The 57,671-nt window shown below is 53.4% G+C and carries 52 protein-coding genes and 3 pseudogenes (2 of these 55 only partly in view); 32 read left to right on the top strand and 23 right to left on the bottom strand.

Translation table 11 applies throughout. The features are described from left to right. A protein-coding gene (gene rlmG, locus ACQG19_RS21665; protein WP_013098854.1) for a 23S rRNA (guanine(1835)-N(2))-methyltransferase RlmG crosses the window boundary here: on the top strand, positions 1 to 840 show its 3' portion. 297 nt of this gene lie to the left of the window's left edge; 840 of the gene's 1,137 nt are visible here — the last part of the coding sequence; its start codon lies beyond the left edge, outside the window; its stop codon occupies positions 838 to 840. On the opposite strand, the gene ACQG19_RS21660 is transcribed toward rlmG, so the two are convergent. Continuing rightward, complete coding sequence (locus ACQG19_RS21660) at positions 837 to 2,858, bottom strand: NADPH-dependent 2,4-dienoyl-CoA reductase (protein WP_246932444.1); 2,022 nt, start codon at positions 2,856 to 2,858, stop codon at positions 837 to 839. The genes rlmG and ACQG19_RS21660 overlap by 4 nt on opposite strands. A gap of 264 nt (positions 2,859 to 3,122) precedes the next feature. Here ACQG19_RS21660 and ACQG19_RS21655 point away from each other — a divergent pair, with 264 nt between their 5' ends. Next, complete coding sequence (locus ACQG19_RS21655; RefSeq protein WP_038418736.1) at positions 3,123 to 4,298, top strand: IS4 family transposase; 1,176 nt, start codon at positions 3,123 to 3,125, stop codon at positions 4,296 to 4,298. A gap of 26 nt (positions 4,299 to 4,324) precedes the next feature. Here the strand turns inward: ACQG19_RS21655 and lsrK are convergent, their stop codons facing one another. Both lsrK and lsrR read right to left on the bottom strand, forming a co-directional pair. Further along, positions 4,325 to 5,917: an autoinducer-2 kinase gene (gene lsrK / locus ACQG19_RS21650; protein ID WP_038985773.1), complete on the bottom strand. Its 1,593-nt coding sequence runs from the start codon at positions 5,915 to 5,917 to the stop codon at positions 4,325 to 4,327. Between the two features lie 35 nt (positions 5,918 to 5,952). Continuing rightward, positions 5,953 to 6,921 carry a transcriptional regulator LsrR gene (gene lsrR, locus ACQG19_RS21645; protein ID WP_013098851.1) on the bottom strand — a complete coding sequence of 323 codons (969 nt, stop codon included), beginning with the start codon at positions 6,919 to 6,921 and terminating at the stop codon, positions 5,953 to 5,955. 215 nt (positions 6,922 to 7,136) lie between these two features. On the opposite strand from lsrR, the gene lsrA reads away from it, so the two are divergent. The 6 genes from lsrA to lsrG are packed head-to-tail and all read left to right on the top strand — an operon-like array spanning position 7,137 to position 12,822. After that, positions 7,137 to 8,624, top strand: a complete 1,488-nt coding sequence (gene lsrA, locus ACQG19_RS21640; RefSeq protein WP_013098850.1) for an autoinducer 2 ABC transporter ATP-binding protein LsrA — start codon at positions 7,137 to 7,139, stop codon at positions 8,622 to 8,624. Continuing rightward, positions 8,621 to 9,652 (top strand): autoinducer 2 ABC transporter permease LsrC, encoded by a 1,032-nt coding sequence (gene lsrC / locus ACQG19_RS21635; protein ID WP_094084851.1) that lies wholly within the window; start codon positions 8,621 to 8,623, stop codon positions 9,650 to 9,652. Before lsrA ends, lsrC begins: the two co-directional genes overlap by 4 nt. Then, entirely contained in the window at positions 9,653 to 10,630 is a 978-nt protein-coding gene (lsrD, locus tag ACQG19_RS21630) for an autoinducer 2 ABC transporter permease LsrD (protein ID WP_246932627.1), read from the top strand. A gap of 1 nt (position 10,631) precedes the next feature. Next, positions 10,632 to 11,633 carry an autoinducer 2 ABC transporter substrate-binding protein LsrB gene (lsrB, locus tag ACQG19_RS21625; protein WP_047361247.1) on the top strand — a complete coding sequence of 334 codons (1,002 nt, stop codon included), beginning with the start codon at positions 10,632 to 10,634 and terminating at the stop codon, positions 11,631 to 11,633. 11 nt (positions 11,634 to 11,644) lie between these two features. Next, entirely contained in the window at positions 11,645 to 12,532 is an 888-nt protein-coding gene (gene lsrF, locus ACQG19_RS21620; protein ID WP_038420670.1) for a 3-hydroxy-5-phosphonooxypentane-2,4-dione thiolase, read from the top strand. Beyond that, positions 12,529 to 12,822, top strand: a complete 294-nt coding sequence (lsrG, locus tag ACQG19_RS21615; protein WP_013098845.1) for a (4S)-4-hydroxy-5-phosphonooxypentane-2,3-dione isomerase — start codon at positions 12,529 to 12,531, stop codon at positions 12,820 to 12,822. Before lsrF ends, lsrG begins: the two co-directional genes overlap by 4 nt. 139 nt (positions 12,823 to 12,961) lie before the next feature. On the opposite strand, the gene ACQG19_RS21610 is transcribed toward lsrG, so the two are convergent. The 3 genes from ACQG19_RS21610 to ACQG19_RS21600 all read right to left on the bottom strand — a co-directional run bounded on the left by ACQG19_RS21610 (position 12,962) and on the right by ACQG19_RS21600 (position 15,082). Then, positions 12,962 to 14,410, bottom strand: a complete 1,449-nt coding sequence (locus tag ACQG19_RS21610; RefSeq protein WP_246932625.1) for an alpha/beta hydrolase — start codon at positions 14,408 to 14,410, stop codon at positions 12,962 to 12,964. 108 nt (positions 14,411 to 14,518) lie between these two features. Then, positions 14,519 to 14,812, bottom strand: a complete 294-nt coding sequence (locus ACQG19_RS21605) for a hypothetical protein (RefSeq protein ID WP_020689402.1) — start codon at positions 14,810 to 14,812, stop codon at positions 14,519 to 14,521. A 12-nt stretch (positions 14,813 to 14,824) separates the two neighbouring features. Next, positions 14,825 to 15,082, bottom strand: a complete 258-nt coding sequence (locus ACQG19_RS21600) for a hypothetical protein (RefSeq protein WP_023622126.1) — start codon at positions 15,080 to 15,082, stop codon at positions 14,825 to 14,827. A 247-nt stretch (positions 15,083 to 15,329) separates the two neighbouring features. On the opposite strand from ACQG19_RS21600, the gene ACQG19_RS21595 reads away from it, so the two are divergent. Continuing rightward, positions 15,330 to 15,875, top strand: a complete 546-nt coding sequence (locus ACQG19_RS21595) for a YfaZ family outer membrane protein (RefSeq protein WP_013098838.1) — start codon at positions 15,330 to 15,332, stop codon at positions 15,873 to 15,875. Positions 15,876 to 16,046: 171 nt separating this feature from the next. Here the strand turns inward: ACQG19_RS21595 and pagP are convergent, their stop codons facing one another. From pagP to ACQG19_RS21545, 10 genes are all read right to left on the bottom strand, one after another. Beyond that, positions 16,047 to 16,688: a lipid IV(A) palmitoyltransferase PagP gene (gene pagP, locus ACQG19_RS21590; RefSeq protein ID WP_013098837.1), complete on the bottom strand. Its 642-nt coding sequence runs from the start codon at positions 16,686 to 16,688 to the stop codon at positions 16,047 to 16,049. A gap of 156 nt (positions 16,689 to 16,844) precedes the next feature. Beyond that, complete coding sequence (locus ACQG19_RS21585; RefSeq protein WP_029883828.1) at positions 16,845 to 17,222, bottom strand: zinc metalloprotease HtpX family protein; 378 nt, start codon at positions 17,220 to 17,222, stop codon at positions 16,845 to 16,847. 126 nt (positions 17,223 to 17,348) lie between these two features. Beyond that, positions 17,349 to 17,819: a glycine zipper 2TM domain-containing protein gene (locus ACQG19_RS21580; protein WP_038985758.1), complete on the bottom strand. Its 471-nt coding sequence runs from the start codon at positions 17,817 to 17,819 to the stop codon at positions 17,349 to 17,351. A 9-nt stretch (positions 17,820 to 17,828) separates the two neighbouring features. Then, positions 17,829 to 19,091, bottom strand: coding sequence for an arginine deiminase (locus ACQG19_RS21575; RefSeq protein WP_045293622.1), 1,263 nt, complete (start codon positions 19,089 to 19,091; stop codon positions 17,829 to 17,831). Between the two features lie 21 nt (positions 19,092 to 19,112). Next, complete coding sequence (locus ACQG19_RS21570) at positions 19,113 to 20,552, bottom strand: basic amino acid/polyamine antiporter (RefSeq protein WP_129327521.1); 1,440 nt, start codon at positions 20,550 to 20,552, stop codon at positions 19,113 to 19,115. Positions 20,553 to 20,672: 120 nt separating this feature from the next. Next, a complete protein-coding gene (locus ACQG19_RS21565; protein WP_038420666.1) occupies positions 20,673 to 21,350 on the bottom strand; it encodes a winged helix-turn-helix domain-containing protein in 678 nt (225 codons plus the stop codon). Between the two features lie 440 nt (positions 21,351 to 21,790). After that, complete coding sequence (locus ACQG19_RS21560; RefSeq protein WP_032618564.1) at positions 21,791 to 22,291, bottom strand: hypothetical protein; 501 nt, start codon at positions 22,289 to 22,291, stop codon at positions 21,791 to 21,793. After that, positions 22,254 to 22,979 (bottom strand): winged helix-turn-helix domain-containing protein, encoded by a 726-nt coding sequence (locus ACQG19_RS21555; protein ID WP_062935491.1) that lies wholly within the window; start codon positions 22,977 to 22,979, stop codon positions 22,254 to 22,256. Before ACQG19_RS21555 ends, ACQG19_RS21560 begins: the two co-directional genes overlap by 38 nt. Positions 22,980 to 23,211: 232 nt before the next feature. Further along, positions 23,212 to 24,060 carry a dihydrodipicolinate synthase family protein gene (locus ACQG19_RS21550; protein WP_108453653.1) on the bottom strand — a complete coding sequence of 283 codons (849 nt, stop codon included), beginning with the start codon at positions 24,058 to 24,060 and terminating at the stop codon, positions 23,212 to 23,214. An 11-nt stretch (positions 24,061 to 24,071) separates the two neighbouring features. Next, entirely contained in the window at positions 24,072 to 24,758 is a 687-nt protein-coding gene (locus ACQG19_RS21545; protein ID WP_246932621.1) for a B3/B4 domain-containing protein, read from the bottom strand. 42 nt (positions 24,759 to 24,800) lie between these two features. Here ACQG19_RS21545 and ACQG19_RS21540 point away from each other — a divergent pair, with 42 nt between their 5' ends. Next, the gene (locus ACQG19_RS21540; RefSeq protein WP_246932619.1) at positions 24,801 to 25,403 is read left to right on the top strand and encodes a helix-turn-helix domain-containing protein; all 603 of its coding nucleotides are present in this window, start codon (positions 24,801 to 24,803) and stop codon (positions 25,401 to 25,403) included. 75 nt (positions 25,404 to 25,478) lie between these two features. On the opposite strand, the gene ygjG is transcribed toward ACQG19_RS21540, so the two are convergent. Next, on the bottom strand, positions 25,479 to 26,858 hold the full coding sequence (gene ygjG / locus ACQG19_RS21535; protein ID WP_246932617.1) for a putrescine aminotransferase: 1,380 nt from the start codon (positions 26,856 to 26,858) through the stop codon (positions 25,479 to 25,481). Positions 26,859 to 27,292: 434 nt separating this feature from the next. Between ygjG and ACQG19_RS21530 the strand changes: the two genes are divergently transcribed. Both ACQG19_RS21530 and ACQG19_RS21525 read left to right on the top strand, forming a co-directional pair. Then, positions 27,293 to 28,813, top strand: a complete 1,521-nt coding sequence (locus ACQG19_RS21530) for a methyl-accepting chemotaxis protein (protein WP_013098826.1) — start codon at positions 27,293 to 27,295, stop codon at positions 28,811 to 28,813. Between the two features lie 336 nt (positions 28,814 to 29,149). Then, complete coding sequence (locus ACQG19_RS21525) at positions 29,150 to 30,709, top strand: methyl-accepting chemotaxis protein (RefSeq protein ID WP_013098825.1); 1,560 nt, start codon at positions 29,150 to 29,152, stop codon at positions 30,707 to 30,709. Here ACQG19_RS21525 and ACQG19_RS21520 read toward each other — a convergent pair. Beyond that, on the bottom strand, positions 30,706 to 31,200 hold the full coding sequence (locus ACQG19_RS21520; RefSeq protein ID WP_013098824.1) for a PadR family transcriptional regulator: 495 nt from the start codon (positions 31,198 to 31,200) through the stop codon (positions 30,706 to 30,708). The genes ACQG19_RS21525 and ACQG19_RS21520 overlap by 4 nt on opposite strands. Before the next feature lie 146 nt (positions 31,201 to 31,346). On the opposite strand from ACQG19_RS21520, the gene ACQG19_RS21515 reads away from it, so the two are divergent. Then, positions 31,347 to 32,111: a siderophore-interacting protein gene (locus ACQG19_RS21515; protein WP_246932615.1), complete on the top strand. Its 765-nt coding sequence runs from the start codon at positions 31,347 to 31,349 to the stop codon at positions 32,109 to 32,111. Here ACQG19_RS21515 and ACQG19_RS21510 read toward each other — a convergent pair whose 3' ends face one another. Then, the gene (locus ACQG19_RS21510; RefSeq protein WP_246932613.1) at positions 32,112 to 33,281 is read right to left on the bottom strand and encodes a J domain-containing protein; all 1,170 of its coding nucleotides are present in this window, start codon (positions 33,279 to 33,281) and stop codon (positions 32,112 to 32,114) included. It lies immediately after the preceding gene. A 260-nt stretch (positions 33,282 to 33,541) separates the two neighbouring features. Between ACQG19_RS21510 and ACQG19_RS21505 the strand changes: the two genes are divergently transcribed. The 3 genes and pseudogenes from ACQG19_RS21505 to ACQG19_RS21495 all read left to right on the top strand — a co-directional run bounded on the left by ACQG19_RS21505 (position 33,542) and on the right by ACQG19_RS21495 (position 39,044). Next, positions 33,542 to 35,215 carry a ShlB/FhaC/HecB family hemolysin secretion/activation protein gene (locus tag ACQG19_RS21505; protein ID WP_246932611.1) on the top strand — a complete coding sequence of 558 codons (1,674 nt, stop codon included), beginning with the start codon at positions 33,542 to 33,544 and terminating at the stop codon, positions 35,213 to 35,215. A 9-nt stretch (positions 35,216 to 35,224) separates the two neighbouring features. Further along, positions 35,225 to 38,709: pseudogene (locus tag ACQG19_RS21500) on the top strand (hemagglutinin repeat-containing protein); the annotation flags it as partial. Continuing rightward, entirely contained in the window at positions 38,709 to 39,044 is a 336-nt protein-coding gene (locus tag ACQG19_RS21495) for a hypothetical protein (protein WP_040024052.1), read from the top strand. The pseudogene ACQG19_RS21500 and the gene ACQG19_RS21495, both read left to right, overlap by 1 nt. Positions 39,045 to 39,106: 62 nt before the next feature. Here the strand turns inward: ACQG19_RS21495 and ACQG19_RS21490 are convergent, their stop codons facing one another. After that, positions 39,107 to 39,559 (bottom strand): SymE family type I addiction module toxin, encoded by a 453-nt coding sequence (locus ACQG19_RS21490; protein ID WP_080316604.1) that lies wholly within the window; start codon positions 39,557 to 39,559, stop codon positions 39,107 to 39,109. Between the two features lie 529 nt (positions 39,560 to 40,088). Between ACQG19_RS21490 and ACQG19_RS21485 the strand changes: the two are divergent. From ACQG19_RS21485 to ACQG19_RS21445, 9 genes and pseudogenes are all read left to right on the top strand, one after another. Beyond that, positions 40,089 to 41,090 (top strand): annotated as a pseudogene (locus tag ACQG19_RS21485) (hemagglutinin repeat-containing protein); the annotation flags it as partial. A gap of 193 nt (positions 41,091 to 41,283) precedes the next feature. After that, positions 41,284 to 42,012 (top strand): hypothetical protein, encoded by a 729-nt coding sequence (locus ACQG19_RS21480; protein ID WP_246932610.1) that lies wholly within the window; start codon positions 41,284 to 41,286, stop codon positions 42,010 to 42,012. Positions 42,013 to 42,290: 278 nt separating this feature from the next. After that, positions 42,291 to 42,650, top strand: coding sequence for a DUF6911 family protein (locus ACQG19_RS21475; protein WP_229284390.1), 360 nt, complete (start codon positions 42,291 to 42,293; stop codon positions 42,648 to 42,650). A gap of 225 nt (positions 42,651 to 42,875) precedes the next feature. Continuing rightward, on the top strand, positions 42,876 to 43,505 hold the full coding sequence (locus tag ACQG19_RS21470) for a response regulator transcription factor (protein ID WP_062935485.1): 630 nt from the start codon (positions 42,876 to 42,878) through the stop codon (positions 43,503 to 43,505). Then, positions 43,502 to 46,690 (top strand): ATP-binding protein, encoded by a 3,189-nt coding sequence (locus ACQG19_RS21465; RefSeq protein WP_246932608.1) that lies wholly within the window; start codon positions 43,502 to 43,504, stop codon positions 46,688 to 46,690. The genes ACQG19_RS21470 and ACQG19_RS21465 overlap by 4 nt, the downstream gene beginning before the upstream one ends. 62 nt (positions 46,691 to 46,752) lie before the next feature. Then, positions 46,753 to 47,181 carry a DUF1090 domain-containing protein gene (locus tag ACQG19_RS21460; protein WP_013098815.1) on the top strand — a complete coding sequence of 143 codons (429 nt, stop codon included), beginning with the start codon at positions 46,753 to 46,755 and terminating at the stop codon, positions 47,179 to 47,181. 63 nt (positions 47,182 to 47,244) lie between these two features. Next, positions 47,245 to 49,359, top strand: coding sequence for a fimbria/pilus outer membrane usher protein (locus ACQG19_RS21455; RefSeq protein WP_246932606.1), 2,115 nt, complete (start codon positions 47,245 to 47,247; stop codon positions 49,357 to 49,359). Positions 49,360 to 49,496: 137 nt separating this feature from the next. Continuing rightward, positions 49,497 to 50,180, top strand: coding sequence for an outer membrane protein (locus tag ACQG19_RS21450; protein ID WP_222168878.1), 684 nt, complete (start codon positions 49,497 to 49,499; stop codon positions 50,178 to 50,180). Between the two features lie 260 nt (positions 50,181 to 50,440). Continuing rightward, positions 50,441 to 50,980, top strand: a complete 540-nt coding sequence (locus ACQG19_RS21445; protein WP_146257248.1) for a serine O-acetyltransferase — start codon at positions 50,441 to 50,443, stop codon at positions 50,978 to 50,980. A 575-nt stretch (positions 50,981 to 51,555) separates the two neighbouring features. On the opposite strand, the gene ACQG19_RS21440 is transcribed toward ACQG19_RS21445, so the two are convergent. The 3 genes from ACQG19_RS21440 to ACQG19_RS21430 are packed head-to-tail and all read right to left on the bottom strand — an operon-like array spanning position 51,556 to position 53,884. After that, positions 51,556 to 52,314, bottom strand: a complete 759-nt coding sequence (locus tag ACQG19_RS21440) for a hypothetical protein (protein WP_246932604.1) — start codon at positions 52,312 to 52,314, stop codon at positions 51,556 to 51,558. After that, positions 52,311 to 53,309 (bottom strand): phage integrase, encoded by a 999-nt coding sequence (locus ACQG19_RS21435; protein ID WP_246932602.1) that lies wholly within the window; start codon positions 53,307 to 53,309, stop codon positions 52,311 to 52,313. The genes ACQG19_RS21440 and ACQG19_RS21435 overlap by 4 nt, the downstream gene beginning before the upstream one ends. Continuing rightward, complete coding sequence (locus ACQG19_RS21430; protein WP_246932600.1) at positions 53,309 to 53,884, bottom strand: phage repressor protein CI; 576 nt, start codon at positions 53,882 to 53,884, stop codon at positions 53,309 to 53,311. Before ACQG19_RS21430 ends, ACQG19_RS21435 begins: the two co-directional genes overlap by 1 nt. Positions 53,885 to 54,012: 128 nt before the next feature. Between ACQG19_RS21430 and ACQG19_RS21425 the strand changes: the two genes are divergently transcribed. The 7 genes and pseudogenes from ACQG19_RS21425 to ACQG19_RS21395 all read left to right on the top strand — a co-directional run. Next, the gene (locus ACQG19_RS21425) at positions 54,013 to 54,276 is read left to right on the top strand and encodes a hypothetical protein (protein ID WP_029883530.1); all 264 of its coding nucleotides are present in this window, start codon (positions 54,013 to 54,015) and stop codon (positions 54,274 to 54,276) included. Positions 54,277 to 54,306: 30 nt separating this feature from the next. Beyond that, entirely contained in the window at positions 54,307 to 54,591 is a 285-nt protein-coding gene (locus ACQG19_RS21420) for a GPW/gp25 family protein (protein ID WP_343317511.1), read from the top strand. Positions 54,592 to 54,652: 61 nt separating this feature from the next. Then, positions 54,653 to 55,705, top strand: a pseudogene (locus ACQG19_RS21415) (phage tail sheath protein); the annotation flags it as partial. Between the two features lie 12 nt (positions 55,706 to 55,717). Then, positions 55,718 to 56,236, top strand: coding sequence for a phage major tail tube protein (locus tag ACQG19_RS21410; protein WP_083020624.1), 519 nt, complete (start codon positions 55,718 to 55,720; stop codon positions 56,234 to 56,236). 56 nt (positions 56,237 to 56,292) lie between these two features. Continuing rightward, entirely contained in the window at positions 56,293 to 56,586 is a 294-nt protein-coding gene (locus ACQG19_RS21405) for a phage tail assembly protein (protein ID WP_047723188.1), read from the top strand. 32 nt (positions 56,587 to 56,618) lie between these two features. Continuing rightward, complete coding sequence (locus ACQG19_RS21400; RefSeq protein WP_057071520.1) at positions 56,619 to 56,741, top strand: GpE family phage tail protein; 123 nt, start codon at positions 56,619 to 56,621, stop codon at positions 56,739 to 56,741. Then, positions 56,731 to 57,671 carry the start of a phage tail tape measure protein gene (locus tag ACQG19_RS21395; RefSeq protein WP_246932598.1) on the top strand. It continues 1,507 nt past the right edge of the window, so only the first 941 of its 2,448 coding nucleotides appear in the window; it begins with the start codon at positions 56,731 to 56,733; the stop codon falls past the right edge of the window. The genes ACQG19_RS21400 and ACQG19_RS21395 overlap by 11 nt, the downstream gene beginning before the upstream one ends.

Here is a 57,671-nt window from a genome sequence, read left to right as displayed (position 1 = left end):
ACCGCAGACTACCCGCAGGCGCCGGGCGTGGTGCTGATCAAAGTGCCAAAAACCATGGCGTTGCTGGAGCAGCAACTACGTGCATTACGGAAAGTCGTTACGCCAGAGACGCGCATCATCGCGGGCGCGAAGGCGCGTGATATTCATACCTCAACGCTGGAGCTGTTCGAGAAAGTGCTGGGCCCGACCACCACGACGCTGGCCTGGAAAAAAGCGCGCCTGATCAACTGTACCTTCAGCGCGCCGGAACTGGCTGACGCGCCAGAGACGCTGAGCTGGAAGATGGAAGGCACCGACTGGACCATCCACAACCATGCGAACGTCTTCTCACGTACCGGCCTTGATATCGGCGCACGTTTCTTTATTGAACATCTGCCGGAAAATCTGGAAGGGGAGATTGTGGATCTCGGCTGCGGTAACGGCGTGATTGGCCTGACGCTGCTGGCAAAGAACCCACAAGCCAGCGTGGTCTTCAGCGACGAATCGCCAATGGCGGTAGCCTCGAGCCGTCTGAACGTGGAAACCAACATGCCAGAGGCGCTGGATCGCTGTGAGTTTATGATCAATAACGCGCTGTCCGGCGTAGAGCCTTTCCGCTTCAACGCCGTGTTCTGCAACCCACCGTTCCACCAGAAGCACGCCCTGACGGATAACGTCGCGTGGGAGATGTTCCACCATGCGCGCCGCTGCCTGAAAATCAACGGCGAGCTGTATATTGTGGCGAACCGTCACCTGGACTACTTCCACAAGCTGAAGAAGATTTTCGGTAACTGCGTCACCATCGCCACCAACAACAAGTTCGTGGTGTTGAAAGCGGTGAAGCTGGGACGTCGTCGCTAAATAACCAGTGCAAGCTGGGTGCCCTGCGCAATGGCCCGCCGCGCATCCAGCTCCATTGCCACATCGCACCCGCCGATCAAATGCACCGTTTTACCTGCCTCACGCAGCGGATCCGCCAGATCGCGCTTTGGCTCCTGCCCGGCACATAAAATCACATGATCCACGCGCAGCAGCTGTGGCTCACCACCGATCATGACGTGCAGGCCGTCGTCGTCGATCTTCTGATAGCTCACCGCCGGGATCATCTTCACGCCGCGCGAAAGCAGGGTGGCGCGGTGGATCCAGCCGGTTGTTTTCCCCAGTCCTTCACCCGGCTTACTCGCTTTGCGCTGCAGCATGACGATCTGCCGTGGGCTTTTCGGCAGCTGTGGCCCTTCCGGGCGCAGGCCGCCGGACTGGCTCAGGCTGGTGTCGATGCCCCATTCCACGCAAAATTCGGCAATGTTCTGGCTGGTGGCCTCGCCCGGCTGGCTTAAATACATGGCGGTATCAAAGCCGATCCCACCGCAGCCGATAATGGCCACGTTTCCCCCAACCGGCGCTTTATCGCGCAGCACATCGAGATAGCTCAGCACCTTAGGATGATCGATACCCTCGATCGCAGGCGTGCGCGGGGCGATCCCGCTCGCCAGGATCACCTCGTCGTAATCCAGCAGATCTGGCGCACTTACCCACTGGTTGAGCCGCAGATCCACACCCGTTAGCTCGATCATCCGGCGGTAGTAGCGCAGTGTTTCATAGAACTCCTCTTTGCCGGGGATCTGTTTGGCAATATTAAACTGCCCGCCAATTTCACCTGCGGCATCGAACAGCGTCACGCTGTGCCCGCGCGACGCCGCATTTACCGCAAACGCCAGCCCCGCGGGGCCCGCCCCGACAACCGCCAGGCGTTTTGATTTGTCTACCGGGAGCACCGGCATTTTGGTTTCATGGCAGGCGCGGGGGTTAACCAGGCAGGAGGTCACTTTCCCGACGAAGATCTGATCCAGACAGGCCTGATTACAGCCGATGCAGGTGTTGATCTCATCCGCCCGCCCGCTTTGCGCTTTGGAAAGCAGTTCTGCATCTGCCAGGAACGGACGCGCCATCGACACCATATCGGCATCGCCGCGTGAGATGACATCATCCGCCACCTGCGGATCGTTAATACGGTTAGTGGTCACCAGCGGAACAGACACTTTGCCTTTCAGCTTGCGCGTAACCCACGTGAATGCCGCGCGCGGTACCGGCGTGGCGATAGTCGGGATGCGCGCCTCGTGCCAGCCAATCCCGGTATTGATGAGGGTGGCACCGGCGGCTTCAATCGCCTGCGCCAGCTGGACGGTCTCGTCAAACGTCCCGCCGCCTTCCACCAGATCCAGCATCGACAGGCGGAAGATGATAATAAAGTCAGCGCCCGCACGTTCGCGCACGGCGCGTACCACTTCGACGGCAAAGCGCATACGTCGCGCATAATCGCCGCCCCATTCGTCGTCACGCTGGTTAGTGCGGGCGGCGAGGAATTCGTTAATCAGATAGCCCTCGGAGCCCATTACCTCGACGCCGTCATAGCCTGCTTCACGCGCCAGCGCCGCACAGCGGGCGAAGTCGTCAATCAGCGCCAGCACTTCATCGTGGCTGAGGGCATGCGGCTTGAAGCGGTTAATCGGTGCCTGAATGGCCGACGGTGCCACCAGATTGGGCTGATAGCTATAACGCCCGGTATGCAGGATTTGCAGGGCAATTTTACCGCCTTCGCTGTGAACGGCATCGGTCACAATGCGATGGTGCGGCAGCTGTGACGCATCGTTAAGCACCGCTCCGCCTTCCATCCCCACGCCTGATGGCGCGGGAGCCACCCCCCCGGTGACAATCAGCGCCACCCCGTGGCGCGCGCGTTCGGCATAAAAGGCCGCCAGACGCTCGGCCCCGTCCGGATGCTCCTCCAGCCCGGTATGCATTGAGCCCATCAACACGCGGTTTTTGAGCGTTGTGAACCCCAGATCGAGGGGGGCGAATAGCGACGGGTAGCGGCTCATAGTCTCTTCCAGTGTAAAATTATTGTTATGTGGTCGGATGAGTTACTAATTTAGCCAGCACGAAGTAAAAGGGAAAAGGGGAATGCAGTGATTGTGATGGGATTCAAATATTGGTGTGGCCTGATGCCCTCACCCTAACCCTCTCCCACAGGGAGAGGGGACTTAATCTCCCTCTCCCTTAGGGCTGAGGGTTCCCCAGAAAAATGAAAAGCACGATGAAGTGTGATCTACTGGTTGCGCTAACAAATCAGAAGAGACCTCATCGTGCCTTTACAGACAGTCTGCCAGAAATTTTTCTCCGCGTCTTTACCGGATGTTCACAGCTTCCGGATTAATGTCCTTGTTTCCATGGCCGTTGCCCTCACGCACGGTGCGGATCTGACCCTGACCAGCCTTGGTCGCACTCTTCCCGGCAGAGCGCACGTCAAAAATAAAATTAAACGTGTTGACCGTGCCCTGGGTAATACCGCCCTTCACCGGGATATTCCCCGTATTCAGCACCTGCTCACACATACCATCACCTCCCTGATGCCCTTCTGTGTGATTGCTGTCGACTGGACAGGCTGGCATGACAGGAACTGGTATCTTCTGCGGGCAAGCCTGGTCTGTAATGGTCGCTCACTGCCGCTTATGAGTGAGGTTGTCCCCGCAGAGCTGGCGCAGAACAGTGATGTACAGTGCCGCTTCCTTGACCGCCTGCATGATGCCATCCCGAAAGATAAAGCCGTCACCATCATTACGGATGCAGGCTTCCGGACAGACTGGTTCCGGCATGTCAGCCAGCTGGGCTGGAGCTTCACCGGCAGGGTCAGGGGCTGCATCAGCTTCCGGCTGGACGGAGATAAAAAATGGATGAAAATCAGTGAGCTTGAGGCTACCGGACAACCGGTCTGCGTGGGTTACGGTGTCCTGTCCCGTAAACCACGAACGCCCTGTTACGGCCGGTTCTATCTGCATAAGCGCCCTGACGCAGGGCGTCAGGGAAAAGGGGGGATGCCGAAAACACAGCGGGAACACCGCAGTAGCGCGCGGGAGCCCTGGCTGCTGTTCAGTAATGCAGAGGGACTGGAGCCGCACCAGATAATGGCCCTGTACAGCCGCAGAATGCAGATAGAACAAAACTTCCGGGACGACAAAAGTCCACGCTTCGGGTTCGGTCTGAGGCTGAGCCGGAGTCAGGGAAAAGGGCGACTGGAAGTGCTGAATATGGTCGCGGCAATGGCAAGCCTGGTGATGTGGCTGGCAGGTTACAGGGCAGAAAGGCAGTGTTTACACTGGCACTATCAGGCAAGCAGCATCAGGCACAGACGGGTGCTGTCATACCTGAGTCTGGCAGAAGAAGTCATCCGGCATGAGCCCGGGAAAGTGAGACGGCTGAATATAGTTAACGAGATGAAAAAGCTGGGAAAAGAGTACAGTAATATGGTCATGGTGGCATGACCATATTACTGGGGATCCCTCAGCCCTTAGGGAGAGGGCCGGGGTGAGGGGGAACGCACCAGCCCCGGTGCCTGCCACATTGACGTCGTCAGCCCGCTGTCCACCAGACCGAGCTGGTCGGCGTACACCGCCTGCCACTTCTGCATCATGCCATCGTACAGCGCCCGGTGCTGCGGGTTCGGGGTAAACTCGCGGCTCCATTTCACCAGCCGCTCGCCGGTGGTGGCCATATCCGCAAACAGTCCTGCCCCGGCTCCGGCGGCAATGGCGCAGCCCAGCGCCGTCGCCTCTTTCACTTCCGGTACGCGCACCGGCAAACCGGTGACGTCACTTAAAATCTGGCTCCATAGCGCCCCCTTCGAACCGCCTCCGGCAAACACCAGGCTCTCGAAGTTAACGCCGGAGAAACGTGAGATTTGCGCCAGGTTGCAGGCCGAGACAATCGCCGCGTTCTCTTCCAGCGCGCGGAACAGCGTCGCTTTGTTGCACTTTTCCGGGTCGATGGAAAGGTTAATAAACGACGGGGCGGCGTGGTACCACTGCTTAAAATGCATCGCGTCGGAGAAGATGGGCATCACGCCATGCGAACCCGCGGGCACCCGGCTCGCCATCTCCTCGAGCAGGGAATAGGTGTCCATCCCCATACGTTCGGCGATCAGCTTCTCTTCCGCGCAGAAGGCGTCGCGGAACCAGCGCATGGTCAGGCCGGTGAAGAAGCTGATCGATTCCGCCTGCGCCATACCGGGGATGACGTGTGGGTTCACGCGAATATTCATCTCAGGATCGGTGCGCACCTGCGGCAGATTGACCACCTGCTGCCAGAAGGTACCACCCAGCACCGCCGTTTGCCCGGCGCGGACCACGCCCAGCCCCAGACAGCCCAGCTGCACGTCGCCTCCGCCCATCACCACAGGGGTGCCTTCACGCAGGCCGCTCTGCTGCGCGGCCTCTTTAGTGATAGCGCCCAGCACGGTGCCGGTCTCTTTCACCGGAGAGAGGATATCGGCGCGCAGCCCGGCCATATCCAGCAGTGCTGGCCGCCAGTCGCGGGAGAAGAGATCCAGCATCCCCGTAGTGCCCGCATTTGATGGATCGACCGCCAGCTCGCCGGAGAGCTTCGCCGCCAGCCAGTCGCTGATCATGGTAATAGTGGCAGCCTTGCGATAGATATCCGGGCGATGGTGCGCCAGCCACAGCAGACGCGGCATGGCGCTCAGGGCCAGGGTCTGGCCGGAAACGTCGTACACTTCGGATTCAAACTGGTTGTCGTGGATCTCTTTGAGTTCGGCCACCTCGCGGCTGGCGCGGGCGTCGACGTTGGCGCAGGCCCAGATGGCCTCACCGTTGCGGTCATACAGCACGATCCCTTCGCGCATGGAGCAGCAGGCGACGGACTGGATATCCGCCGCGCTCAGGTGCGCGCGATCCAGCGCCTGGTGGATGCACTGGCAGGTAAGCCGCCAGTTGGTATTGAGGTCGAACTCCATCGAGCCCGGCACATTTTCCACGCTCAGGTGCTGCCACTCGGCCTGACCCACGGCAACCTGGTTGCCCTGCAGATCGAAAATAACGGCACGCACGCTGCCTGTCCCTGCATCTAACGCTAAAAGGTAACTCATGAGTTTGCCTCGTTGTTAGCGCAGGGCTTACCCCGTTACGTCAGGGCCAGCACCGCGCGGGCTGTTGTCTCTTCCGTCACCAGGCCATTGATACGGCGACCTTTCAGTGCGGCGTAAATCGCATCGGCTTTCTCAACACCGCCGGCCACGCCGACGATGGTAGGTAACTGCGCCAGTTCATCAAGCGTGACGCCCAGCAGTTCTTTGTGGATCTCCAGCTCTTCAACGCACTCTCCTTCGGCAGTGAGGAAATAACCGAGAATGTCGCCGACGGCCCCTTTACGGGCATACATCAGCTGTTCACCTTCGCTGATGTAGCCTGAGCGCAATATCGTTGCATCACGACGCTGGTTCACGGACCCAATCCCGACCACCGCCACGTCGGCCGCCGTTGCGGCGAGGATCACGTCCCGCACGCTGGTTTCACGTTTTAAGATCCCAGCCACCTCGGCGGAGGAGACGCGAAGCGGGGCGGGGATCATGCTGACGCTGCATGCCGCGTCCAGCTGGCCGATACCGGTCATATACGGCCCCACGCCGCCGGAAAGGGTCACCAGGCGGATCTGCTGCGAGCTGATAAAGCCGCTCAGATGCTGCAGGCTGCTCATGGTGGTTTCACCAAATCCCACCGCTAACAGCTGGCCGGGTTCCAGCACGCCCATTAACGACTGCGCGGCACCAATGCCTAACCGCACGTTCATTGGTGGGGTATTCAGTGCTGGCAGCACGCGCACCAGCTTTAGCCCAAAGCGCTGCTGCAGTTCGGTTTCCAGTGCCAGACAGCCCTCATAGCGGGAGTTGATCTGCACGCGGATCACCCCTGACTGGCGACCTTTCTCCAGCAGGCGAGAGATCTTCAGGCGCGGCAGGCCGAGCCGTTCGCCAATGTCGTTTTGCGTCAATCCGTCGTGGTAGTAACACCAGGCCACGCGGGCAACCAGCTCCTCTTCCGCCAGTGCCAGCCCGGCAAACCGACCTTCTTCCGCAGTGCGTTTATCGCTCATAATTGAACTCTTATAAAAATTTAGATCATATGTTCGTGACGGCGCAGGTCGAAAGTGTGAGCTACGCGGCAAAACGGATCATTTAGATAGTTTCTTTCTCAGATGGATCTTAATCGATAAAACTGTGATCCCTGCACGGTTGTAAATATAGTTCACCGTCTACGCTTTTGAACATTATTAAATCTAAAAATCATTTGTTCAATAGCGGAGCGATGATGACCCCACTTATCGAAGCACGAGCCATCTGCAAGCAGTTTTCCGGGGTGCCGGTTTTGAAAGGCATTGATTTCACGCTGCTTGCAGGCCAGGTGCATGCGCTGATGGGCGGGAACGGCGCGGGTAAATCGACGCTGATGAAGATCATCGCCGGGGTGGAGACGCCGGACAGCGGTGAACTTTCCGTAGCAGGTCATTCATATGCGCGGCTCACGCCCGTGCAGGCCCATAAGTTAGGTATCTATCTGGTGCCCCAGGAACCGCTCCTGTTCCCCAATCTGACGGTGCGGGAAAACATCCTTTTCCGCCTGCCGCGTGAACGGGAAAGAGAGAATCGGCTGACGGAGAAGCTGCAGCAGCTGCAGTGCCAGCTAAATCTCGATGCCACCGCCAGCACGCTGGAAGTGGCGGATCAGCAGATGGTGGAGATCCTGCGCGGTCTGATGCGTAACGCAACGATCCTGATCCTCGACGAGCCCACTGCCTCCCTTACGCCGGGTGAAACCGAACGTCTGTTTCGCCAGATCCGCGCCCTGCAGGATCTGGGCGTCGGTATCGTCTTTATCTCGCATAAATTGCCGGAGATCCGCCAGCTGGCAAGCCACGTCTCGGTGATGCGCGACGGTGCCGTAGTGCTCAGCGGGGAAACCGCGCAGTTCGACGATAACGCGCTGATTGCCGCCATGACGCCGGTGAGCCGGGAGAAAGGCTTAAGCGATGCGCAAAAACTGTGGCTGGCGCTGCCGGGAAACCGTCGCACCCAGCCGCAGGATTTTCCGGTATTGCGCGTGGACGATCTTACCGGGGAGGGGTTTATCGATCTCTCGCTTGAGATCTACGCAGGCGAGATCGTCGGTCTGGCCGGGCTGGTCGGATCCGGGCGCACCGAATTTGCCGAGACGCTCTACGGCCTGCGTCCGGTGCGTGGGGGACGGGTCTGGCTGGAGAATCAGGAGATCACTCACGAGAGCGTGGGCGCCCGGCTGGACAAAGGCCTGGTTTATCTGCCGGAAGACAGGCAGGTGTCCGGCCTGTTCCTGGATGCACCCATCCGCTGGAACACCGTGGCGCTGAACGAGCCGTCTCTCTGGCAGCAGCGCAAGCGGGAGTCCGCGGTGGTGGAGCGTTACCACCGCGCGCTGGGGATCAAACTCAACCATGCGGATCAAACCGTGCGCACCCTCTCCGGCGGGAATCAGCAGAAAGTGCTGCTGGCCCGCTGTCTGGAAGCCAACCCGTTACTGCTGATCGTCGATGAACCGACGCGCGGCGTGGACGTGTCGGCACGTGCCGATATCTACCAGCTCATCAAAAGCGTGGCCGCGCAGAACGTGGCGGTGCTGATGATCTCAAGCGATCTCGATGAGTTTCCTGGCCTTGCCGATCGCGTGCTGGTTATGCATCAGGGCGTGCTCAGCGGCGAGTTGCCGCGCCATGCCGTCAGCCTCGATCGGATGATGGCGCTGGCGTTCGGAGGACAATCATGAAGACGTTACTGAAAAACCGCGAGCTGAGCGCGTTTCTCGCCATTCTGGCGCTGTTTGCCGTGCTGGTGGCGCTTAATCCGGCGTACCTGAGCCTTCAGACGCTGGGGATGATCTTCGCCAGCGCGCAAATCCTGATCCTGCTGGCGCTTGGCGCCGCGCTGGTGATGCTGACCCGCAATATTGACGTCTCCGTGGGCTCCACCGTGGGGCTCTCCGCCATCGCCGTCGGCGTGGCGCTGAACAATGGCTACAGCCTGCCGGTATCGATGCTGTTCGCGCTGTCTGTCGGCGCGCTGGCAGGGGCGTTCAACGGGTTGCTGGTGGTGGCGCTGCGCATCCCGGCGATTGTCGCCACCCTCGGCACGCTGGGGCTGTATCGCGGGGCGATGCTGCTCTGGACCGGTGGAAAGTGGATTGAAGGGTTACCGCCGGGGCTGAAATCCCTCTCTGAACCCGTAGCCGTGGGCATTTCGCCGCTCGGCATGGTGGTGCTGTTTTTGGCCGCCGTCGGCGCGTGGACGCTCTCGCGTACCGCGTTTGGACGCGATTTCTATGCCGTGGGCGATAACCTTGCCGCCGCGCGCCAGCTGGGCGTGGCGGTTAACCGCACGCGGATGATCGCCTTTACTCTCAACGGCATGCTGGCGGCCTGCGCCGGGATTGTCTTTGCCGCGCAGATTGGCTTTGTGCCAAACCAGACCGGGAGCGGGCTGGAGATGAAAGCCATCGCCGCCTGTGTGCTCGGCGGCATTTCGCTGCTGGGCGGGACGGGCACGCTGATTGGCGCACTGCTTGGGGCCTTTTTCCTGACGCAAATCGACACCGTACTGGTGCTGTTTAAGCTCCCGGCGTGGTGGAATGACTTTATCGCCGGGCTAGTGCTGCTGGGCGTGCTGGTGCTCGACGGGCGTCTGCGCCAGGCGCTGGCGCGTCATCAGCGGGCGCTGAAATACGGTCGCTTCCAGCCGGGTAACAGAGGGGGAAAGCACGTCACCCCATTTCCCAAACGCAAAAAAGAGGTGGCGTAAATGAAGCTTAACTGGGAAAGCGCGCTGCTGATCTTACTGGTGCTGGAGATCCTGCTCTTTGGCGCCATCAACCCGCGAATGCTCGACATCAACATGCTGCTGTTCAGCACCAGCGATTTTATCTGCATCGGCATTGTGGCGCTGCCGCTGACGCTGGTGATTATCAGCGGCGGGATCGATATCTCCCTCGGTTCAACCATTGGCCTGTGCGCCATTGCGCTGGGGGTGATGATGCAATCGGGCTGGCCGATGGCGGTCGCCATTCCTCTGACGCTGCTGCTGGGCCTGCTGTGCGGGCTGGTGAATGCGGCGCTGATCCACTACACGGGTATCAGCCCTTTAGTTATTACTCTCGGCACGCTCTACCTCTACGGCGGCGGGGCGTTGCTGCTCTCCGGTATGGCGGGCGCGACGGGCTATGAGGGCATCGGCGGCTTCCCGGACAGCTTTACCGCGTTCGCTAACCTGACCCTGTCAGGTCTGCCCATTCCGCTGGTGCTGTTTGCGCTCATTACGCTCTTCTTCTGGCTGATTACCCACCGCGGGCGCTTTGGGCGGCATCTGTTCTTAATCGGCCAGAACCCGCGCGCCGCGCGCTATGCGGCGCTGTCGGTTAACGGCATGCCCTACGCGCTGTATGGCCTGGTGGGCGTCGCCTCGGCCATTGCCGCCCTGGTGATGGTCTCCTATTTTGGTTCCGCGCGCTCGGATCTGGGGCGCGATCTGCTGATGCCTGCCCTCACCGCTGCCGTACTCGGCGGGGCGAATATTTATGGCGGGTCAGGTTCGGTTATCGGTACTGCACTGGCAGCGCTGCTGGTGGGGTACCTGCAGCAGGGGTTACAGATGGTCGGCATCCCCAACCAGGTGTCGAGCGCGCTGTCAGGGGCGCTGTTGGTTGTGGTGGTGATGGGACGTTCGCTGAGTCTGCACCGTGAATGGGTGCGTTCTCTCTTTAGAAAACTATCCGGAGCGTAAGATGAAAACAAAACTGATAGTCCTGGCGATGGCCCTCAGCTTCGCCTCGGCGCAGGCGGCGGACCGCATCGCCTTTATCCCGAAGCTGGTGGGGGTGGGCTTCTTCACCAGCGGCGGCAATGGCGCGAAAGAGGCGGGGAAAGCGCTCGGCGTGGACGTCACCTACGACGGCCCAACCGAGCCGAGCGTCTCCGGCCAGGTGCAGCTCATCAATAATTTCGTCAACCAGGGCTATAACGCCATTATCGTCTCCGCCGTGTCGCCGGATGGCCTCTGCCCGGCGCTGAAGCGCGCCATGCAGCGCGGCGTCAAAGTGCTGACCTGGGATTCCGACACCAAACCGGAGTGCCGCAGCATCTACATCAACCAGGGTACCCCGGAGCAGCTCGGTGGCCTGCTGGTGGAGATGGCCGGGAAGCAGGTGACAAAACCGAATGCCAAAGTGGCGTTCTTCTACTCCAGCCCGACCGTCACCGACCAGAACCAGTGGGTGAAAGAGGCGAAGGCCAAAATCGAAAAAGATCATCCCCAGTGGCAGATTGTGACCACCCAGTTTGGCTATAACGACGCCACCAAATCCCTGCAAACCGCCGAAGGGATCTTAAAAGCGTACCCGGATCTGGATGCGATCATCGCCCCGGATGCCAACGCTCTGCCTGCCGCGGCGCAGGCGGCGGAAAACCTGAAGCGGGAAGGGGTGGCGATTGTCGGATTCAGTACGCCTAACGTCATGCGTCCGTACGTCGAGCGCGGCACGGTTAAAGCCTTCGGCCTGTGGGATGTGGTGCAACAGGGCAAAATTGCGGTCAATGTCGCCGATCGTTTGTTGAAAAAAGGCGATCTTAACGTCGGCGACAGCGTGGAGGTAAAAGATATCGGTACGCTGAAGGTCGAGCCGAACAGCGTCCAGGGCTACCAGTATGAAGCAAAAGGCAACGGCATCGTGCTGCTGCCAGAGCGCGTGGTGTTCACCAAAGAGAACATCAACAAATACGATTTCTGACGGGGGAGCAAATGGCTGATTTAGACGACATCAAAGACGGTAAGGATTTTGGCATCGGTACACCGCAGCAAAATGTACCGTTCACCCTGAAGGGCTGTGGCTCGCTGGACTGGGGCATGCAGTCCCGGCTTTCGCGCATCTTCAACCCAAAAAGCAACCGCACGGTGATGCTGGCCTTTGACCACGGTTACTTCCAGGGGCCGACCACCGGTCTTGAGCGTATCGATCTCTCAATCGCGCCGCTGTTCGCCGAAACCGACGTGTTGATGTGTACCCGCGGTATTTTGCGCAGCACCGTACCGGCCGCCACCAATAAACCGGTGGTCCTGCGCGCCTCCGGCGGTAACTCAATTCTGGGCGAGCTGTCGAACGAGTGCGTGGCAGTGGCAATGGAAGACGCGCTGCGCCTGAACGTCTGTGCGGTGGCGGCGCAGGTGTACATTGGCAGTGAATTCGAGCATCAGTCGATCAATAACATCATCAAGCTGGTGGATGCGGGGGCACGCTACGGGATGCCCGTGCTGGCGGTGACGGGCGTCGGCAAGGAGATGGCGCGCGATGCGCGTTACTTCTCGCTCGCCAGCCGTATTGCCGCCGAAATGGGGGCGCAGTTTGTCAAAACCTACTATGTGGATGAAGGATTCGAAAAAGTGACCGCCAGCTGCCCGGTGCCGATCGTCATCGCCGGGGGGAAAAAGCTGCCGGAGCACGAGGCACTGGAGATGTGCTGGCGCGCGATTGACCAGGGAGCCTCCGGCGTGGACATGGGGCGCAACATCTTCCAGTCCAGCGCGCCGCTCGCCATGCTGAAGGCGGTGAAGAAAGTGGTTCACGAGAACATGAGCGCCCGGGAGGCGTTCCAGTTCTGGCAGGAAGAGAAACAGGGAGAAGCAGAATGAACGTGACGTTAGTGGAGATCAACATCAAACCCGAGCGGGTGGACGAGTTTCTGGAGGTGTTTCGCGCCAACCACGAGGGCGCGATTCAGGAGCCGGGAAACCTGCGTTTTGACGTATTGCAGGACCCCCGGGTGAAAACCCGGTTCTTTATCTACGAGGCCTATAAAGACGAAGAGGCGGTGCTGGCGCATAAAAAAACGCCGCACTACCTGGCCTGCGTGGATAAGCTCGAAGAGCTGATGTCGGAGCCGCGCAAAAAACGCAGTTTTGTGGGGCTGCTGCCGGAGTGACAAATTAACCGGCAGCCAGCGATTCAATGGGGATAGTGGTGAAAGAGGCGAAGAATAACGGATGTTATACTCTGGCGCCGGTTGTCTTTTATTTCATCTATCCCCAACGATGAGCTGACGTTAAAAAACGCCTCTTCCATTATCTTATGACGCCAGCAATCCTTTCAATCAGATAGGGGTAGAACGGATTCGAGGTGATACGCATTAAGGAGTCCATATCTGCCAGCAATACCGCACGCTCCCCTCTGACGCGTAAAACACCCAGACTCAGACCATAGTGATTCGGTTCATAGGGTTCACTTCCATATAAGGAGTCATGGACAGGAAACGGGAGGGCGACATGAGAGAGTGAAAAAACATCTCTCGGATAGCGCACATTAAGGGGCTGCACGTCTGCTGTTGTTGAGTGCGCTGAGTGCGTCGAAGCGACCATGTTCATACTCTCTGAAGAGGCGTTTTTGACGATAGTCGTCGTGTAAGTACGCTGTGGTGTTGCCAGTAAGTGTGATAGCGCGCGATCCGAAGAGTGGCGAAACAGTGCACGAAAATTGACCGCACGATTAATATCAAACAACACCAGTTCGCTACCGTTATCCGGTAGATTGTGATGGAGCACGTCCAGCACTGCCCGGGTACTGACTGTGGAATCAAGAACGGACTGAAACGTAAGCACATGAGGAAGATCTTTCCAGCCAGCCGATGACTTGCGTCGCGTAAGATCCCGTTTCAATGTCTCAGTCAGAAGATAAGCCTGCCGCGCACCATTCACGGGAAAAGAGTTATATTTAAAAGGATTAAATTCTGGTACCAGACCTAACCAGGCCGCACGAGAAAAGGCCGGGAGAAAGGCTGTCCATTCGGCCATTCCCGAAAACCGAGCAAAGCGGCTTATGCCTATCATGGGAGAAATCAGGACAATTTGTTGTGGCTTCTTCAGGCTCTCATCATCAAGGGCATCGATGGCATATTTCATGGCCAACGCCCCACCATTGGAAAAACCAACAATATGCAGCGGCGCATCCGCATGGGTCATTTTTGTTGCCTCGCGCACCGCAAGACGCGTTGCTGCCAGCCAGTCCTGCCATTTTACATCCGTTAATGCCCCGGGTACGGTTCCATGGGCAGGTAGACGGATCCCGATGGCGACAAACCCTTCTTTTTGATAGAGCCGGGCAATATGCTGCAGGCTGTAAGGGGAGTCCGTAAGTCCATGCAGTAACACGACAGCCCCTCTCGGTTCCGCCTGTGGGCGCATGATGTAGGATCGATTCCAGTCTGTGGGAAGGGTGTCCGGAAATACCGGGCTTGACGGGTTATAACGATTAAAACTCGTTGTATCCTGATCGGTTTGCTTCATAACGACATTGTTATGCACCTCCATGAAGAGGGCGTTTTCAGCATTGATATAGTCATCCCAGTCGGCCCGATCGATCTCGTGTTCGCGTAATTCATTAGGGACAAAAGTATGCCAGGGCTGGAGTTCGCCGCTACGCTGTACCCAATAAAACAGGCCTGTCATTGCACAAAGCGTGAAGCCCAAAAGGATAAAAATACAACGCTTCAACACTCTAATACTTTTCTTGCGCATAAATCCTCTAAACATAGATATTCAACCTGATATCTGCTGTATTTAGGTTTTAAAGCGCAGCGTGGTTGATGATGGGGGCACAGAATAAAGATATGGACATCGCATAAACTATGCTTTTAACCATTGCATGATCAGCAAGGAGTTAATGGCGAAATTGATATGCGCGACGATAGATAACATAATACTAAGCGCTGCCACAAACAGAACCTTGAGGTTGAGGATGCGTGTTTTTTTTAAGTTTGCATCTAGCCATAACATATTCCTTATTTTATTCTTTTGATATAAATACATTATCCCCATAGATAAATATAAGAGAGGCATGATAATGCTTACTGAATTGATCTGTAACAGCAGTAATTCACTGCCAACTAATGCAAAAAGCCATGAAATAAATAGCAGCATAAGCGTTGCTCCTCAGTTTTTTTTGTTGGTAAGGTAAAACCAAATCATAAACAGAACATCTAAAAACAACCAAACTCCGCCCAGCAATAAAACGTGCGAGACAGCGCCCGGCCAGAACAAAGCGCCATTGGGGGAAACAGAAAAGAAATCCTGTCCCCAGACCAGGCGTGCCACAATCATGAAAAGGGGCAGCAATAAAAGGTTGAACAGAAAAAGATAACGGATAAAGTTTGGTTTTTTGGGCCGTCTGATATTTTCTTCCGGGAACATGGTTTCCTCACTGGTTTCGGTGAAAATAAAGAGGCATTCTAGTGCGAAAAGATAGATGGAACTTAAACACACGTCATTTTATAGCGTGCGCAGCTGCCACCTCGATGATTAATGAATGAGAGTATTGTGAGTGAGGATCTCTTGTTTGTTTGAACTTCATATAACATCGCCCCCTAAAATAAGCCACCAGACAGAGCTTGTTTAAGGTTCTGACTTCTTTTTTTTAATGTAGATTAGGTGATAACAAATGTTTAAAAAAACACTCACAGTAGTGGCAATTCTTTCAACTCTTTCTGTTGGTGCTAACGCCGCTGAAATCGGCGCTCAGTTAGGTACACAACATACGGAGTTAAATGCACTAATTGCGCCAGAGCCGACCGGTATTTTTTATACTGCAAACTGGGCTAACAATTATAATGATGGCCGTAATTCTGGCGGTGTCGGCCTGGGTTATCAGGTGTCTCTGGGTAAAGCCGATCTTTACGCAGGTGCCAAGGCCATCTATATGGCGCCTAAGAAAGGTGATAATGGATTTGCGGCACCGATTGGTGGCGGGGTTCGTGTCCATTTCAGCGATGAGGTGTATGCCTATGGTGAAGGTTATACCGCGCCACGTGGCCTGAACAATGCCGTCGAAAACTATGTTGAAGTTGATGCTGGGTTGGCCTGGCAGGTACGAGATGAGGTGAAACTCAAAGCGGGTTACCGTCATATTAGCGTTCATGGTAAATCCGGTACGCCTAATCATACGCTGCTTGATGGTGCTTACCTGGGCGCCGCACTTCAATTCTAAACAAACACTCACCGCGAGCCCTACGCTCGCGGTGAGTCGTTGCATATAATCCAGTCATTTTTCTTTACCCTCCTTTTTATCCAGATACTCTTCTTCCTTCTTCTCTTAAAACATTTCCTTTCCTGCGCTGATAGTAAAAAGACCGAGAGTGTAATGCAGGGCTGAGCCCTGCTACAGGTTGTAACGTAACCACCCGAAGAGTACGTTTCCGTTATTATAGGTGCCAGGAATATAGGTGAACTGGACATTCACATTTTTATAACTCGCTGAAAAAAGCGGGAATATAATCGGTAAGGGAATGTAGTTGCCCATATCTTTACGCGCCGTTATCCCGGCGGTCACCCCTAATCCCAACCTGAAATCTTTTTGTTGGCCTGGATGCCATCCTTTCTCCCATGCATAGCCGGTGACCGGTTGCCACTCATTATGTGAGTCTTTAAACACCATTCCATACAGTGCACTCCAGTTGCCATTGCTGTGATGACGAGAAACACCCACTCCGGCACCCCAGGGCATTTCATTGTAGCGATCGGTCTTTTCTTTATCGTACATGAACCGGTTATGCCAGCTGATAAAAGGAAGATAAATATCGTGGCTATCATAATCTGTCCAGGTTTGCGTAATATCGGAAACAATCCTGCTGCCCCAGCTTGCTGCATTTTCATCAGCATGAGTCTGGCCATAGGCACGTGTGGCAAAAAGAAGTAACCCGCTCCAGAGTAAAACAGAGCAAATCAACAAAAATAAATGATAAAAGCCGCCGATAAAGTCGATTTTTTCCTTACAGGGCTGCCAGGGGGTAGTGCTTTTCATTGCGAACGCTCCAGTGGATAAAAGTAGTTAAAAAATAATAAATAGGCCAGCGCATTAACAAAACATGAGACGAATTGTTAATAGCGCCAGAGATGACTGATGTTCTAAAACGAAATGACTAAGGTTGGATATTACGCCATCCTTAGTCATTGTGATTTAATTTATGGCTTTCTTTTTAAGGAGTTCGAACTCCTCCTGGCTAATAACGTCCTGGTCTAATAGTTTTTTGGCGTCTGATATTTGCTCCGCTGGGGATTTACAAAGACTATATTGTGCTGCGGCATTCGCATCCAGTCTGTAAGCACGTTGTCTTTTGGCCATTCCCTTACCTCTCAGAATGAGATAAAAAACAGAGGTGATCAGCGGGATGAAAAGTAACAGCATTATCCAAAGCGATTTAAAGAAGCCGTTGAGTGTATTGTCACGGAATAAATCAGTAACGATCTGGAAAATAACAAACAGATACGCAATAAAAAAGAATATAGAAAACAGGGTGGCTGCCATATTCCAAAATTGTAATAGATGAGTCGTCACAATGATGCCTTCTTAAGGATATAAATGGTCACATGGAATGAATAAAAGATAAAAACCTGCCACAAAAAATTTTCATCCTTAATGAAAAGGACAATCATCCTGTTGTGGCAGATATGATAAAGCGTGTTATTGAGCTGGAGAGATCGTTACCTGACCGCGATGCGAGGTAATATTTACACGTTGCCCTACGACAAATTCACCTTCACGGGCAGGCTGCACGGTGACGAACTCTTGCCCGTTATCAGGACGAATAAAGAGTTCAGCCGCATTGTGTCGCGCCATTCCTCGTTGTATCGACTGTCCTGCCATCGCTCCAGCAACGGTACCGCCAGCCGTCGCCAGCAGACGGCCGCTTCCGCCACCAATAGCATTACCGGCAGCACCGCCAATCAACGCGCCCCCGACTGTACCGGCAGCGCTGCTTCCGGTGTCGTTTTGGATTGTTATATATCTCACCCCTGTGATTGTGCCGTGCGACAGCGCCATCACCTGACCGGAAAGCGCAGCACTTGCATGATGGGCAGAACCAACGGGTTTTTCAGTACAGCCAGCCAATGCCAGCAAACCGGCCAACATTAAAACAGAACGTGTAAACATCTCTCTTCCTTATGAGTAATCAACGGCATCACGAATTAATGGACATGTCATACAGTGGCCGCCACCGCGTCCACGCCCTAATTCACTCCCAACAATTTCAATGACCTCAACGCCTTCTTTACGCAAACGGTCGTTTGTTTTGGTATTGCGGTCATAGGCGATAACGACACCTGGAGACATGGCGACCACGTTATTTCCGCTATCCCATTGCTGACGCTCGGTGTCGTAAACATTGCCTTCGGTTTCAACGACCCTGAGCGAGCGTAAATTGAGTGCCCTGGCTACCACCTCTGTTAACGGCTCTGAATAATGCTCCAGACGCATTCCGCCTGGGGAGTCGTCCTTAATCAGTGAAAAGACTTCGATTTGATCAACAATGGCGGGATAAAGCGTCACTAAATCTCTGTCACAAAAGGTGAATACGGTATCCAGGTGCATCGCCGCTCTGAGCTTCGGCATCGCGGCAATAATAACGCGCTCGACATGGCTAAACGGGTTCGAAAACAGGGCAGATGCAAGCTGGGCAATGGCCTGATAGGACGTTCGTTCGCTCATACCGATTAAAACGGTCTTGTTGCCAATAGGCATAACATCGCCGCCTTCAAGGGTGGCGGATCCGTGATAACGCGTTGGATCTCCCCACCATGTATTGATCGTCTGACGGGTGAAGTCCGGATGGAACTTATAGATAGCAGTGGTCAGTAACGTTTCTTCACGACGAGCCTGCCAGTAAAGGGGATTAAGCGTAACCCCGTTATAAATCCAGCTGGTGGTATCTCGCGTATAAAGCGTATTCGGCAACGGCGGGAGCAAATATTCACGCAGCCCTGTCGCTCTTCCGACGAGTTCAAGTTCTTCTTTATCGCCCCTGTGTCTGTTCAGCAAATCATAGGTTGAAAGCCCGCCGATCATAAACTCAGCCAGCCGATCTGCGGGTAACGAATCCAGAAACGAGCGTGTTTCATTAAGCAAACCCAACGGGATTTCATCAGCAGTAATCTGCTGTTCGATGAGCCAGTTGCGTGCCTGACGGTTAGCCAACGTTTCGGAGAGCAGATCATGCATCTCAACAACGTCAACACCGCATCCGCGCATTTTGTTAATAAAATCGAGATGATCCTGACGGGCACGCTCTACCCACATGACATCATCAAATAACAGGCGGTCGCAATTGCCCGGCGTAAGACGGCTATGTGCTAACCCAGGGGCGCATACCATCACTTTGCGTAACTGGCCGACCTCGGAGTGAACACCCAGTGGTATATCTTGCATAGTATCTCCTTAAGAGAGTAATTAAATGGTAATATTTCCGTTTATAATTCCATAAATACAGGCCAAAGCCGCGAGCACGATGGCGGTAAATAATATTCGTTCCGTACCAGAGAATATTTTCTTGTTTTGCTCACGCTTAGCAATGTAATAAAGCAGTGTGCCAGGCGCATAAATAACGGCGGACAGCAGCACATACGTTAATCCGCCGGCATAAATCATCAACGAGGCATAGGCAGTGGCAATGACAGAAATCACCAGGTCTTTATAATATCCCTTTGTGCACTGTTCGTAGGTTTCTCGTGTAATAACCAGCTTCAGGCTATACGCGGCAACCAGAAGATAGGGGATAAGCGTCATCGCGCTGGTTAGCTCAAGGGCTAACAGGAATGCGTAATCGCTGAAAAAAGTGATAATTAAGAACAGCTGTATCGCGATATTCGTCAACCATACGGCTGAAGAGGGAACGCGCCAGCGATTCTCGCGTGCAAAAACGGCAGGCATGCTCTTTTTCAACGCTGCGGAATAAATAACCTCCGCAGCGAGCAATGACCAGGAAAGATAGGCTCCGAGGACAGAGATAATTAACCCCACGCTGATGAAAATCATACCCCAGCGTCCCACTATGCTTTCGAGAACACCGGCCATTGAGGGTTGCCGTAAGGCTCCCAGCTCGGCCTGGGGCATAACGCCATAAGAAAGCATGGTGACTAACATCAGTAAGCACAGCACCCCGATAAAGCCGAATACGGTCGCCAGGCCAACGTCTTTCCGGTTAGTTGCATAACGCGAGTAAATACTTGCCCCTTCGATTCCAAGGAATACGAATACGGTCACCAACATAGTGCTTCTGACCTGGGAAAAGATTGATCTGAAGAGAGGTGGCTCTCCGGCGGCCCCGCCCCAGAAATTAAGCATAAACATCTCTTTTTTGAATGCCATTATCAGAATGGCGATAAATACAAAAATAGGGATGATCTTGGCACAGGTGGCCAGGGTATTGATAAAGGCCGCTTCTTTAATACCCCGCAATACCAGGAGATGAAAAGACCATAAAACAACTGATGAGACAGCGATTGCCAGCAGCGTATTACCTTCGCCAAATGCAGGGAAAAAAGCGCCTAATGTTGATTTAATTAAAATAAAATAGGATACGTTGCCGATACATGTACCCGCCCAGAAACCGAGTGCCGAAATGAAGCCCGGATATTCGCCGAAACCGGCTTTAGCGTAGCTAAAGACGCCCGCATTGAGTTCAGGCTTTCTTTGCGCAAGGTTCTGGAATACAAATGCCAGCATCAGCATACCGCCACCGGCAATCACCCAGGCAATAATTGCACCAAGCCCACCGGTTGCTCGTCCGAATGCAGCAGGTAATGAAAATATACCCGCTCCGATCATCGCTCCGACGACAAGCGTCGTTAAAGACCAAAGCGATAGCGTATTGGTCGTAGATTTGTTCATATAATTTACTTAACAATGAAGCTGTGATTGATGAAGTGTGAGTTTAAAAGCGTTAAATATACCGTACTTAAATGAAGTTAATTTTTATGCAATCAAGGCAGCACAGGGGCTGGGTGTAAATCAGATCGCACCGTTTAGATCGTAATAATAACCCTCTTCTCTTTGATTTCTGATTTGCCCGCTGTTGTAGGGCGCCAGTTTCTTTCTCAGACGACCAATAAGCACCTCGACGGTATTGTTTTCTTTACCCATCCAGTCGTGGTAGAGATGTTTCATGATTTTTCGTTTGCTCAGCGCCTTGCCTTTGTTCTTCACCAGTAGCTTCATAATTTCAAATTCAAAACGGGTTAGTCGAATTTTTTGCTTGTTGATGAAGAGTACCTTGCTGTTTAAGTCGAGTTCTAAATTACCTGCAGTAATACGGCTGGAAGGGGTGAGATAATTCCGGCGTACTAAAACCCAAATTCTGATGATAATCTCTTCAATATGACTAGACTTGACAACATAATCGTCAGCACCGCTTTCAAACGCTTTCACCTTGTGTTCAATATCGTTGCTGCTGTTAAGGATCATGATGCGGATAGTGCGCCCTTCGCGTCGCCACTTACGAATCGCCTGTAACTCAGTAGTGGAAAGCGTTTCAGATGCCATAATCAGGAGTTCAGCTTTATTTGAAAACATAAACATTTCCACTTCCTCAATACTCGAAGATACATCAGTTAAAATACCTGCCTCTTCAATTTGGGTTTTCAAATAATGCTGATTTATAATGTTAGGATCTAATATTAACACGCGCATATCTTCCTCTCACTTTGTTGCTTCGCCTGTTAGGGTTTTTGACATTTTATGAAATGGATTTCTATGCTTTACAGATAAAAGCATCGTCACCAAAAAGTTGGCTAAATAATACTTTCGAAATAAATTCAAACAATTCTTTTATGAGGGATATTAGAAATACAAAATAAAAAAATGCAGAATAAAAGAAGTGAAGGGAAGAGTATGAGAAAAGCAGAGGAGGTAGAATTAAATCAAGAAAAATCACATTTAATAAGGTTTTTGTTCTGCTTTTTTGGCGTGTGGAGTGTTTGTTTAGATGAACGTATGGTTGCTCCAATTGCTTTCTGGTTGGGTTTTTGTTAAGAGTTAAGTGCGAATTTTATTTCTTGATTTAACAATCTATACATCTGTCTTGCATTCATAACATTAGCACAATGAGCCATGTGCTTGCGTCAATAAACTCATTTTCGGCAAATAAATATGGCACGCTGCAAATCGCTTATTCTCCAGGTTTTGGGGTCAAGCTTCTGGATCTTATAGTGCAGGACAGGTTGGCTGGTGGTGAGTTTTTCAATCAGCAAAGAAGGTGCATTATCCTGCGGATTAGCAAGAAATTTACCTTTTGTGACTTTGTGGAATCCGTTTTGCACGTCTGTGTCGATGGTCATGTTTCCTGTACGATCGACAAGGTACTCTTTACCATAATAGTTCAACGTGCCGTATTCGCTGACCGTGACGAGACCATCGTTGGTAATGTGGAAAACAATTTTGATATTTCCATTAATCCCTTGCTGGACATTTTTTGAATCTTCATAGTTGATATGTACCGTCGACATACAGTTCATCGGTAGGTAATCATAAACACCAACAAGCTTGTATATTCCCATTGCAAGCAAGGGAAGCATCAACAGGCATAAAACAATATTAATTGTTGTTAATATTGACGAAGTTTTCGCATTCATGTCCTTTCCCTGTATTTTGTTTGCCACACAGGGCAATGTGAGTTGAGTACACCTTGCTTTTTAAAGGCGCTCTGTTGTCATCAAAATAGATATTTTTGGGATATTGCTGGCATTTTAATGCGATTCTTTGCCCTAAGTTTGTATTAAAAAATGAGTCAATATTCTCTTGTTTGACGCCATTTTCGTCAGTATAGACATCACATAATCCGACTGACTTATATTTATGCATAGTGCTATCGTTTAAATGGTACAAATAAAAGGCAGTGATGGTGCTCACCATTAAAACGGTTAATATTATTGTGCTAATATAAAAACCTTTGTGCGAGGAACAGATTTTTTTAAATTTTTCGTACGTGCTATTACGTGTAGTACTAACACGAGTACACTGGCAGTGCAGTACAAATCCTTGCTTTGGTATTGTTTCGATTTTGTCTTCAAGCGAGAATTCAAGAAATGCTTTTCGCAACAGGGATATGTTTCGATTCAGGTTGTTATCAGAAGCAACCAGACCATGTTCTTCCCAGACTTTTTCAAGGAGTTCAGTACGGCTGACCTGAGAATTATTGGCGTCAATAAGTGCATTTAATAATCGCGACGTCGCCAGTGAAAGCTCAACTTCGCGTTTATTATCGGTTAAAATGCGCGATTCATCATTATAATGCACTATCCCGTCAAGTAGGTACTGCATAGCTTAAACGTCCTCGCAAATGAATCTAAGCATTATAATTTTAGCGCTACTATTATTCAATCTTCTGATTTCTATTAAGAGTCGAGAAGACGTATTTTTACCGGGTTAATTACACGTAGACAGAGGGACAAACTGCGAGGGTGGGGACGTTGCTTTCTCAACCATTCCTGAGAATGATTACTTTATGAATGATGCGGTGTGGCCGGGTAAGCGCAGCGCCACCCGGCGTTTTTCAGGCCAGTTCCAATTTCGCAAGGATCGCTGAAAGCGCCTCGCGCGGCTCTCCCTGAATTGCCTGCAACGGGAACGGCAAGCCGGGTGTTGCCACTTTTCCCCTCATTTCCGCCGCTGCCGCGATGACCCTTACGCTACCGTAACGACGGAACAGATCCCATAGCGGCTCTAACCGTTCTGACTCTGTACTTTTCCCCGAACGCGCTATCGCCAGCGCCGCTTTTGGGAACAACCCCGCGAGAACCGAATACCAGACGTCAAACCCGGCCTGCAAGGCTGAGGCTGCCCGCCAGTCACCGGCGATACCCAGTGTGACCGTATCAGGAAGCCGGGCACGTACCTGCGACAGGTCCTCCGGCACGCGGCCAAGCTTGATGGAGCCCACATTTGGCAGAGACGCGACGGCAAATAGCAATTCATCGCTAAACGCAAAACCGGTCGTGGCAGGGTTATCGTAAATGCACAGCTGTACGGAGAGCTGGCGGGTCACCGTTTCATAGAGCTTAAATACTTCCTCATCCGTTAATCGCTGGTACGACACGGGTGCCATCAGCACGCCGGAGACTCCGGCCGTTTGCGCGTCGTCAGCCAGACGCAGAATATCGTCCAGCCGCATTGCGCCGATGCTGACGATAACCGGTATGTTACCGGCATGTTCCACCGCACAGCGTGTCACCCGGGCACGCTCTTCAACGGTCAGATAGGCATAGCTCCCGGTCGAGCCAAGAATGCCCAGTGAATCGACGCCTGCCTCAACCACGGGAGAGAGCAGATGCGTAAAGGCCTGCTCATCAAACGTGCCGTTTTTCAGGGGCGTTAACGGAAATGCGCTGACTCCACGAAACATTTTTTATCCTCTTACAGGGTCAGTAACTGCCTGTGCGCCATTGCACCCGGCATCAGACGTTGCAGGTTATCAATCAGATCCGCTCCGGCTTCTTCCAGTGCCGTAAGCGGCATTGACGGCAGACTTTCCAGAATAAACCACATGGTTTGCGCCTGACTGTCAAGACGCGTCCGTATACCCTGGCGCCAGTTCCAGCGACGGCAGGTAACACCGAGGTCGTCGCGCCAGATAACCTCGCCCGGCTCCGGGTATTCCACCACCGGCTGCCCCTCTTTGAAGGTATCAAACGGTTCGCTGCCGTCCGCCAGCGTCAGGCGCGGCGCGCCTGAATAAGTCGCAAGATTTTCTCCACCAACCGGGATGGCGTAGCGAATGCTCACCGCGTTGTAGATATCCACCACCGGATCGAGCGGTGGCAGCGAGCCGTCTTTTAAGACCCGCTTACGTAAGGCGGATGCCGAGCAGGGCGTACGTTTCGGTTTTGCGCCGAAGGCCTTAAATACTTCATCCCAGCCGGAAAGGTGCGCGTCAGCCCACGGCACATCATCATTAAGCATCTGCTGGCAGGCTTGCGTGAGCACGGCCGGAGCGACTTCCGGGTGGGTAATCGGCGCAGCTTCAACCAGAATGCTCAGCGCCCGAAAGCCCGGGGCAATTGCGGCAAGGCGCGGGTCTATTGACGGCGTAACGAGAGACATAAATAATCCTGTATTGACTGTTTTATACCATGGTAGTGACCAATGACTGAAAAAGTCAATATAATGACTGAACAGGGTGCCGATATCGCCCAGGTAAGCCTGGCCGTAGCGAACCGCATACGCAACTGGCGTAAAGAGAAAAAACTGTCGCTGGATGAACTCTCGCGGCGTGCCAGCGTCAGCAAAGGCATGCTGGTGGAGATCGAAAAGGGCGCAGCCAACCCCAGCATCGCCATTTTGTGCAAGCTGGCTGCCGCGCTCGGTATCTCAGTGGCGGATATCGTTAACGTCTCCAGCGAGCCGCTGGTGCACGTTATCGAAGAAGCCGCGATCCCGGTGCTGTGGCAGGGGGAAAAGGGCGGACGCGCCAGACTGCTGGCAGGAACCGCGGGCCCGGATATGATTGAGCTATGGCAGTGGGAGATGCAGCCGGGAGAGCGTTTTACCTCTTCGGGGCATCCGGCGGGCACCTTTGAGCTGCTGCACGTGAACGAAGGCATATTAACCCTGACGGTGGACGAGACGGTTACGCAGGTTGCTGCCGGGGCATCGGCGGTGGCGAAAACGGAAGCCGCGCACGGCTATGCCAATGAGGGAGAAAAGGTGCTGCGCTTTACCATGACGGTGGCGGAGTTTCACCGATAAAAAGCAGCCCGGTGGCGCTACGCTTACCGGGCTGGTGTTGTAGGCCGGGTAAGCGCAGCGCCACCCGGCGTTTTTTTACGCCTCTTCCACACTCACGCGCAGTGCCGCCAGCGCTTTACGTGCCGCCTTCAGTACCTGCTCACACTGCTCAATGGTCAGCGTCAGCGGTGGCTCAATGCGGATGGTTTTGGAATTGTTGAGTGTGCCGGCCACCAGCACCCGCTGGCGGAACATCTCGCTCGCGAAGCTATAGCCGATTTCGTTATCAACAAACTCAATGGCCATCAGCATACCTTTACCTCGTGCCTCCTGGATCAGATCCGGGTATTCACGTCCCAGCTGACGGAAACCGTCCAGCAGCATGTCGCCTTTCTGCTCCGCCTGCGCAGGCAGGTTTTGCTCCAGCAGCACGTTAATGGTGGCCAGCGCGGCCGCACAGGCCAGCGGGTTACCGCCAAAGGTGGTGGTATGCAGGAACGGGTTGTCGAACAGCACCGAGAAGACCTCTTCGGTGGCAACCGTCGCACCAATCGGCATTACGCCGCCGCCGAGCGCTTTCGCCAGACACAAAATGTCCGGCTGAACGTTCTCATGCTCGCAGGCGAACATCTTTCCGGTACGTCCCATGCCGGTCTGCACTTCGTCGAAGATCAGCAGCGCACCAAACTCATCGCACAGCTGACGTACGGCAGGCAGATAGCCCTGTGGAGGCAGGATCACGCCGCCTTCGCCCTGAATCGGCTCCAGGATCACCGCGGCTACGTCATCGCCGGTTTTACGGCATTCGCTGAGCACGGTGCGCATGGTATTAATGTCGCCGAACGGCACGTGGCGGAAGCCCGGCAGCAGCGGCATAAACGGTTTGCGGAAGGTGGATTTGGCGGTCGCAGACAGGGCGCCCAGGGATTTACCATGGAACGCGCCGCTGGTGGCGACAAAAGTGAATTTCCCGCGCGGCGACTGGTACGCTTTGGCGAGCTTAAGCGCCGCTTCGACCGATTCCGTGCCGCTGTTGCTGAAGAAGCTGTATTTCAGTTTGCCGGGTGTTAAGGCTGCCAGCGTTTTCGCGAGCATGGCGCGAAGCGGGTCGAGCAGTTCCTGGCTATGGAGAGGTTGTTTCGCGAGTTGATTCTGTACGGCGGAAACCACTACTGGATTACGGTGCCCCACGTTGAAAATGCCAAAACCACCCAGGCAATCAATAAACTCCTGTCCCTGGGTGTCGACAAGCGTATTCAGACTTCCCGCTTGCCACTCTACGGCTCCGTAATCCCCGCCGGCGGTAACAGATTTGCGATACTCCAGAAAACCTGGATTGACGTGCTCTTTAAAGTAATCGATGACCTCTCGGTTAAGTTGTTTCATCTCCTCATGATCAAGCGTTCGCTTCTCAATGAGATTCAGTGCGTGCGCGGTACAGGCAAGAGCCGAGGCGCTGGAAGGTAACCTGTTCAAAATATGCTCCCGGGGATCGCGTATCACATGATACTGCGTTAAGTATTGCAGGGATTACGCCACTTCAGCGGACTTAACGAAAATCGGGATAAACGCCAGGTTAAAATAATGTTGCGCAATATTTAATCATGCCGATGTTTTCCAGACGGGATTTAGCGGTACGGAAAACGGGGGCAGGAAGACGTGGATGGGGTCAATTGCACCAGGGGGGTGCAGGCGGTGCGACTTAAGTGGGCGTTAACAGATCATCCTTTGCAGGTAATTTCATTGTGAAAGTATTTAAAATCAATCAATTATAAAATCTCACAAAAAGTGCGGTTTAAGTGAAATCTGCGATCTCCATCAAGTTTAACAACTAAAGATAAATTGTTTACCGCCGAAAAAACAATAAACCACAAAATTAACATTCAAATAACCTGCAAGGGATGCTCACGATGTCCTCTCCAACCTATGTCACCCAGAATGAATATCTTCTGGACGATGACACCACCTTAATGTCTACCACAGACGTCCACAGCTATCTGACTCATGCTAACGACACCTTTGTTCAGGTGAGTGGCTATCAGCTTAATGAGCTGATGGGTCAGCCGCATAATCTGGTGCGCCATCCTGATATGCCTAAAGCCGCTTTTGCCGATATGTGGTACACCCTGCAACAGGGCGAGCCGTGGAGCGGAATTGTCAAAAACCGCCGTAAAAATGGCGATCACTACTGGGTGCGCGCCAACGCGGTGCCGATGGTGCGCCACGGGAAGGTCACCGGCTATATGTCGATTCGCACCAAAGCGACGGCAGAAGAGATCGCCACCGTTGAGCCACTCTATAAGGCCCTGAATGCCGGACGCTGTACTAAACGGATCCATAAAGGGCTGGTGGTGCGTCAGGGCTGGTTCGGAAAACTACCGGCAATGCCGCTGCGCTGGCGGGTACGCGGCGTGATGGCGGTGCTCTTTGGCGCGCTCGCCGCCACGCTGGTGGCAACCTCAGCAGGCTGGGTGTCGTTGGTCGCAGCAGCGATAATGATGCTGCTGGGCACGTTGTTGTTTGAACAGCAGATTGTCCGCCCGGTAGAGAACGTGGCGCGACAGGCGCTGAAGGTGGCAACCGGCGAGCGCAATAGCGTGCAGCACCTGAACCGCAGCGACGAACTGGGCCTGACCCTTCGCGCGGTGGGGCAACTGGGGCTGATGTGTCGCTGGCTAATCAATGACGTATCAAGCCAGGTGGTGAGCGTGCGCGACGGCAGCGACAAGCTGGCGCAGGGTAATGAGGATCTGAACGACCGCACGCGTCAGACCGTTGCAAACGTGCAGCAGACCGTGGCGACGATGAACCAGATGGCGGCCTCCGTTCAGAGTAACTCTGAAACCGCCACCGAGGTCGATAAGCTCTCCGTAGCCGCCAGCAGTGCGGCGACCAAAGGCGGGAACGCGATGCAGACGGTGGTCAAAACCATGGACGATATCGCCGACAGTACACAGCGTATCGGCTCCATTACCACCCTGATCAACGATATTGCCTTCCAGACCAATATCCTCGCCCTGAATGCGGCGGTAGAAGCGGCACGGGCCGGTGAGCAGGGCAAAGGCTTTGCGGTGGTGGCAGGGGAAGTTCGCCATCTTGCCAGCCGCAGCGCTAATGCCGCCAACGATATCCGTAAGCTGATTGATGCCAGCGCCAGCAAGGTACAGTCCGGCTCCGAGCAGGTACACGCCGCAGGGCGCACCATGGATGATATCGTTGAGCAGGTGAAAAACGTCACTCAGTTGATCGCGCAGATTAGCCATGCCACCTCTGAACAGGCTACCGGGCTTTCGGAGTTAACCCGCGCGGTGGCTGAACTGGACAGCATCACGCAGAAAAACGCCGATCTGGTTGAAGAGAGTGCGCAGATCTCCGCGATGGTAAAACACCGGGCCGGACGTCTTCAGGATGCAGTGACGGTTCTCCATTGAGTCTGTAATGTTCCAGAAAAGCCGTTTATTCTGCCAGGCGTAAACGGCTTTCGTTGCTTCATTTGTAATTATTCCTGCGATTTATTGTTAATTTTATATTAAATAACTAAAGAAAGTGACTCAGTTATTTATCCCTGCCTAAGTCATTTTTCCCCGATGCTATTTCATAAATGCCCTGTCTGGTGGTTGAGTAACGATCGATACGGCTATATTAATAGCCTCTGCCTATCCATTGTGATGGTTATGAAATAAAAAAACGATCAAAGTCATAAAGTTAGCGGTTTCGTTACCGATAACGGTGATCGTCTGAGAAATAATCACATCGATGGAGTAAATATGTTCTTACATGACGTAAAAATCGGCACGAAATTATTTCTGGCGTTTGGATTCTTTATTGTCCTGATGGTGGTGAGCGCGAGTTTGTCTTTAATGAGTCTGAACCGGGCAAACAACGGGATGCAATCCATTATTACCAGTGATTATCCAACCACGGTAAAAGCGAACCAGTTAATCGATAACTTCCAGGAATTTATTAGCACTCAGCAGCTCATGCTGCTGGATGAACAGGGAACGTACACGGCGCAGTCGCAGCAGCATCTTAAAGAGATTAGTGAGCACATCACGGTGCTCCTCGGTGAGCTGAACAACGTGCTGCAGGATCAGCAATCGCAGCAGGTGCTCGCCGAGATACGCGGCGTGCGCCAGCAGTATCTGGACTCGCGCTATCGTATTTTGCAGGCGGTGCAGAACCACGATCGCGCGGGTGCGCTTCAGGAGATGATGACCAACACCCTCAAACTGCAGCAGGCCTATAAAGCCAAAGTGCAGCAGCTGATTGCGATTCAGAACACTGAGATGCAGAACGCCGGGGTGCAGGTGGAAAGTGATTTCAGGAGCAACCGTCTGCTGCTCATCCTCATTACTCTCTTCAGCGTGGCGGCAGGCAGCCTGATTGGCTGGTTTATCGTGCGTTCCATTACCCGTCCGCTGGGCCAGGCCGTGGACTTTGCGGCGGCGATTGCGGATGGCGATCTCACCGGCAGTATCACCTCGCACGGTAAAGACGAAACCGGCCTGTTGCTGCATGCCCTGATGGAGATGAAAACGCGTCTGCTGGACATTGTGCAGCAGGTGCAGACCGGATCGGAGAATATCTCCAGCGCCGCCGCGCAGATTGTCGCCGGGAACCAGGATCTGGCTGCGCGCACGGAAGAGCAGGCAAGTTCTGTGGAGCAGACCGCCGCCTCGATGGAGCAGATCACCGCGACGGTGAAAAACACCGCTTCGCATACCGGAGAAGCGACCAACCTGTCGGCAGATGCCGCGAAGGTGGTCAAAAACAACGGTGAGATGATGAAGCAGGTGACCAGCAAAATGCGCCTGATTAACGAGACCTCGAACCGGATGTCCGACATTATCGACCTGATCGATGCCATTGCCTTCCAGACCAATATTCTGGCGCTGAACGCGGCGGTGGAAGCGGCCCGGGCGGGCGAGCACGGTCGTGGCTTTGCGGTGGTGGCTGGTGAAGTGCGCCAGCTCGCGCAGAAGAGTGCTTCGTCAGCCAGTGAGATCCGTGAGCTGATTGAAAGCTCCACCAGCCAGACGCAGGACGGGATGAACCTGGTCGAGAAGGCGAGCGAGCTTATCAATGGCATGGTGGGCAACGTGGAAGAGATGGATGTGATCCTGCGTGAGATCCGCCAGGCCAGCCACGAGCAGACAGAGGGGATCTCGCAGATTAACAGCGCGATTGGCCTGATTGATGCCACCACCCAGCAAAACTCCGCGCTGGTGGAGGAGTCTGTTGCCGCGGCGGCCTCCCTCAACGAGCAGGCGATGCACCTGAAAGAGCTGGTACGCGTCTTCCGCGTGAGCGCGCACGCACCGGCTTAATCCAACTGGGAGATCTCCAGCGCCGCGCGGTCGATCACGCCAACGATCTGCTTAAGCTGCGCGTCGCTGAGCGCTCCCTGATTCACCTTCAGATCTAACACCGCTTTGAAGTTATCCAGTGCCCGCTTCATCTGCGGGTTTTTGCGTAGCTGGAAACCGACCGCGCGGGCTTTGATACGCGCCTGAATCTGCTCAAGCTGTTCCTGGTTTTCCTCCAGCCACTGCTGTCCTGCCGCATTGATGGCAATGCGCTTACGCCCATTCTCTTCTTCCGTAATGGTGATAAACGCCTGATCCTGAAGATAATCCAGCGTCGGGTAAATCACGCCAGGACTCGGGGTGTAGTTCCCCTGGGTCAGGTTCTCAATCTCTTTGATCAGCTCATAACCGTGGCTCGCGTTGCGGGTCAGAATATCCAGAATCACCAGCCGCAGATCGCCGTGACCAAAAAAGCGTGGTCGACGTCCGCCGCCATCATGTTCGTGTCGCATAGTGTGCCTCGTAAATTGATATATCTAAACTATATCTAAGATATATTCAGATGCAATCTAAAAGATCTTGCATTCTTGCTGATTAGCAATCATTATCATTTAAAATCAATTTAGATATATCGTATTCACCTGAGAAGGGTCTTAACATGGCAATCACCCGCTATCCACAACGCGTGCGTAACGAACTGCGTTTTCGTGAACTGACCGTGCTCCGTGTTGAGCGCGTAAGCGCTGGTTTTCAGCGCATAGTTTTAGGCGGCGAAGCGCTGGAGGGCTTTAGCTCCCGCGGTTTCGACGATCACACCAAAGTGTTTTTCCCGGCCCCGGGAACGACGTTTGTGCCACCGGTGGTCACCGACGAGGGCATTGACTGGGGCGACGGCGTGCGCCCGCAAAGCCGGGATTACACACCGCTGTACGACGCCGCGAAGCACGAGCTGGCGCTTGATTTCTTCGTGCATGACGGCGGGGTTGCCAGCCAGTGGGCGCTAGAGGCGAAAGTGGGCGACAGGCTGACGATTGGTGGCCCGCGCGGTTCGCTGGTGGTACCGGAGGATTACGCCTGGCAGCTGTACGTGTGCGATGAGTCCGGGATGCCGGCGTTGCGTCGCCGCCTGGAAGGCATCGCCAGCTTGCCGAAACGCCCGGAAATTCACGCGGTGGTCACCGTCGGGGATGAATCATACAAGGATTATCTGGCGCACCTGAGCGCGTTCAACATCACCTGGGTGATCGGCCACAGCGAGCAGGCGGTGGTTGAGCAGCTGGCGTCGCTGAACGTTCCGGCGGAAGATTACTTTATCTGGCTGACCGGGGAAGGGAAGGTGGTTAAAAACCTGAGCCGACTGTTTGAGACTGAGGCTATCGATCAGCAGCTGGTGCGTGCCAGCGCGTACTGGCACGCGAAATAATTACGCTGCTGAATCGAGCTGCGCTTCGCTCACCTGATGTTCGAGCGAGGCGCGGACCTCGTTCAGCGCCTTTTCCTGCTGTGCGAAGTACGCTTCCATATTGCTGAGCGACGACACCAGCAGCCAGGATTCTTCTTTCTCCAGTTCTGCCAGCTCGTTCACTAAGGTGTCGATCTGCTCGCGAACCTGAGCCATTTTTTTGCGGATGCGCTCCAGATCGTTCAGCCTGTCGCTGGCCATCAGCGGCTCGAAGCCCTGCTGCAGGCGCGCCACCAGAGAACGAATGGCTTTGACGTCTCCACGCTGTTTAGCCTGGTTGAGCTGCACCATCATCGCGTTGGCTTCTTCTTTCAAATCGTCCGCCACCAGATCCGGGTGACACAGCTTGCTCGCCTGCCGCCAGAGCCGTTTCAGCTCGTCCCGATCCTCTTGTGAAAGATCTTTCCCTTTACGCAGACGCACTTCGGCATCCTGATGCTGCTCGCGGTATTTCTCGTACTCTTCGTTGGCCTCGTCACGCGCCTGACGCGCAGGCTCTCCCTCACGCGTTAAGCCGCTCTCCAGCTCCAGCGCCTCGGCAAGCAGGTTGGCAATCAGGTTACTTTGCTGCTGCAGATGCTTACGCGCCTCGGCTGCCTGTACGGAATCGGCAGGAAGTTCGCGCCAGCGCTGGGTGAGTGTTGCCAGCACCTCCACGGCCTGGGCCATGTAGCGCTGACAGCGGCGATAGTCTTCCTCGCGACGACGCGCCTCAGCCTGCTGGCGGCGCAGGTTCAGCTCGGCCAGCGTTTTACGCAGAGCGAGGATCTGCTGCATCAGCGGGCCCAGGCGGGAGAAATAGAGATCGTTGAACTCATCAAGCTGCTGTACGCGCGCGTTACGGCGGTCAATCAGATCGCGCAGTCGCTCTTCCAGCGCTTTCAGTTCCAGTTTGCTCGCGGCGACCTGCGGATCGCGCCATGGCGTCACGGCACGCTGGCTTTGTAGCCACGCGACGATCGCGGCGATGGCCGCAGTGTAGTTTTTCTGCTCAAGCGCCACGACGATTGCCTGTAGCTCATCGTCAAACGCTTCATTTTTCAGCCGGGTTAGCTGGCTCTGAATGATGTCGTCATCTTCCAGTTCAATGGCATTTTTAATGATTTCTAGCCGTTTGATCGGTGTGCTCATGATGCCTTTCGCTTTGGCGCTTAAGTATTTGAGTTAAGGTTAGTTGTTGGAAACGCTACAGGAAATAATACACACGGATGATGATCGGCGCGATGGGGGATTTCTTTAGATTTACGCAGTGTCACCCGCTAAATTCTGAAAATGCAGCAAAATAGACCTTAAATTAAATGTGTGTATTTACACTGTTTACTTTTTGACATAAGTTGCGCGTTTTTTGACAGGCAAGTCTGAAAACGGACTTTTAGCAAGGAGTAGCAGTGATGACAGGGAAAACGTCGATACTACAGGTGCTGGCTGCCATGGCCTTGCTGGCAGGTGCTGCGCAGGCGGCCCCCCTGTCTCCGGCCGACCGTAATACTATTCAGCAGCAACAGCAGCAGCTGCTGGATGAAAACCAGCGCCAGCGTGAAGAGCTGGAGCGCAGCGTGGTATTACCGCGTCCTGTTCAGCCCGACAGTGCCGCGACTCCGCAAGGTCCCTGTTTTGTTATCTCGCGCATTGAGCTGACGGGTACCACCCTTCTTTCTCCGTTAGCCAAAGATCGCCTGGTTGCGCCGTGGGTGAACCAGTGTCTTGATATGGCGCGTCTCAACGCCCTGACCAACGCCGTCTCTGACTGGTATATCAGCCGGGGGTATATCACCAGCCGCGCATTTTTAACCGAACAGGATCTCTCTGGTGGCGTACTGCATCTCGCGGTGCTGGAAGGCAAACTCCAGCAAATCCGGCTTGAAGGGGTTCCCACCCGCACGCTGAGCATGACCTTCCCTGGCCTCGAAGGGAAAATTCTTAACCTGCGCGATATCGAACAGGGCATGGAGCAGCTTAATCGCGTGCGCCAGACGCCGGTTGAAATAGAAATTTTGCCCGGCGACAGGCAGGGCTATTCAATCGTCAATCTGACGGCTTCGCCTGAATTCCCGCTCAGCGGTTCAGTGAGTTTCGATAACAGCGGGCAAAAGAGTACCGGTACCGGACAACTCAATGGCGCGCTGTACGGCAATAACCTGCTGGGGCTGGCGGATAAGTGGTTTATCAGCGGCGGGCGCAGCAGCGATTTTTCGAACAGCCATGATGCTCAGAATTTTGCCGCCGGGGTCAGCGTGCCTTATGGCTACGGCCTGCTGGACTACAGCTACAGCTGGAGCAACTACCTCAGCACCATCGATAATAACGGCTGGCTCTGGCGTTCGACGGGCGACACCGAAACCCACCGTCTGAATGGCTCCTGGGTCCTGTTCCGCAATGGCGATATCAAAACCGGCGTGTCGGCGGGCATCACCCACCGCATCAACCATAACTATCTCGACGATGTTCTGCTGGCTACCAGCAGCCGCAAACTTTCAAGTTTCTCCCTGGGCCTTAACCACACGCAAAAAATTGCCTCCGGCGTGGCGACCCTGAACCCGACCTTCACTCAGGGTGTGCCGTGGTTTGGCGCCGAAGATGATAACGACAAACATGGCGATGTGCCGAAAGCCGAGTTCCGCAAATGGAGCGTCAACGGCAGTTTTCAGCGCCCGGTTGCTGACGGGCTGTGGTGGTTGACCAGCGTCTATTTTCAGTGGTCGCCGGACCGGCTGTACGGCAGCGAGCGCCTGACGCTGGGGGGAGAGACCTCCGTGCGCGGCTTCAAAGAGCAGTACCTCTCCGGTGATAACGGCGGTTACTGGCGAAATGAACTCAATTATTCGCTCTTTACGCTGCCGTGGGTGGGGAATGTTGGCCTGTTGGCAGCAGTTGACGGTGGCTGGCTGAAGAAGGACGGATTTGACCGTTACGCCTCTGGCACGCTGTGGGGCGCCGCGTTTGGTCTGACGACGGCTCATCGCGGCTATTCAAGCCAGTTTACCGTTGGCACACCGATGGCGTATCCGGACTGGCTGGCACCGGATCACCTCACGATTTACTACCGCGTATCAGTGGCTTTCTAAGGGACAGGGATGATGAAACAGGATCAGGTTCGTTTTTCACAGCGCGCGCTGAGCGCGTTACTGAGCGTGCTGCTGGCAACGCAGCCGCTGTTACCCGCGGTGGCGGCATCCATCACCCCGTCCGGCAATACGCAGATGGATAAGGCGGCTAACGGCGTGCCGGTGGTGAACATCGCCACGCCGAACCAGTCCGGTATTTCCCATAACAAATACAACGACTACAACGTCGGGAAAGAGGGGCTGATCCTCAATAACGCGACCGGGCAGCTTAACCAGACTCAGCTTGGCGGGCTTATCCAGAATAACCCCAACCTGAAGGCCGGGCAGGAAGCCAAAGGCATCATCAACGAAGTCACCGGCGCTAACCGCTCAAATTTGCAGGGCTATACCCGGATTAACACCGGTATATTCAGCAATACCGGCACCGTTCAGGGCAACAGCCTGACCGTCTCCGGGACGGATATCACCAGCTCCGGCGCGCTGAAGAGCGCCTCCACGCTGGATATCCGCGCAGACAATGCCACGCTTTCCGGTGAGACCGGCGCGAAAGGGAAAACCACCGTAACCGCGAGCGGCAACAGGCGCATATCGGTGGGGCAGATATCATCGCACAGAAGGATATCAGCCTGACCGGTGACAGCGTGGTGATTGAGCCGGGGCATGACAAACGCACCCGCGATGAGACCTTTGAGCAGAAGAGCAGCGGGCTGACGGTGGCGCTGTCCGGGGCGGCGGGGAGTGCGGTGAACAGTGCAGTGCAGACGGCACGTGACGCGAAAGGCGAGAGCGATGACCGCCTTGCGGCGCTGAAGGCCACCAAAGCGGCACTGTCAGGCGTACAGGCGTCGCAAGGTGCAGAAATGGCGCAGATTAACGGCGATCCCAACAGCGGTATCGGCGTCAGCGTTTCGCTCTCTTCGCAGAAATCGAAATCCGAGCAGCACATGCAGAGTGACACGGTTGCGGGCAGTACGCTGAATGCGGGGAATAATCTGTCCATTACCGCGACCGGAGAAGGGAAAGGAGAGAACAGCGGCGACATCCTTATCGGCGGCAGCCAGCTGAAGGCGGGCGGCGACACCGCGCTTGTCGCAGCGAACGACATTGTGCTGGGCGGTGCGGCCAGCACACAGCAGACGACAGGAAAGAACAGCAGCAGCGGTGGCGGTGCAGGCGTCAGCATTGGCGGCGGCAAGAGCGGTTACGGCATCGGTGTGTTTGCGAATGTGAATGCTTCGAAAGGCAGTGAAAAGGGCGACGGTACGGCCTGGACGGAAACGACGCTCGACAGCGGCGGGACGGTCTCCATGACCAGCGGTCGGGACGCCATTCTGAACGGCGCGCAGGTGAGTGGCGATAAAATCGTTGCGGATATCGGGCGCGATCTGTGGATGAGCAGCCAGCAGGACAGCAACGATTATAAATCGACGCAGAACAGCACGGCGGCAGGCGGCAGCTTCTCGTTCGGCAGCATGACGGGGTCCGGCTACATCAGTGCCAGCCAGGACAAAATGAAGAGCACGTATGACTCGGTGCAGGAGCAGACAGGGCTCTTCGCGGGCGATGGCGGTTTTGATGTGACGGTGGGACGCCACACGCAGCTTGACGGTGCGGTGATTGCCTCGACGGCGACGGCGGACAAAAACAGTCTCGATACAGCAACGCTGGGCTTCCGGGATATCCACAACGAGGCGGATTACAAGGTCAGCCACAGCGGCGTCAGCCTGAGCGGCGGCGGTGACTTTGGCGGTGATGCATTCAAGGGCAACCTGCCGGGCGGCGTGGTATCGGCAGCGGGCAGCAGCGGTCATGCGGAGGGTACGACACAGGCGGCGGTGGGCGAGGGTAACATCACCATCCGTGATACCGAAAACCAGCAGCAGGATGTGGCCAGCCTGAGCCGGGATACAGAACACGCAAACGACAGCATCAGCCCGATATTTGACAAGGAGAAGGAGCAGAAGCGGCTTGCGCAGGTGAGTGCCATCAGCGATATCGGCGGGCAGGTGGCAGACATCGCCAGAACGCAGGGCGAGCTGAATGCGCTGAAGGAAGCGCGTAAGACGCACCCTGACCTGACGGTTGAGCAACTGAAAGAGACGCCAGAGTACAGGACTCAGCAGGCGAAATACGGCACAGGCAGCGACCTGCAACGGGGTATCCAGGCGGCGACGGCTGCGCTTCAGGGGCTGGCGGGCGGAGATATCGCCGGCGCGCTGGCGGGAGCCTCGGCACCGGAGCTGGCACATCTGCTGAAATCGACGGAGGGCAATCCGGCGGTTAACACCATTGCGCACGCGATACTGGGCGGTGCGGTTGCGGCACTACAGGGGAACAGTGCAGCGGCGGGTGCGGCCGGTGCGGCCACGGGGGAGCTGGCCGCGCGGGCAATCATGGCGGCGATGTATCCGGGTAAAGCGGTCAGCGACCTGAGCGAGGAGCAGAAGCAGACGGTCAGCACGCTGGCGACGATATCGGCGGGGATGGCCGGAGGAATAGCGGGAGACAGTACGGCTTCAGCAGCTGCTGGGGCGCAGGGCGGGAAGAATGCGGTTGAGAATAATGCGCTAAGTGCCGATCAGATTGACAGTTTTGCGGCAAGGGCGAGAGGGTGTCAGACTCGGGGCGACTGCAAACAGGTCGTCAAGGAGATGGAAGATCTCAGCCTGAAGCAACAGCAGGAAATGATCGCTGTCTGTGCAACAAACCCGGCGGCCTGTAAAGAGAAATATGGAGATATACCTGCTAACGGAATGCTGGTACGAGAAGCTATAGATCGCGTGTTAGGTGCAGATGTGCCGTCTGCAATGAAGAACGATATGTCTTCGTTGTTAGCTCAGCAGATCGAAGCGGAAGGTGTTGTTACCAGTACAGAATTTGCAAGTCAGCTGAAAATCCGTTATGGAATAGATGGTCAACAGGCTGATATTTTAGCAGCTGCTGCGCTTGGGGCTGTAACCGGTGGGATGAGTAAAGGCGGGAAACCAGCCGCAGGAACAGAAGGAAAAAACATTGTCATTGTTGACTCCGGTAAGAAAGGAGCCTGGAATAAAGCGATGAATAAACCGGAGCCGAATACGGTTTATCAGGTGGATGGTAATAAGACGTATCGTATTGATGCTGAAGGCCGAACAGGTTCTGCGGAGGCTACATTAGCTTGGACGAAAAATGACAGAAACACTTATCAGCAATGTAAGGCCGGAAAATGCGGCACCTCTGGTGATGAAGGTGGGCATTTAATTGCCAGTATTTTTAATGGTCCTGGCGAAAAGCTTAATCTTGTACCTATGGATGGCAACCTAAATAAGGGGGCGTGGAAACAGATGGAAAATACTTGGGCTAGTGCTCTAAAAAATGGTAAGCAGGTTAATGTGAAAATCGAGCCCTCTTATACAGGTAGTAATAAAAGACCAGACAGTTTTACAGTTACTTATCAGATAAATAATGATCGACCAGTAAGAGAGATTTTTAACAACGCCCCAGGAGGTAAGTAATGGCTTCTCGTGATGATGAATTGTATTCAGAAATTGGGCGGATATTGTTTGAATCGGCACCTGAGGATGCGCAGAAACTCTTCCTGGATGCTGAGTTATCCCCTGAAAATGATCATGCAAAATTTTTATACGATTACATCAATAAACAAGGTGAGAAAACATGGTTTTTGCCTGGAACCTCTGCAACAGACAGCTTACTTCTTAAGAAATTAGTAGAATTAAGGAACTTCTACATAGAACAAGGACTTACTGGTGGGCGGCCAGTATGGCATGGCTGCCTTGTTACAGTTGATCTTGAAAAAATGAAGATTAATTTAGACTATCGTTACGACTAAAAATAACCCCGGTCAGAACGCTCTGGCCGGGATCGTTTTATCAGATATGACTACATTGTTACTTACCCCCGCTTAATCACCGGCACATCCCCCAAATCATTGAGCGCTCCCGGAAATGTCTTCAGCCACTGCGCCACTTTCTTTTTATTGATATTCACCACGCTCATGCCTTCAAGACATCCCCATAACTCACGTGTATGTTGTGGCGTAATGACAATACAATCTTTCATAACCCGGATTTTGACAGGCATCCCGTCAATAAAACCTGCATTTGCGAGCCACTTGCCGCTGAGTGGGAGATATTTACAGTCCACCCGTGAATAAAGCTCGCAACAGGCAGAACAGTCTTCCGGCGTTTCCGCGCGGGGATGAATAGGGGCAGCATCAGTCCGGTTTCCGTGCAAACGGCGGATATCATTTTTGCGTATCAGATCGCGGTTTTCGGTAATACTGTTAAAAACATCTAATTCTGTTTTGAAAACAGTAAACTCTGGCTTAAAATTCGTTTCAGCCATATTCAACTCCTTGAAAGTTGTTTTTGGTTAGCGGCATGGGGGTGGTGGTACACCTTCATGCTGCGTTCTTTAATAATATAAAACTGTTAGCGCTTCCTTTACTGTGAAGTGATTTTCTTTGCGCTGATTATACCGGGCTGAATAAAAATACAGTATCTGTTAAAAAGATAATTGTAGGAATTGCGAGGTGGCTTCAGGAAATATTACAGTTTGCTGTTGAGTTGCATAATAAATATAAATTATGGCTACTCTGTACCACCTCCAGTCAGAACCCGTTCCCTGGCTCGTCCTGTTTCCTTGACCGTCTGAGCCTAAACCCGGACCGCGATTATCGGTTCCTCGGTGACGCGGCATTTGATACCCGTTACGTCAGCAACGCTATTCTGAACCAGACCGGCAACCGCTATACCCGTCATACTTCAAGTTGCCTGTGCGTTGGCTGCACTCATTCACCCCGGTCACTTACTTATGTAAGCTCCCGGGGATTCACTCCCTTGCCGCCTTCATGCAACTCGAATTATTTAGGGTATATATCAACGGCATCGGCTCCGATCTCGATCAGATGCGCTACCTGATGGACAGCGCCGCAGAGCAACAAAAAACGCTGGGGCTGAAATTCGGCGTGGCGCTCACGGCGGCTCAGGTTGCCGCGCTTGACCACAGCCTGCTGTGGTGGGAAGCGGCAACCATCAACGGCCAGACGGTGATGATCCCGAAAGTGTACCTGTCGCCGAAGGACGTCACCGTGCACAGCGGCAATAACGTCCAGTTGGCGGGCGGGAACGTCATTAACAGCGGCAGCACAATTGCGGCGCTGAAGGCTACCAAAGCGGCACTGTCAGGCGTACAGGCGTCGCAGGGTGCAGAAATGGCGCAGATTAACGGCGATCCCAACAGCGGTATCGGCGTCAGCGTTTCGCTCTCTTCGCAGAAATCGAAATCCGAGCAGCACATGCAGAGTGACACGGTTGCGGGCAGTACGCTGAATGCGGGGAATAATCTGTCCATTACCGCGACCGGAAAAGAGAAAGGAGAGAACAGCGGCAACATCCTTATCGGCGGCAGCCAGCTGAAGGCGGGCGGCGACACCGCGCTTGTCGCAGCGAACGACATTGTGCTGGGCGGTGCGGCCAGCACACAGCAGACGACAGGAAAGAACAGCAGCAGCGGTGGCGGTGCAGGCGTCAGCATTGGCGGCGGCAAGAGCGGTTACGGCATCGGTGTGTTTGCGAATGTGAATGCTTCGAAAGGCAGTGAAAAGGGCGACGGTACGGCCTGGACGGAAACGACGCTCGACAGCGGCGGGACGGTCTCCATGACCAGCGGTCGGGACGCCATTCTGAACGGCGCGCAGGTGAGTGGCGATAAAATCGTTGCGGATATCGGGCGCGATCTGTGGATGAGCAGCCAGCAGGACAGCAACGATTATAAATCGACGCAGAACAGCACGGCGGCAGGCGGCAGCTTCTCGTTCGGCAGCATGACGGGGTCCGGCTACATCAGTGCCAGCCAGGACAAAACTGCCGGGCGGCGTGGTTTTGGGAGCGGGCAGCGGCAGCAAAAGATTCTCCAAACTGAAGACTGAAGGGGTAATACAAAGGGATTATCAGTATTACTGAAAAAAGTAGTAATAACGGTTCTGGGCACCTGCTCGGAATCCTTGTGGGATGAGGGCATTATGGTGCCTTCTAAATTAGGATACAATTTATTAAGGATATTTAAATATGTCAAAAAAATTACTATTAAGTGTTGCTGTAGCATCAATGTTACTCACTGCTTGCTCTGCATTTAACGGCGGTAGTGAATTATTGTCTGATAAGAATAACAGTGATGCTTTAATTAATTCAAAAATAATAGACGGAGAAACAAATGTCTCTTCTTTGTCCAGTGTTATTGGAAAAAAAGATGAATTCCGCTCTGCTTTAAAGAAAACATTCCCTGATGGGAAGCTTTCGGTTGCTTCATATAAAGGATTTTTGAACGGCATGACCGGCACTTATGCACATAGAGTTCTTTCAGTAGTCTATGGGTCTGATAATATTGTCATTAATCATGGTATCTTTGTAAAAGATTTGCATAATCCTAATAAATATAATCTTGATTATGTAAGTGCTCGTAATTTGGCATTTACAGAATTAGAAAAAGGTAGTGATAAAACAAAAGTAATAAATTTATTAGGTAATCCTGATGGTATGACGTTCACGGATGAGGGTAACCTTCTGCTTATCTATTCTAAAACGGATGTTTCCAGAGATGCCTCATCTTATATCCCAGTGGTTAACATGATAAGTGGGACAGAGTCTGGTGTATCAGAAAGGCTCTATATTGAGATGAGTAAAGATGAAAAAGTAAAAAATGTTATTTCAGCTACTGTGCAAATTATTCAGGGAAGAGGTATTGGCAATGCGGATAGTTATAATGAAAAATACGAAAATATTAAAAGTAAGTTCTAGATGGCGTATCAATGTCAAATCATAATCGTAAACGCTAATAGCATTTTGCGATTTTATATTTCTTCATAAATTGACATTCCTGTTAGCCCAGTAATTATTTACTGGGCTGCTCAGTAGCAGAGCATTGATATCGGCGAGCAGATGGCAGGCATAGCCAGAGTGCAGGCCATAAAATTCCTAAAATGTGTAATTTGCCAGCGACATCACTTTATCCTGCTCTGGATTGTTCATCTTCCATGTTAAAATACGTAGCAAACAACATTGTTAAAGGACAAACGATGAAAATGAAGCTTTCCCTGTTTTGCGCAAATACAGGTTTAAGTAAAAAGGACTTCCCCTTATGGTCAGATGTTTACGATGCGCTTCATCAGCTCAGGACGAATACGGGAAGCGTTAATATTGTAGATGTTGATAATCAAAAAACGCTCAGCATCCATTCGGATGGTATGCATTTCCTGCTCTCATTAATTGAGGGTAAGGATGATAAAACAAAAATACAAAGCATCCAGACTGCTTGTTTTGGAAGGAAAGAAAGTTCTGTTCCGCCTGTTTTTCTGAGTCATTCTCATGGCCTGACAAGTGATTTCGATTTTGTGACTGAGGTTTCCAGAACCTTTTTCATCACAGGACAGGTTTAGCGTTTTGCTGCATTAAACCAACCCTGTTATATCCGGCATTTAAATTCCAAACCCATTTATTTAAATCATTATGCCTAATGAAAAGTAAGTTGTGGTCGTGTATTTCGTATTTTTTTTCTGAATTATTCTCAAACCAGACAAACCTTGTCCTGATTCAACACGTGGTAGGCTATGGTGTATAGCGTGTATTGGAGCCGTTAATGCCTCAGGAAAGAATAAACACCAATGATAAAAATACTGCTTGTGGATGACCATCCGGCAATCTGCTTTGCGCTCAAGGTGCTGCTGGAAAAGAATCCGGATTTTATCGTGACGACATCCTCCGGCGAGAACCTGCTGGCGCTGCTGCATCGGGAGCAGCCGTCGCTGCTGATCCTCGATCTGGAACTCAAAAACGCTGACGGGCTGGATCTTCTCCCGCGTATCAAGCACCACTTCCCTGCGCTCAGGGTGCTGGTTTATACCAACCAGCCTGCGGGGATCTACGCACTGCGTACGCTGAAGGCCGGGGCGAGCGGGTTTATCAATAAAAGCCTGGCGCTGGAGCGCGTCGAGCCGGTTTGCCAGCTGCTGCTGGACGGCTATCACTGTTTCCCGGAAGAGACGTTCACGAAAATCGTCGAGGCAACTGAAATAAAACATGACACCCGGGCGCTGCTGGCGAGTTTCTCCGATCGTGAAATCGCGGTGCTGAACTATCTGAAGCAGGGCAAAAGCAACAAGGAGATTGCCGACCGGCTGGCGCTCAGCAACAAAACCATCAGCACCTATAAGGCGCGAATGATGAAAAAAAGCGGCTTTGCGCATTTTGAACAACTTTTCGATCTTATTGATACTTCAGAGCCAGAGACGTGAGAGCCGTTACCTTTATCCTGCTTTTTTGTATTGCCTTTACCGTGTGCGCCACGCAACCGGGAGAATCCCTTCGCCTGCTGGCGCGTAGCCATGAAAAGGTGATCGAGCCGGGACTCAGCGGTAGCGAATGGCGCTGGGTGCGCGAACACCGCAAAATCCGTCTGGCGGTCTGGGAGCCGATGATGCCCCCTTACGACATCACCACCGGGTTGAACGATTACGGTGGTATCAATGCGGATTTCACCGGGCTGGTGGCAGAAAACCTTGGCCTGGAGATCGAGGTGGTGCGTTATCCCACCTATGACGATGCCTTGTCAGCATTGCGGGCAGGCAAGGCGGATTTTATGCCTCAGGCAGGGGATAGCCAGCAACAACAGGGGCTGATGCTGAGTGTGCCCTACAGCGACAACATCCCGGTTGAAGTGGTGAATACCGATGCCTCGCCCGATGAGCCGGTGAAAAGGATCGCCGTTTCGCCTGTCTACAGCAGCAGTGACGTGCTGGCCCGTTATCCGGGGGCTGACATTGTGAATTTCTCCTCCACGCGGCATGCGCTGGAGGCGCTGGCGTTTCGCGAAATCGATCTGTTCTTCAGCGATGCGATCACCGCGCGCTATCTGGCGAGTCAGTCCAATTTAAGCAATCTCAGTATTCGTCCGGTGGCGGACACGTTCGAGGCGTCGGGATTCTCGTTCGCCGCGATGCCAAAGATGGCGGTCTGGATCGCGATCCTCAACAAGATGCTGACGGCGCTGCCGGAGAACGCGGGGGTGGAGATCCACCGTCGCTGGAGCGGGGGGATCCCGCTCTCCCTGAGCGAAGAGCCACCGCGTTACACCTCGCTCGAACATAAATGGATCAAAGAACATTCCCGGATCCGCGTCGCGGTGGCGCAGGATAACGCCCCCATTGCCTTTTTCAACGAGCGCGGGCAACTGCGCGGCATCCTGGCGGATCTGCTGACCGCGCTCCGCCTGCGTACCGGGTTCACCTTTGAAATCCGCCGTTATCCCAGCCAGGCCGCCGCTTTCAGGGCTATAAATCGCGGAGAGGCCGAGCTGATTGCTGGCGTCACGCAGGAGGGGATCTGGCAGGCGGATCTCCTCACCACCCGAACCTGGCTGTATAACTCCTGGGTTATGGTTGGACGTGCGCTCCCGGGGAAGGAGGCGCTTCAGCCCCGTGTGGTGAGCCTGCGCGGTGAAGCGCCTGATGACTGGCTTGGCCGACAAAATAGCGGCCAGACGGCGAAGGTCGATACCTGGTGGCAGGGTTTTAACAGCGTGGTTAAGGATCAAAACGACATGATGGTGGTGCCGCTGATCATTGCCAACGCCCAGCTCACCCGCAAAGAATTTGCCTCTCTGAAAATTCTCGCCAGCATCGATGCCGAACCGTTGCGCTTTGCCTTTGGCGCATCGCGGCAGGCCTGGCCGCTGATCACCATTCTGAATAAAGCGCTGATCAACATCCCGCCGGAAGATCTCCACGCTCTGACGCGCGGCAGCAATACGGGCAATGCGTTTGCCTCTGTGTCGACGTCGGCGCTGTCGATAACGTGGTTGGTGACGTTCACCGCCGCCGGTCTGGCCTTGCTGACGCTGGTGGCAGGATGGATCTACCGTCGGCGGCGCATCCAACAGGCGCGCATCCGCAAGCTTATTCAGACGCTGCGTGCGGCGAAACAGCGCGCAGAGCGAGCCCGTCGGGGAAAAAGCGCCTTTCTGGCGACCATGAGCCATGAAATTCGCACGCCCGTCAGCGCCATTATCGGCATGCTGGAGCTGGTGATGAAACGTCCTGACCATGCCCCGCAAAACTCGCAGTCGATACGGGTCGCCTGGGACGCGGCGCAGTCGCTGTTGCTGCTTATCGGGAATATCCTGGATGTGGAGCGTATTGCGTCCGGCCGTCTGGTGCTCCGCCCGGAGCGCGCCTCGCTTCGAAACCTGATTGAAGGAACGGTGTCGCAGTTTGAGGGGCTGGCGGCGCAGAAATCATTGAAGCTGCTGCTGGAAATGGATACCGCCCTGAAAGGGGACGTATTGATCGATGTGATGCGTTTTCGTCAGATCGTCACCAACCTGCTGGGTAACGCCATTAAATTCACCGACCACGGTCAGGTGATGCTGCGGGCGCAGCCGCAATGGCAGAACGGCGAGTTTATGCTGCTGGAGCTGACAATAGCAGACACCGGCGAGGGGATTGATGCTGCGACGCAACAGCGTCTGTTCCAGCCTTTTAGTCAGGGTGAGAGCCGTACCCGGGCACAGGGCAGCGGGCTGGGGCTCTATATTTGCCGCCAGCTCGCGGACATGATGGACGGGGATCTTACACTGAATAGCGTGCCGGGTGAGGGGACAACGGTCACGGTGACGCTCAGGCTGCCCGTCATGGCCGCACTGCCAGAGAAAGAGATTAAAGCTTGTGTGCCACCCGGCAAACGCGCAGCCTTGACCATCATGGTGGTAGACGATAATCCGGTCGGGCGGATGCTACTTACCCAGCAGCTTGAGTGGCTGGGGCATGCGGTCACCCAGCACGACAGCCCGGCAAAGCTGCTTGAGAGCCTGGCAATCCGACAGCCGGACGCGGTGATCACCGACTGCAACATGCCCGAGATGAGTGGCTATGCCCTGTCGCGCATCATCAATGAACATTACCCGGATGTCACGGTGTTTGGCATGACGGCGGACGCGCGTGAATCCGTGCGGGATGAGGCGCGGGAAGCAGGCATGCGCGACTGTATCTTCAAGCCGGTCACGCTGGTTGCGCTGGAAAATCTGCTTGCCCCTCTGGCCCCCTCCGGTAAATCGCCGGTTGCTTCGCCATATTCCATCACGCTCCCCCCAGCACTGCTGGACGGTGAGCATCTGGCAACGTTTCTGGATTTGCAGATGACCGTGCTGGAGGAGACGCTGGGCGATATTGCGCTGTGGCGAAAGGAACCCGGTACACCCTTGAAGGACGCGCTGCACCGACTGCGGGGCGGTATTCAACTGCTCGGTATGACGGCGCTTGAGGCGCGCTGTCTGGAGCAGGAGCAGGCTGCCGACAGCGGCGGCATCCGTCAGCTTGAGGAGGAGATTCAGGCATTAAGGGCTGCATTACAGCGCTGGCGCGAGACGGGACTACAACCGGGCGAGACCGTCCTACAGCAGAATGAGGACGGGCGTACAGCGTAAGCTTCCCGTCCGCCGGGGTACTCTTTTATTCGAGGACGTTCACATATAAAGGAGATATCCCGATGAAAAAACTCGTATCCGCCCTGGCCGTTATTGCCTCTGTTGGTATGTTCACCTCCGCCCAGGCGGCAGAAAGCTGCTCTGCCAAAGCCGCGGCACTGGAAAAAGAGATCCGTATCGCCCAGCAGTACGGTAATACCTACAAGGTCAACGGCCTGAAAAAAGCGCTGGCTGAAGTGAAAGCGCACTGCACCCCGGCAAGCGTACAGGCTGACGCGCAAAAAGAGGTGAAGAAGCTGGAGAAGAAACTCGCCGAGAAGCGCGAAGATATTGCCGAGGTTCAGGCCGATCTGCGTGAAGCGAAAGCCAAAGGCGACAGCAAGAAAGTGGCGAAATACCAGCGCAAACTGGCTGAAAAACAGAGCGATCTGAGCAGCATTCAGCAAGAGCTGAGCCGCGCACGCGCCGCGCTTGCCTCCCTGCAGAAATAACGCTTTTTTGTAAAACAGGTGAGGGGGCGTGAGCCTCCTCACCTTTTTGCGCTGCCTGCCATCATGATGCGACTCCGTCTTCTCTGTTTTATGCTGCTGTTCGCCATGGCAGAAAGTCGTGCGGTAAGCCAAAAGACGTGGGTGATCCTCAATAACCTCTATAAAGGGGCGATTTCGTTTGAGGTGTCTGCCTCAGGGCCTTGCCTTAGCCAGCCCTTGATGGAGGAGTGGGGTGTACGTGACGCGGTGCTTGCGCGTCTGGTCTGGGATGCCAAAGGGTGCCTGACACCACAGTCTGCAGAGCAGTTTAACCTCAAATACTGGTATCGCCCGCAGGCGCAACTGCTGACGCTTCTGTTCCCGACAGACGCCATTAGCCCGCAGCAGAACGGCGTCAGCACCAGCCGCTGGGATGATGGCATCAACGCACTGTTTATCAACTATCGTCTGGATGCGGATAACAGCCAGGCGCGGTATGACTGGGAGCGTTCCGGTACTGACGCTACGCTGAGCCTGGACAACGGCCTTAATGTGGGCCCCTGGCGTTTGCGTTATCAAAACACCTTCTGGCGTGAAAAAGAGGGGCAACACGGTTCGTACACCAATGCGATGTCGCTCTGGCGCAGCATCACACCGCTGCGTTCGCGCGTGACGCTGGGCGACGGCAATACCTCTTCAAATATGTTCGACAGCCTGGCGTTTCGCGGTGCATCACTCGCCAGTGACGAGGCGATGTACCCTGATAGCTGGCGACCCTATTCCCCGTGGATCAACGGCTATGCCCGCACAGAGGCGGAAGTCACCATTCACCAGAACGGGGTACGTGTTTACCGTATTCACGTCCCGCCCGGGCCGTTTACCATTCGCGATTTTTATCCGCCGGACCCGGACGGCAACCTGGAGCTGACGGTGCAGGAGAGCGACGGTACGGAGCGTACCCGCCTGCTGCCTTATTCCAGCATGCCTAATCTGGTGCATCACGGGCTCTTTAGCTACGAACTGGCCGCCGGTCGGTATAAGCCTTTTCACGGTATCGACAGGGACAAGGATCGCTTCTGGCAGAGTACGTTCTCGTGGGGAGTTGCCCCGCAGGTCACCGTGTTTGCCGGGTTGCAGCAAGGGGAGCACTATTTCAGCCAGGTCGCGGGTTTTGGCGCTAACCTCGGGCGGTGGGGGGCGTTTTCCGCAGATGTCAGCGCGGCTCGCTATACGCAAGAGGCGGAGACGCAACGGGGTAAGGTGTGGCGTCTGCGCTATGCCAAAGCGTTCTTTACAACCGAAACCAGCCTCACTGCCCAGCTCCAGTGGTATCCACGTAATGAACATTACCGGTCGCTGGAAGAAAAAATCACGCGGGCGGAGCTGCTGAGATACGGCTGGGACGATGACGTCACCCGGCGGGCGCTGCGCGGGCAGCTGGAGCTTAACCAGAATCTTGGCGAGGACGCCAGCCTGAGCCTGTCGTGGCACGGGTTGAAGTCACGTGAACCTGACGCAGGCAGCATGGGGGTGACGCTGAGCCTGGATGCGACCTTACAGAACGTGGATGTCAGCCTGTACGGCGGTTATGAACGCTACGGTAAAAACCCGGATGAAACCACCGTGGGTTTCAACATCAGTGTGCCTTTATCCCTTTGGGGGACGACGAGTAATGTCGGCTATATCACCGAGCTCGCCAGCCGGGGGGAAGATAGTCATGGAGTGAATGTGTACGGTTCGGCGTTGAGTGATTACAGCCTGCGTTACGATCTGCAGGCGACGCATACCCTACACCGCAATGATGAGTTGTCTGCGAGCCTGGGCTATCAGTACAACGCGGGCGAGCTGAACCTCAGTATGGTACGCGGCGGAACGCGCCGTGATTATCATGCCGACACCAGCGGCAGCATTCTGGTACACGCAGGCGGCGTGACGCTGGGCCAACAGCTCGGCAGCACCGCTGCGCTGGTGGTCGTGCCGGACTCGTCTGGCATTGGCTTCTATAACCAGTTTGGCTCCACAACCAATGCCAGAGGCGAGCTGCTGGTGAGTTACTTAACGCCGTGGCGAGTGAACCGCATTACGGCCGATAGCCTGAGCTTGCCGGAAAACACCGCGCTGGATGTGACGGAACTGGAATCGGTGCCGACCGATGGCGCGATTGTTCTGCTGCGTTTTCCCCAACCAGTAACCGATTGAAATTAAAATAAACAGGACAAAAAGCGAGACAAATCCCTACGTAAAAATACCAGGTAAAACGCGTATTCATCCTAATAGTTTGCCCTTTCGGGACTGCTTATGATTCGTCTCACTGACTGTTTTTCAATGGAGTGTAGATGAAGATGAAAGCACTTTTAATCGCCCTGCCTGTGGCGATTATCCCGGCTACCGTTCTGGCGGCAAATACGGAAGAAGGGTATTACGGTTCGTCAAAATACCTGCAGATTGAACAGCGTGCGAAAGAGATGGATACCAGCGCGCGTCCGGGTGTCGGGCAGTTTGTGGGCGGTAAAGAGAAAGAGCATTTTGGCGGCGCGGCGATTGCCGCAGGCTACCAGTTCGGTAACGGCTGGCGTACCGAAGGTGAATACACCTTTAAACAAAAAACGGAGTACACCAGCGGCTCCAGCACATTCGCGAACAGCTTTAACCACCTGCAGACCGAAACTGAACGACTGATGCTGAATGTCTACCGCGATTATGAACTCGGCTACGGTGTCTCTGTTTACGGAACCGCAGGGCTTGGCGTGAGCAAGATCAAAGCGGGCGGCTGGCAGGGTAACGCCGGACGTGAATACGCCTCGACCACCCAAAGCAACCTGACCTACGCGTTAGGAGCGGGCGTAAGCTACACGCCGGTTGAACGTCTGTATGTCGATCTGGGCTATCGCTATATCGATATGGGCAAGATCGAAAGCGGATATAACAATTTCACTAACGCGCGCGGCTTAAAAGACGAGCAGATGAAAGCGCATATTGTCTCTAACGAATTTACGCTGGGTATGCGTTACGTGTTTTAACCTGTTGTGATCGTCACTGCTTTAAAACAGGGCCAACACCGTGGGAGTGCGGGGTTGGCTTTTTTATTGCGCAGGTGTGGCATGTTGATTGCCCGAGCCAGATCAGTAACCGTTGCGGATGATGAGATCGGTGAAGACCGCCTGGCCTTTTTCAGTATAACTCACTCATTTTGCAGACCTGCAGTAAATATTGATATAATCGCTTGACTTGACGTCCGGCGAACTTGATTAGCAAGTCTAAAAAAAGAGATTTTTATTTGATGAAATTTTCACAGCTAAAACGATTCTGGCATGTAGAGATTATTGGTCTTGAAAAAAAATTTTCTTTTCTGCGCCTAATGACACGCCTAAGGAACAAACCGGGTTTGAAATATGTTTTTTGGTGGCGACTGGCAAGTTATTTGTATGAGAACGGCCACCGCCGCATGGCTTATCGTGTCCACTCACGCATCAAAAGTAAATTTGCTTGCGATATTATGCTCGGTGCAACTATCGGTGAAGGGCTAACTATCGCTCATCATATTGGTATAGTAGTGACAAAGCGAGTGCATGCAGGAAAAAATATGAAACTTACCCAAAATTCTGTTATTGGAAGCAGTGGAAAAGGTACACAGGGTAAGATCGTCATTGGGAATAACTTTTATCTGGGATCGAATAGCTGCATAATCGGCGACGATCTGAAAATTGGCGATAATGTTACTATTGGCGCAATGACTTTCATCAATAAAGATCTCCCGGATAACTGCCGTGTTTATACAAAAAAAGTAACAGAGATTGTAAGCGTGTCGGTATCAGAGTAAAGCAGAGTGGGAGTAATGATTGTTTCACTAGCTTGCTCGGTTGAAGTAGATTAAACCCGCAGGAGCGGGTTTTTGTCTCGTTGACCTATAACCCATTCCTTTCTCCATCTCATTTTTATCACCAACCCGCGTAAGCGCATGCTGGATTATATAAAATCAAAACTGGAACGCATATCTATGTTTTCAAGTCAGTCTGCGCGCAACTTGTTCGGAATCATATTTTAAGTATTTTCATGGTAGTGAGTAACATTGTCTGGTTTATCCTTGTTGACATAAGAAAACTTCTTTTTCCCTTTAAGTTTTCGGGGAGTTAAAAGTCAAAAAAGCGCGAAATGCATCTTTGGGGCTAAACCCTGCACAAAATGCGATGACTTTGCTTAACGTTGATAGCAAATAGTAGGGATTAAACGGCAATAATTTCAATTTGGTATTCGCATCTGGACTTGAACCAGCGCCCAGGCGATTATGAGTTCCTGCAGGGACAACCTAAAATCAATGGTTTGCGTTATTTATCATTGACATAGGTTGCCCCTTTTTGCCATGAATTACCGTTAATTAGCCAGTTCTATCGCCACTTAGTCGCCACTGAGTTCTTGAATGAAATCCTCAATGCCCTTGTCTACGATTGTATCAGCTAGCGACTGAGGAACTGTACTGAAGGAGTTCCAGAGGGACAAAAAATGAACTAATGGGTAGTTAAACCTACGTATGTAGCATTCGAGCCAGAATCTTTCATTATTAGTCATTATCCCCTTGAAGATACTTCTAGCTCTAGCTTTTAGAATTTCATCCTCTACAAAATGGATCCTTAATAGTATCTCTTCTATAATAGCAACTTCGTTTTCGAAGAGAGAAAATTCATCTTTAGTAAATTTTTTGATACATTCTTTCCAAATGTCATATTCATCGCTAGGGGGGCTTTTTTTTAAATTTGAAACCATCTGAACATTAAGCCATTTAAATAAATAGGCTCTATCATTTATTAGAGGGTTTTTATCAATACAGTTAGATAGGATCTCTGTAAGTTTTACAATTTCATTTATAAAATTGTTGTTTCTAGCTTCTGCAATGCTTATCTTATTAGATTCATTTATTTCTAGAACTGTAATGATTAATACTAAAACGCTAATTATAGTTGCTATGGGGCCGTATACACCTCCAACATAAGTTCCAAATGTAGCCCATTTGTTGGGGTCAGTGGAAAGCGATGCATTGGTTTTCGCAATATACAATATAAGAGGGAGCGCCAAAATGAAGATGGTTAAAAGAGCCACCATTGTAGAAAGAAATTTGTGTTCTTTTATATATTCAATTATTTTTTCGAAGGTTGTCATTTTTTTACCAATGGATTTAGTAGCTTAGCGTCTTCAAGATGTTCAGGGGCAAAATGCGCATATCGCATAGTCATTTTTATGTCTGTATGACCAAGTATCCTTTGCAGTACTAATATGTTACCTCCATTCATCATAAAATGACTAGCAAAGGTGTGACGCAGAACGTGGGTTAGTTGTCCTGCTGGTAATTCGATACTAGTTCTCTCAAGAGCAGACCTAAACGCACCATAACAATCACTAAATACCCGACCTTTTCGGTCATCAGGTAGGGTGTTATATAACTCTCTACTAATAGGGATGGTGCGGTTTTTTTTCCCCTTCGTGTTGATGTAAGTGATCTTGTATTTTGTGAGCTGACTTTTTTTCAATTGCTCGGCTTCAGACCAACGTGCGCCAGTCGCTAGGCAAATTTTGACCACGTTGACCAAATCCCGATTTTCATGGCGCTGGCATTCAGCAAGCAGCACGGCGATCTGTTCTTGATTTAGCCAGGCCATTTCCATTTCTTCGGTGCGGAAAGGGCGCATATTTTTTAATGGGTTTTCTCCTTTCCATTCGCCCAGCCGATTAAGCTCATTGAACACTGCGCGAAAGTAGGCCAGCTCTAGATTAAGTGTCCGAGCAGATACCTCTTTAACCCTATTTGAACGGGCATATTCACCCTTTAGCCTCTTTTCCCGGTAGCGGGAAAACATCTGTGCATCGAAATCGCGTGCGAGCGGTTCACCCATACACTCAAAAGCATGATGCATTGCTAACTGGCGCTTGAGACCATCTTTCAGGGTAATACCGTGAGCGCTATACCATGAGTCAATTAGGTCTTTTAAAGTGCGTCTGTCTTCCTTTTCTTCCTGCCACGGGTTTTGAACTGTGTACTGTTCGAACGCCAGCGCCTCGCCTTTGGTGGCGAATTTCTTTCTGATGCGTTTGCCTTTTGCGCCGTTTGGGTAGAGCTCGCAAATCCATCCTCCAGCCGGATTCTTACGAACGGTCATTAGTTAACCTCGCTATAGATACCTACTACGCGCCCTAAGGTCTTAATATCGTCAAATCCACATTCAAAGGGAACTTTGCCCCCTGCCACATGGAGTTTTTTGCCGGGCAATTTCGTCAATTCTCGAATGCTAATAGCGCCCTCAATATCGACTAACCATTCACCGTCAGCAAGAGAGGCGTTGCGTTCAATGAAGTGGAGTTTTCCGTCTGCGTAAACGGCTATCGGATTTGAAAGAGGTTTGCTAAAGAACTTACCAGTAATGCTTAATGCACCATCGTTAATCAACGATTCTTCACTTAATGTGAATTTATCCACATTTTGTGTGTCTGTTTTGCTGCTTCCGGTTGTTAGTGACCCCTTTCCGGTGAGTAACCATGCGAGATCTGCGCCGGTTTCAAGAGCGCAATGCACAATAAAGTCATAAGAAATTGAATCGCGGCTATATCTGTTAGCAAGAGAGCTTGATGCGATCTCAAAATGTCTAGCTAGCTGAATTTTCTGAGAAAATCCGTAAGCCTCACAAATCCTATCCAATACTTCTTCATTGTTTAAACCAAGACCTTCAATTCTCATGTAGCTTTAACCTATTTACAAACTCCTTTTTGGGAGTTATGTTAAGCCTAAACCTAGGCAATTAATGGCGAGAGTTGGCAAACAGAGGCTATTAATTGCAATCATTAGCAAAAGGGGAATCATGCAACATGGCTTCTGAAATCGCAATCATCAAAATACCTGCACCAATTGTTAGCTTGCAGCAGTTCGCAGAGTTAGAAGGGGTGTCTGAACGTACCGCATATCGCTGGACAACTGGCGACAACCCTCGCGTGCCAATCGAGCAACGCGTGATCCGCAAAGGCTGCAAAAAAGCGGGTGGCCCGATTCGTATCTATTACGCGCGCTGGAAAGAAGAACAAATGCGTAAAGCTCTGGGGCATTCGCGTTTTCAACTTGTCATCGGCGCTTAATTCACTTTATGTGAGTTTTAAGGATGAGACATGTTTGATTTTCAGATTTCCAAACATTCCCACTATGACGATGCGTGTCGTGTTTTCGCTCAACGTCACAACATGGCGAAGCTGATTGACCAGCCGCAGACACCGGCGCTGCGACTGCAGATTATGGCCGCATGCTATTCCGCGATCCAGAAGTGGGAGCCGCGCGTCAGCCTGACAACCATCACCTTTGAACGGTCAGAAACCGACGGCGGGTTGTATGTCGATATCACCGGCAACCGCTCAACCGGCGGCCAGCCATTTTCCCTCACCATTCCACTGAGTTAAACGCTATGGCAATTGTTGACCTGAATCAGCTCACCGCGCCCGATGTCGTGGAGGTGCTGGACTACTGATTACCAGCGTACAGAGCGCTATCGCTAAAGCCGGTAAACTTGGCACGCTGTCAAAATCCCTGCAGGCTATTGCCGACCAGTGCAAGCCGGTCGTTGTGGTTGTGCGCGTTGCCGAAGGTATCGCAGACCCGGACGACCCGGAAGCCGCGCAGAAAGATACCATTTCCAACATCATCGGCACGACCGACGAGAACGGCAAATATACCGGGCTGAAAGCGCTATTAACCGCAAAAACTGTCACCGGCGTTAAACCTCGCATTCTCGGTGTACCGGGACTGGATTCTCAGGAAGTGGCGACCGCGCTCGCGGCGACCTGTCAGAGCCTGCGCGCGTTTGGCTATATCAGCGCGTGGGGTTGCAAAACCATTTCCGAAGCCATTACCTACCGTCAGAATTTCAGCCAGCGCGAGCTGATGGTGATTCACCCTGATTTTCTGGCATGGGACACCACGGCGAACGAAACCGATATTGCATGGGCGACCGCCCGCGCGCTCGGCCTGCGCGCAAAAATCGACCAGGAGACCGGCTGGCACAAGACGCTGTCTAACGTCGGCGTGAATGGCGTCACCGGCGTCAGTGCCTCGGTCTCATGGGATTTGCAGGAGCAGGCCACCGACGCGAACCAGCTCAATCAGGCCGGAGTCACCACGCTTATTCGTAACGATGGCTTTAAATTCTGGGGTAACCGCACCTGCTCAGATGACCCGTTATTCGTGTTTGAGAACTACACCCGCACCGCTCAGGTGCTGGCTGATACGATGGCGGAAGCGCACGCCTGGGCGATTGATAAACCCGTCACCGCAACGCTTATCCGCGACATCGTTGCCGGTATGAATGCCAAATTCCGCGAGCTGAAAAACAACGGTTATATCGTTGACGGCACGTGCTGGTATGACCCGGAGTCAAACAGCGCGGAAACCCTCAAAGCGGGGAAATTGTATATCGATTACGACTATACCCCCGTCCCGCCGCTGGAAAACCTGACCCTGCGCCAGCGCATCACCGATACCTATCTGGCGAACCTGTCAGACTCGGTCAACAGCTAAGGAGCTCAGCACATGGCGTTACCACGCAAACTAAAATACCTGAACATGTTTAACGACGGTCTCAGCTACATGGGCGTCGTTGATTCTGTCACCCTGCCAAAGCTGACCCGCAAGCTTGAGAAATATCGTGGCGGCGGGATGCCGGGCTCGGTGTCTATTGACCTCGGGCTCGATGACGATGCGCTCGCGCTTGAGTGGACGCTCGGTGGTCTGCCTGATGTCGAGCTGTGGGCGCAGTACGCATCACCCGGCGCGGATAGCGTGCCGCTGCGCTTTACCGGCTCATTCCAGCGCGATGACACTGGCGCGATTTCTGCCGTCGAGGTTGTCATGCGTGGCCGTCACAAAGAGTACGACGGCGGCGAAAACAAACAGGGCGAAAGCGGCACGACAAAAATCTCGACCGAGTGCTCGTACTACCAGCTCACGATTGACGGCAAAGAAGTCATCGAGATTGACGTCATCAACATGGTGATGAAAGTCGACGGCGTCGACCGTCTGGCAGAACACCGTAAGGCGATTGGCCTGTAACCCCTTAACCGGTCAGTCAGGCTGGCCGGTCACTTAACTTTGACGAGAGCAACATCATGGAAAATATCAACGAAACCGAAAACTCAAACATTGTGATCCTCGATAACCCCGTCATGCGCGGTGAGCAGAAAATCGAGCAGGTCACGGTCACAAAACCCAACGCGGGAACTCTGCGCGGTGTGAGTCTGGCCTCTCTGGCTAACTCGGACGTTGACGCGCTGATTAAGGTGCTGCCGCGTATGACGTACCCGGCGCTCACCGAGCACGAGGTGATGCGTCTGGAAGCGTCAGACCTGATTTTATTCGCCGGTAAGGTGGTTGGTTTTTTGTCACCATCTTCGGCTCGCTGACATTCCCCAATAATCTTTCGGTCGATGACCTGATGGCGGATATCGCGGTGATTTTTCACTGGCCGCCATCAGAGCTGTATTCCCTGAGCGTGACCGAACTCATCACATGGCGCGAAAAGGCGCTGCAGCGAAGCGGAAACCACCATGAGCAATAACGTCAGGATTGAGGTACTGCTGAACGCAGTAGACCGGGCAAGCCGACCGCTCAAAGCTATCCAGACTGCCAGCAAGACCATCGCAGGCGATATCCGCACTTCTCAAAACAGCCTGCGCGATCTGAATGCGCAGGCGTCCAGAATTGACGGATTCAGGAAAGCGAGCGCACAGCTTGCAGTGACCGGTCAGTCGCTTACCAGAGCGAAACAGGAGGCCGCCGCGCTGGCCGTCCAGTTTAAAAACACCGAAAACCCCACCAAAGCGCAGGCGCGCGCGATGGAGGCGGCAAAGAAATCCGCCGCTGACCTGCAGCTCAAATATAACGGGCTCAGGCAGTCGGTACAGCGCCAGCGCACCGAGCTCGCGCAGGCCGGGATAAACACCCGCACGCTGTCGGCAGACGAGCGACGCCTGAAAACCAGTATCAGCGAGACAACCGCACAGCTTAACCGGCAGCGTGAGGCGCTGGCGCGTGTCAGTGCGCAGCAGGCGAAACTAAGCCAGGTGAAAGAGCGATACAAATCAGGCAAGGAGCTTGCGGGAAATATGGCCGCTGCGGGCGCCGCCGGTGTTGGTATCGCTACTGCAGGAACGATGGCCGGGGTGAAACTCCTGATGCCAGGCTATTCGTTTGCACAGAAAAACTCTGAGCTGCAGGCGGTGCTCGGTGTAGAGAAACAGTCACCCGAAATGGAGGCGCTGCGCAAACAGGCGCGCCAGCTCGGTGACAATACCGCCGCGTCTGCAGACGATGCGGCGAGCGCGCAAATTATCATTGCGAAAAGCGGCGGGGATGCCGAGGCCATTCAGGCGGCGACGCCGGTCACACTGAATATGGCGCTTTCGAATCAGCGCTCAATGGAGGAAAACGCCGCCCTGCTGACGGGGATGAAATCAGCGTTTCAGCTTTCCAACGACCAGATCGCACA

This window comes from Enterobacter cloacae complex sp. 277I4 (genome assembly GCF_050031465.1).
GTDB classification, from domain to species: domain Bacteria; phylum Pseudomonadota; class Gammaproteobacteria; order Enterobacterales; family Enterobacteriaceae; genus Enterobacter; species Enterobacter cloacae.
Note: the sequence above shows the minus strand (reverse complement) of the source record. Positions and strands in the feature narration are given on the sequence as shown.

Bases quoted from the DNA above. Each gene is read 5' to 3' on its own strand.
- ACQG19_RS21575 (WP_045293622.1), bottom strand. From the start codon at position 19,091: ATGCAAGATATACCACTGGGTGTTCACTCCGAGGTCGGCCAGTTACGC.
- lsrK (WP_038985773.1), bottom strand. From the start codon at position 5,917: ATGAGTTACCTTTTAGCGTTAGATGCAGGGACAGGCAGCGTGCGTGCC.
- ACQG19_RS21490 (WP_080316604.1), bottom strand. From the start codon at position 39,559: ATGGCTGAAACGAATTTTAAGCCAGAGTTTACTGTTTTCAAAACAGAA.
- ACQG19_RS21445 (WP_146257248.1), top strand. From the start codon at position 50,441: ATGAAATTTTCACAGCTAAAACGATTCTGGCATGTAGAGATTATTGGT.
- ACQG19_RS21540 (WP_246932619.1), top strand. From the start codon at position 24,801: ATGACTGAAAAAGTCAATATAATGACTGAACAGGGTGCCGATATCGCC.
- ACQG19_RS21450 (WP_222168878.1), top strand. From the start codon at position 49,497: ATGAAGATGAAAGCACTTTTAATCGCCCTGCCTGTGGCGATTATCCCG.
- ACQG19_RS21495 (WP_040024052.1), top strand. From the start codon at position 38,709: ATGGCTTCTCGTGATGATGAATTGTATTCAGAAATTGGGCGGATATTG.
- ACQG19_RS21435 (WP_246932602.1), bottom strand. From the start codon at position 53,309: ATGACCGTTCGTAAGAATCCGGCTGGAGGATGGATTTGCGAGCTCTAC.
- lsrF (WP_038420670.1), top strand. From the start codon at position 11,645: ATGGCTGATTTAGACGACATCAAAGACGGTAAGGATTTTGGCATCGGT.
- lsrD (WP_246932627.1), top strand. From the start codon at position 9,653: ATGAAGCTTAACTGGGAAAGCGCGCTGCTGATCTTACTGGTGCTGGAG.
- ACQG19_RS21505 (WP_246932611.1), top strand. From the start codon at position 33,542: ATGACAGGGAAAACGTCGATACTACAGGTGCTGGCTGCCATGGCCTTG.
- ACQG19_RS21420 (WP_343317511.1), top strand. From the start codon at position 54,307: ATGTTTGATTTTCAGATTTCCAAACATTCCCACTATGACGATGCGTGT.
- ACQG19_RS21480 (WP_246932610.1), top strand. From the start codon at position 41,284: ATGTCAAAAAAATTACTATTAAGTGTTGCTGTAGCATCAATGTTACTC.
- ACQG19_RS21475 (WP_229284390.1), top strand. From the start codon at position 42,291: ATGAAAATGAAGCTTTCCCTGTTTTGCGCAAATACAGGTTTAAGTAAA.
- ACQG19_RS21520 (WP_013098824.1), bottom strand. From the start codon at position 31,200: ATGCGACACGAACATGATGGCGGCGGACGTCGACCACGCTTTTTTGGT.
- ACQG19_RS21525 (WP_013098825.1), top strand. From the start codon at position 29,150: ATGTTCTTACATGACGTAAAAATCGGCACGAAATTATTTCTGGCGTTT.
- ACQG19_RS21605 (WP_020689402.1), bottom strand. From the start codon at position 14,812: ATGCTGCTATTTATTTCATGGCTTTTTGCATTAGTTGGCAGTGAATTA.
- lsrB (WP_047361247.1), top strand. From the start codon at position 10,632: ATGAAAACAAAACTGATAGTCCTGGCGATGGCCCTCAGCTTCGCCTCG.
- lsrR (WP_013098851.1), bottom strand. From the start codon at position 6,921: ATGAGCGATAAACGCACTGCGGAAGAAGGTCGGTTTGCCGGGCTGGCA.
- ACQG19_RS21600 (WP_023622126.1), bottom strand. From the start codon at position 15,082: ATGTTCCCGGAAGAAAATATCAGACGGCCCAAAAAACCAAACTTTATC.
- lsrA (WP_013098850.1), top strand. From the start codon at position 7,137: ATGACCCCACTTATCGAAGCACGAGCCATCTGCAAGCAGTTTTCCGGG.
- ACQG19_RS21580 (WP_038985758.1), bottom strand. From the start codon at position 17,819: ATGTTTACACGTTCTGTTTTAATGTTGGCCGGTTTGCTGGCATTGGCT.
- ACQG19_RS21530 (WP_013098826.1), top strand. From the start codon at position 27,293: ATGTCCTCTCCAACCTATGTCACCCAGAATGAATATCTTCTGGACGAT.
- ACQG19_RS21570 (WP_129327521.1), bottom strand. From the start codon at position 20,552: ATGAACAAATCTACGACCAATACGCTATCGCTTTGGTCTTTAACGACG.
- pagP (WP_013098837.1), bottom strand. From the start codon at position 16,688: ATGAAAAGCACTACCCCCTGGCAGCCCTGTAAGGAAAAAATCGACTTT.
- ACQG19_RS21455 (WP_246932606.1), top strand. From the start codon at position 47,245: ATGATGCGACTCCGTCTTCTCTGTTTTATGCTGCTGTTCGCCATGGCA.
- ACQG19_RS21430 (WP_246932600.1), bottom strand. From the start codon at position 53,884: ATGAGAATTGAAGGTCTTGGTTTAAACAATGAAGAAGTATTGGATAGG.
- lsrG (WP_013098845.1), top strand. From the start codon at position 12,529: ATGAACGTGACGTTAGTGGAGATCAACATCAAACCCGAGCGGGTGGAC.
- ACQG19_RS21660 (WP_246932444.1), bottom strand. From the start codon at position 2,858: ATGAGCCGCTACCCGTCGCTATTCGCCCCCCTCGATCTGGGGTTCACA.
- ACQG19_RS21550 (WP_108453653.1), bottom strand. From the start codon at position 24,060: ATGTTTCGTGGAGTCAGCGCATTTCCGTTAACGCCCCTGAAAAACGGC.
- ACQG19_RS21545 (WP_246932621.1), bottom strand. From the start codon at position 24,758: ATGTCTCTCGTTACGCCGTCAATAGACCCGCGCCTTGCCGCAATTGCC.
- ACQG19_RS21610 (WP_246932625.1), bottom strand. From the start codon at position 14,410: ATGCGCAAGAAAAGTATTAGAGTGTTGAAGCGTTGTATTTTTATCCTT.
- ACQG19_RS21440 (WP_246932604.1), bottom strand. From the start codon at position 52,314: ATGACAACCTTCGAAAAAATAATTGAATATATAAAAGAACACAAATTT.
- ACQG19_RS21555 (WP_062935491.1), bottom strand. From the start codon at position 22,979: ATGCAGTACCTACTTGACGGGATAGTGCATTATAATGATGAATCGCGC.
- ACQG19_RS21565 (WP_038420666.1), bottom strand. From the start codon at position 21,350: ATGCGCGTGTTAATATTAGATCCTAACATTATAAATCAGCATTATTTG.
- ACQG19_RS21460 (WP_013098815.1), top strand. From the start codon at position 46,753: ATGAAAAAACTCGTATCCGCCCTGGCCGTTATTGCCTCTGTTGGTATG.
- ACQG19_RS21560 (WP_032618564.1), bottom strand. From the start codon at position 22,291: ATGAATGCGAAAACTTCGTCAATATTAACAACAATTAATATTGTTTTA.
- ACQG19_RS21510 (WP_246932613.1), bottom strand. From the start codon at position 33,281: ATGAGCACACCGATCAAACGGCTAGAAATCATTAAAAATGCCATTGAA.
- ACQG19_RS21405 (WP_047723188.1), top strand. From the start codon at position 56,293: ATGGAAAATATCAACGAAACCGAAAACTCAAACATTGTGATCCTCGAT.
- ACQG19_RS21515 (WP_246932615.1), top strand. From the start codon at position 31,347: ATGGCAATCACCCGCTATCCACAACGCGTGCGTAACGAACTGCGTTTT.
- lsrC (WP_094084851.1), top strand. From the start codon at position 8,621: ATGAAGACGTTACTGAAAAACCGCGAGCTGAGCGCGTTTCTCGCCATT.
- ACQG19_RS21595 (WP_013098838.1), top strand. From the start codon at position 15,330: ATGTTTAAAAAAACACTCACAGTAGTGGCAATTCTTTCAACTCTTTCT.
- ACQG19_RS21400 (WP_057071520.1), top strand. From the start codon at position 56,619: ATGGCGGATATCGCGGTGATTTTTCACTGGCCGCCATCAGAGCTGTAT.
- ACQG19_RS21470 (WP_062935485.1), top strand. From the start codon at position 42,876: ATGATAAAAATACTGCTTGTGGATGACCATCCGGCAATCTGCTTTGCG.
- ACQG19_RS21425 (WP_029883530.1), top strand. From the start codon at position 54,013: ATGGCTTCTGAAATCGCAATCATCAAAATACCTGCACCAATTGTTAGC.
- ACQG19_RS21410 (WP_083020624.1), top strand. From the start codon at position 55,718: ATGGCGTTACCACGCAAACTAAAATACCTGAACATGTTTAACGACGGT.